The organism is Nonomuraea sp. NPDC050783 (assembly GCF_040802095.1).
GTDB lineage: Bacteria > Actinomycetota > Actinomycetes > Streptosporangiales > Streptosporangiaceae > Nonomuraea.
The window spans coordinates 57672-114796 of sequence record NZ_JBFAHK010000015.1 but is presented as its reverse complement, the minus strand read 5'-3'; the positions used below and the strand labels follow the sequence as shown (position 1 = coordinate 114796).

Annotated in this window: 44 protein-coding genes (2 of these 44 cut by a window edge); 29 read left to right on the top strand and 15 right to left on the bottom strand. The window is 75.0% G+C overall.

What is annotated here, in order from left to right; translation table 11 throughout:
* On the bottom strand, nucleotides 1-3429 hold the 5' portion of the coding sequence (locus tag AB0H75_RS33280) for a BTAD domain-containing putative transcriptional regulator (protein WP_367803327.1). 189 nt of this gene lie to the left of the window's left edge; 3429 of the gene's 3618 nt are visible here — the first part of the coding sequence; the start codon lies at nucleotides 3427-3429; its stop codon lies off the left edge, out of view.
* Nucleotides 3430-3574: 145 nt separating this feature from the next.
* Here AB0H75_RS33280 and AB0H75_RS33275 point away from each other — a divergent pair, with 145 nt between their 5' ends.
* Entirely contained in the window at nucleotides 3575-4774 is a 1200-nt protein-coding gene (locus tag AB0H75_RS33275; protein WP_367803325.1) for an SGNH/GDSL hydrolase family protein, read from the top strand.
* 115 nt (nucleotides 4775-4889) lie between these two features.
* Here the strand turns inward: AB0H75_RS33275 and AB0H75_RS33270 are convergent, their stop codons facing one another.
* On the bottom strand, nucleotides 4890-7943 hold the full coding sequence (locus tag AB0H75_RS33270) for a BTAD domain-containing putative transcriptional regulator (RefSeq protein WP_367803323.1): 3054 nt from the start codon (nucleotides 7941-7943) through the stop codon (nucleotides 4890-4892).
* Between the two features lie 213 nt (nucleotides 7944-8156).
* Between AB0H75_RS33270 and AB0H75_RS33265 the strand changes: the two genes are divergently transcribed.
* From AB0H75_RS33265 to AB0H75_RS33255, 3 genes are read left to right on the top strand one after another with little or no spacing between them, the layout of a single operon-like run.
* The gene (locus AB0H75_RS33265) at nucleotides 8157-9335 is read left to right on the top strand and encodes a citrate/2-methylcitrate synthase (RefSeq protein ID WP_367803321.1); all 1179 of its coding nucleotides are present in this window, start codon (nucleotides 8157-8159) and stop codon (nucleotides 9333-9335) included.
* Complete coding sequence (locus AB0H75_RS33260; RefSeq protein ID WP_367803319.1) at nucleotides 9328-10725, top strand: MmgE/PrpD family protein; 1398 nt, start codon at nucleotides 9328-9330, stop codon at nucleotides 10723-10725. Before AB0H75_RS33265 ends, AB0H75_RS33260 begins: the two co-directional genes overlap by 8 nt.
* A gap of 11 nt (nucleotides 10726-10736) precedes the next feature.
* A complete protein-coding gene (locus AB0H75_RS33255; RefSeq protein ID WP_367803317.1) occupies nucleotides 10737-11957 on the top strand; it encodes an NADP-dependent isocitrate dehydrogenase in 1221 nt (406 codons plus the stop codon).
* 158 nt (nucleotides 11958-12115) lie between these two features.
* Here AB0H75_RS33255 and AB0H75_RS33250 read toward each other — a convergent pair whose 3' ends face one another.
* Nucleotides 12116-13372: an MFS transporter gene (locus tag AB0H75_RS33250; protein ID WP_367803315.1), complete on the bottom strand. Its 1257-nt coding sequence runs from the start codon at nucleotides 13370-13372 to the stop codon at nucleotides 12116-12118.
* A gap of 10 nt (nucleotides 13373-13382) precedes the next feature.
* A complete protein-coding gene (locus AB0H75_RS33245; RefSeq protein ID WP_367803313.1) occupies nucleotides 13383-16487 on the bottom strand; it encodes an amidohydrolase family protein in 3105 nt (1034 codons plus the stop codon).
* 528 nt (nucleotides 16488-17015) lie between these two features.
* On the opposite strand from AB0H75_RS33245, the gene AB0H75_RS33240 reads away from it, so the two are divergent.
* From AB0H75_RS33240 to AB0H75_RS33180, 13 genes are all read left to right on the top strand, one after another.
* Nucleotides 17016-18194: an iron-containing alcohol dehydrogenase gene (locus AB0H75_RS33240; RefSeq protein WP_367803311.1), complete on the top strand. Its 1179-nt coding sequence runs from the start codon at nucleotides 17016-17018 to the stop codon at nucleotides 18192-18194.
* A gap of 95 nt (nucleotides 18195-18289) precedes the next feature.
* Entirely contained in the window at nucleotides 18290-19612 is a 1323-nt protein-coding gene (locus AB0H75_RS33235) for a histidine kinase (protein WP_367803309.1), read from the top strand.
* A gap of 8 nt (nucleotides 19613-19620) precedes the next feature.
* Nucleotides 19621-20631 (top strand): C-terminal binding protein, encoded by a 1011-nt coding sequence (locus AB0H75_RS33230; RefSeq protein ID WP_367803307.1) that lies wholly within the window; start codon nucleotides 19621-19623, stop codon nucleotides 20629-20631.
* Between the two features lie 16 nt (nucleotides 20632-20647).
* Nucleotides 20648-21610, top strand: coding sequence for a phosphoenolpyruvate mutase (aepX, locus tag AB0H75_RS33225; protein ID WP_367803306.1), 963 nt, complete (start codon nucleotides 20648-20650; stop codon nucleotides 21608-21610).
* Entirely contained in the window at nucleotides 21607-22746 is a 1140-nt protein-coding gene (gene aepY / locus AB0H75_RS33220) for a phosphonopyruvate decarboxylase (RefSeq protein ID WP_367803304.1), read from the top strand. Before aepX ends, aepY begins: the two co-directional genes overlap by 4 nt.
* Entirely contained in the window at nucleotides 22743-23312 is a 570-nt protein-coding gene (locus AB0H75_RS33215) for an adenylyltransferase/cytidyltransferase family protein (protein WP_367803302.1), read from the top strand. Before aepY ends, AB0H75_RS33215 begins: the two co-directional genes overlap by 4 nt.
* Nucleotides 23263-24534 (top strand): CMP-5'-phosphonoformate--3-phosphoglycerate phosphonoformyl transferase, encoded by a 1272-nt coding sequence (locus tag AB0H75_RS33210; RefSeq protein WP_367803300.1) that lies wholly within the window; start codon nucleotides 23263-23265, stop codon nucleotides 24532-24534. The genes AB0H75_RS33215 and AB0H75_RS33210 overlap by 50 nt, the downstream gene beginning before the upstream one ends.
* The gene (locus AB0H75_RS33205; protein ID WP_367803298.1) at nucleotides 24531-25772 is read left to right on the top strand and encodes a hypothetical protein; all 1242 of its coding nucleotides are present in this window, start codon (nucleotides 24531-24533) and stop codon (nucleotides 25770-25772) included. The genes AB0H75_RS33210 and AB0H75_RS33205 overlap by 4 nt, the downstream gene beginning before the upstream one ends.
* Complete coding sequence (bcpA, locus tag AB0H75_RS33200; protein WP_367803296.1) at nucleotides 25742-26635, top strand: carboxyvinyl-carboxyphosphonate phosphorylmutase; 894 nt, start codon at nucleotides 25742-25744, stop codon at nucleotides 26633-26635. The genes AB0H75_RS33205 and bcpA overlap by 31 nt, the downstream gene beginning before the upstream one ends.
* On the top strand, nucleotides 26625-28013 hold the full coding sequence (locus AB0H75_RS33195) for an aldehyde dehydrogenase family protein (RefSeq protein WP_367803294.1): 1389 nt from the start codon (nucleotides 26625-26627) through the stop codon (nucleotides 28011-28013). The genes bcpA and AB0H75_RS33195 overlap by 11 nt, the downstream gene beginning before the upstream one ends.
* Nucleotides 28010-29257: an MFS transporter gene (locus AB0H75_RS33190; protein ID WP_367803292.1), complete on the top strand. Its 1248-nt coding sequence runs from the start codon at nucleotides 28010-28012 to the stop codon at nucleotides 29255-29257. Before AB0H75_RS33195 ends, AB0H75_RS33190 begins: the two co-directional genes overlap by 4 nt.
* A 13-nt stretch (nucleotides 29258-29270) precedes the next feature.
* The gene (locus tag AB0H75_RS33185; protein ID WP_367803290.1) at nucleotides 29271-29603 is read left to right on the top strand and encodes a hypothetical protein; all 333 of its coding nucleotides are present in this window, start codon (nucleotides 29271-29273) and stop codon (nucleotides 29601-29603) included.
* Nucleotides 29604-29683: 80 nt separating this feature from the next.
* Nucleotides 29684-30229, top strand: coding sequence for a hypothetical protein (locus tag AB0H75_RS33180; protein ID WP_367803289.1), 546 nt, complete (start codon nucleotides 29684-29686; stop codon nucleotides 30227-30229).
* Nucleotides 30230-30498: 269 nt separating this feature from the next.
* Here the strand turns inward: AB0H75_RS33180 and AB0H75_RS33175 are convergent, their stop codons facing one another.
* From AB0H75_RS33175 to AB0H75_RS33155, 5 genes are all read right to left on the bottom strand, one after another.
* A complete protein-coding gene (locus tag AB0H75_RS33175; RefSeq protein WP_367803287.1) occupies nucleotides 30499-31371 on the bottom strand; it encodes an LLM class F420-dependent oxidoreductase in 873 nt (290 codons plus the stop codon).
* 34 nt (nucleotides 31372-31405) lie between these two features.
* Nucleotides 31406-32386: an MBL fold metallo-hydrolase gene (locus AB0H75_RS33170; RefSeq protein ID WP_367803285.1), complete on the bottom strand. Its 981-nt coding sequence runs from the start codon at nucleotides 32384-32386 to the stop codon at nucleotides 31406-31408.
* Nucleotides 32383-33558, bottom strand: coding sequence for an MFS transporter (locus AB0H75_RS33165; protein WP_367803283.1), 1176 nt, complete (start codon nucleotides 33556-33558; stop codon nucleotides 32383-32385). The genes AB0H75_RS33170 and AB0H75_RS33165 overlap by 4 nt, the downstream gene beginning before the upstream one ends.
* Nucleotides 33559-33611: 53 nt before the next feature.
* On the bottom strand, nucleotides 33612-34016 hold the full coding sequence (locus AB0H75_RS33160; protein ID WP_367803281.1) for a hypothetical protein: 405 nt from the start codon (nucleotides 34014-34016) through the stop codon (nucleotides 33612-33614).
* Nucleotides 34017-34170: 154 nt separating this feature from the next.
* Entirely contained in the window at nucleotides 34171-35121 is a 951-nt protein-coding gene (locus AB0H75_RS33155; RefSeq protein WP_367803279.1) for a LysR family transcriptional regulator, read from the bottom strand.
* Between the two features lie 75 nt (nucleotides 35122-35196).
* On the opposite strand from AB0H75_RS33155, the gene AB0H75_RS33150 reads away from it, so the two are divergent.
* The 4 genes from AB0H75_RS33150 (at nucleotide 35197) to AB0H75_RS33135 (ending at nucleotide 38213) form a co-directional block, all read left to right on the top strand.
* A complete protein-coding gene (locus tag AB0H75_RS33150; RefSeq protein ID WP_367803277.1) occupies nucleotides 35197-35955 on the top strand; it encodes a DUF6152 family protein in 759 nt (252 codons plus the stop codon).
* On the top strand, nucleotides 35952-36443 hold the full coding sequence (locus AB0H75_RS33145) for a hypothetical protein (protein ID WP_367803275.1): 492 nt from the start codon (nucleotides 35952-35954) through the stop codon (nucleotides 36441-36443). Before AB0H75_RS33150 ends, AB0H75_RS33145 begins: the two co-directional genes overlap by 4 nt.
* 167 nt (nucleotides 36444-36610) lie before the next feature.
* Nucleotides 36611-37570, top strand: a complete 960-nt coding sequence (locus AB0H75_RS33140) for a Gfo/Idh/MocA family protein (protein ID WP_367803273.1) — start codon at nucleotides 36611-36613, stop codon at nucleotides 37568-37570.
* Nucleotides 37571-37580: 10 nt separating this feature from the next.
* On the top strand, nucleotides 37581-38213 hold the full coding sequence (locus AB0H75_RS33135) for an NADPH-dependent F420 reductase (RefSeq protein WP_367803271.1): 633 nt from the start codon (nucleotides 37581-37583) through the stop codon (nucleotides 38211-38213).
* A 37-nt stretch (nucleotides 38214-38250) separates the two neighbouring features.
* Here AB0H75_RS33135 and AB0H75_RS33130 read toward each other — a convergent pair whose 3' ends face one another.
* A complete protein-coding gene (locus tag AB0H75_RS33130; protein WP_367803269.1) occupies nucleotides 38251-38862 on the bottom strand; it encodes a LysE family translocator in 612 nt (203 codons plus the stop codon).
* 399 nt (nucleotides 38863-39261) lie between these two features.
* Here AB0H75_RS33130 and AB0H75_RS33125 point away from each other — a divergent pair, with 399 nt between their 5' ends.
* Together AB0H75_RS33125 and AB0H75_RS33120 are read left to right on the top strand one after the other, a co-directional pair.
* Nucleotides 39262-42696: a WD40 repeat domain-containing serine/threonine protein kinase gene (locus AB0H75_RS33125; RefSeq protein WP_367803267.1), complete on the top strand. Its 3435-nt coding sequence runs from the start codon at nucleotides 39262-39264 to the stop codon at nucleotides 42694-42696.
* 185 nt (nucleotides 42697-42881) lie between these two features.
* Nucleotides 42882-43370, top strand: coding sequence for a nuclear transport factor 2 family protein (locus AB0H75_RS33120; RefSeq protein ID WP_367803265.1), 489 nt, complete (start codon nucleotides 42882-42884; stop codon nucleotides 43368-43370).
* Between the two features lie 19 nt (nucleotides 43371-43389).
* Here the strand turns inward: AB0H75_RS33120 and AB0H75_RS33115 are convergent, their stop codons facing one another.
* The gene (locus AB0H75_RS33115) at nucleotides 43390-44370 is read right to left on the bottom strand and encodes a helix-turn-helix domain-containing protein (RefSeq protein WP_367803263.1); all 981 of its coding nucleotides are present in this window, start codon (nucleotides 44368-44370) and stop codon (nucleotides 43390-43392) included.
* 140 nt (nucleotides 44371-44510) lie between these two features.
* On the opposite strand from AB0H75_RS33115, the gene AB0H75_RS33110 reads away from it, so the two are divergent.
* The gene (locus tag AB0H75_RS33110) at nucleotides 44511-45725 is read left to right on the top strand and encodes an MFS transporter (protein WP_367803261.1); all 1215 of its coding nucleotides are present in this window, start codon (nucleotides 44511-44513) and stop codon (nucleotides 45723-45725) included.
* Nucleotides 45726-45782: 57 nt separating this feature from the next.
* On the opposite strand, the gene AB0H75_RS33105 is transcribed toward AB0H75_RS33110, so the two are convergent.
* Genes AB0H75_RS33105 through AB0H75_RS33095 form a run of 3 tightly spaced genes read right to left on the bottom strand, consistent with a single transcriptional unit; the run spans nucleotide 45783 to nucleotide 49470 of the window.
* Nucleotides 45783-47075 carry a cytochrome P450 gene (locus tag AB0H75_RS33105; protein WP_367803259.1) on the bottom strand — a complete coding sequence of 431 codons (1293 nt, stop codon included), beginning with the start codon at nucleotides 47073-47075 and terminating at the stop codon, nucleotides 45783-45785.
* Nucleotides 47072-48112 (bottom strand): hypothetical protein, encoded by a 1041-nt coding sequence (locus AB0H75_RS33100; protein WP_367803257.1) that lies wholly within the window; start codon nucleotides 48110-48112, stop codon nucleotides 47072-47074. The genes AB0H75_RS33105 and AB0H75_RS33100 overlap by 4 nt, the downstream gene beginning before the upstream one ends.
* A gap of 5 nt (nucleotides 48113-48117) precedes the next feature.
* Complete coding sequence (locus AB0H75_RS33095) at nucleotides 48118-49470, bottom strand: cytochrome P450 (protein WP_367803255.1); 1353 nt, start codon at nucleotides 49468-49470, stop codon at nucleotides 48118-48120.
* Nucleotides 49471-49670: 200 nt separating this feature from the next.
* On the opposite strand from AB0H75_RS33095, the gene AB0H75_RS33090 reads away from it, so the two are divergent.
* A complete protein-coding gene (locus tag AB0H75_RS33090; protein WP_367803252.1) occupies nucleotides 49671-50885 on the top strand; it encodes a cytochrome P450 in 1215 nt (404 codons plus the stop codon).
* Here the strand turns inward: AB0H75_RS33090 and AB0H75_RS33085 are convergent.
* Entirely contained in the window at nucleotides 50845-52365 is a 1521-nt protein-coding gene (locus AB0H75_RS33085) for a tol-pal system YbgF family protein (protein WP_367803250.1), read from the bottom strand. The two genes, AB0H75_RS33090 and AB0H75_RS33085, sit on opposite strands and share 41 nt — an antisense overlap.
* 279 nt (nucleotides 52366-52644) lie before the next feature.
* Between AB0H75_RS33085 and AB0H75_RS33080 the strand changes: the two genes are divergently transcribed.
* From AB0H75_RS33080 to AB0H75_RS33065, 4 genes are all read left to right on the top strand, one after another.
* On the top strand, nucleotides 52645-52809 hold the full coding sequence (locus AB0H75_RS33080) for a hypothetical protein (protein ID WP_367803248.1): 165 nt from the start codon (nucleotides 52645-52647) through the stop codon (nucleotides 52807-52809).
* 98 nt (nucleotides 52810-52907) lie between these two features.
* Nucleotides 52908-55535 (top strand): hypothetical protein, encoded by a 2628-nt coding sequence (locus AB0H75_RS33075; RefSeq protein ID WP_367803245.1) that lies wholly within the window; start codon nucleotides 52908-52910, stop codon nucleotides 55533-55535.
* Entirely contained in the window at nucleotides 55528-56505 is a 978-nt protein-coding gene (locus AB0H75_RS33070; RefSeq protein WP_367803244.1) for a lantibiotic dehydratase C-terminal domain-containing protein, read from the top strand. The genes AB0H75_RS33075 and AB0H75_RS33070 overlap by 8 nt, the downstream gene beginning before the upstream one ends.
* Nucleotides 56506-56529: 24 nt before the next feature.
* Nucleotides 56530-57125 carry the 5' portion of a thiopeptide maturation pyridine synthase gene (locus tag AB0H75_RS33065; RefSeq protein ID WP_367803242.1) on the top strand. It continues 529 nt past the right edge of the window, so the window shows 596 of its 1125 coding nt (coding positions 1-596); its start codon is at nucleotides 56530-56532; the stop codon falls past the right edge of the window.

Here is a 57125-nt window from a genome sequence, read left to right as displayed (position 1 = left end):
CCCGAGCAGCACGGCCGAGTCGTGCTGCCGGCCGCGCGCCTGAGCGAGCGCGGCCGCGGTCACCGCCACCGGCGACAGGGCCGGCAGCTCCCGGGTGGCCAGCGCGGCCGCGTACGCCTCCCGCAGCGCCTCGTCCGCGCCGGCCAGGTCGCCCAGGGCCAGGCAGCGCGCGGCCCGCGCCGTGCCGATCAGCGCCCTGGCATGACTCGCGGGGGACGCGGTATCGCCGTGCAAGCCCCGCTCGCTGTCGCCGCGCAAGCTCTGCTCGGTGTCGCAGCTCAGTTCCCGCTGGGTGTCGCCGTGCAGTCCCCGTTGGGCGTTGCCGTGCAGCCTGCGATCGGCGTCAGCCAGCAGGTCGCCGGCGCGGTCCAGGTCGCCGAGCAGCACCCGGAGGGCCGCCTCCCGCGCGTCGATCAGGACCAGCAGCTCCGCCGACGACGCGCGCAGTGCCCGCTCCCGGGCCGCGTCGAGCATCGCGATCGCCCGGTCGGTGTCGCCACGCCGGACGTGCAGGTCGATCCAGTCCAGGTCGCTGTGGAGCTGGTCGCCGAGGCTGAGCGAGCCGGGCCCGCCGGCCGGCGTCCGGGCCTCGCGCAGGTCGGCGAGGGCACCGTCGAGGTCGTCGTAGCGCCGCAGCCGGGCGCGCGCCGACAGCGTGGCGGCCTGGCCCCAACGGTCGCCGGCCTGCCGGAAGCGGGCCAGGGCCGCCTCCACGTGGACCCGCGCCTGGTCGAGCGCGCCCGCGTCCCCGGCGATCTCGGCCTGGAACATGCCGGCCAGCCCCGCCAGCCACAGGTCGTCACCGCCGGCCAGGCGCTCGAAGCCCGCGAGCGCGCTCTCCTGCTCCAGCAGGAAGAGCAGGACCGTGCCGAACACGCGGTGGTGGTCCGGCAGGTCAGGATGCCCGGACAGCCGGTGGGCCAGCTCGCGCGTCTCCGCCCGGTCGTCCGCGGTCCGCCCGGTGGTGATCCCCGGCAGGGCGTCCGCCCGGCTGAGCAGGTGGACGGCTCGGGCGCAGTCGCGCTCCGGCGTCGGTGGCGGTGGTGGTGGCGGCCTCAGCGTCGGTGTCGGCGTCGGCGTCGGCGTCGGCGTCGGCGTCGGCGTCGGTGTCGGTGTCGGTGTCGGTGTTGGCGTCGGCCCGGGGTCGGGCACCGCCAGGGCCTCGCCCAGCCAGTAGGCGCCGTCGGACTGGCGGCCGGACATCTGCCAGTACCAGGCCAGAGACAGGGCGAGGGCGATGGCGCCGGGGGAGTCGTGGGTGGCGCACCGGTGGCGGAGGGCGGCGAGCGTGTTGTCGTACTCGGCGCCGATGGCCCTCATGGCCGCCGACTGGCCGGGTCCGCGCAGCAGCGGGTCGTGGCGGGCCACCAGCTCGGCGAAGTAGGCGGCGGCCAGGTCGCGGGCCGTGCCGGCGTCGCCGGTGCCGGCCAGGCGGCCGGCGCCGTACTCGCGGATGGTCTCGAGCATGCGGTAGCGGCCGGTGCCGGGCGCGAGCTGCAGCAGCGACCGGTCCACGAGGGCGGCGAGCAACCCGGGGATCTCGGCGGCGGGCACGGCGGTGCCGGCGCAGACCGCGGCGGCCGAGGCGGGCGTGACGCCGCCGGGCAGGATGGAGATCCGCTCCGCGACGGTGCGTTCGTGCTCGGTGAGCAGCTCCCAGCTCCAGGCGATGACCGCGCGCAGGGTGCGGTGCCGGGGCGGCGCGGTGCGGCCGCCGGTGGTGAGCAGCCGGAACCGGTCGGACAGCCCGTCGGCCAGGTCGGGCAGCGACATGGTACGCAGCCGGGCGGCGGCCAGTTCGAGGGCCAGCGGCAGGCCGTCCAGGCCGCGGACGACGCGCACGATGTCGGGCAGCGTGGTCTCGTCGACGTCGAGATCGGGTCGTACGGCGGCGGCCCGGTCGGAGAACAGGCGCACCGAGGCCGCCCGGCGGGCCTGCTCGACCGTGTCGCCGGGATCGGGCAGCGCGAGCGAGGCCAGCGGCACGAGCGCCTCGCCGTCAATGGCCAGGGGCTCGCGGCTGGTGGCGAGCACCCGCAGCCCGGGGCAGCGGGACAGCAACGCCGCGACCAGGTGCGCCACGGCGTCGATCAGGTGCTCGCAGTTGTCGACGAGCAGCAGGCTCTCCCGGCCGCCGAGCTCCCCGACGAGGGCGTCCAGCTCGCCGCCCTCGGCTCCCCGCCTGCGGGCGTCGAGGACCGGGGTGCCCCGGAGCCCGAGCCCGGCGAGGACGGCCGTGGTGACCTTTGCCGCCTCGGTGACGGGCGCGAGGTCGATGAGCCGGACGCCGTCGCGGTACGCGTGGCGGTGCCGGCGGGCGGCCTCCAGCGCGAGCCGGGTCTTCCCGGCGCCGCCGGGACCGAGCACGGTGACCAGGCGCCCGGTGGCGAGCAGGGCGGCGACGCGGGCGAGATCGTCGTCACGCCCGATGAAGCTGGTCACCGGCGCAGGCAGCTCACCCACCCGGCCATCGCCCGGCCAGCCAGCGCCCGTCTGGCCATCGCCCGGCCAGCCAGCGCCCGTCCGGCCATCGCCCGGCCAGCCAGCGCCCGTCTGGCCATCGCCCGTCCGGTCAGCGCCCGCCCGGCCGTCGCCCGGGCTCCTGGCCGAAGGGGCTCCAACCGGGGTGGTGGGCGGTGGGGCGGGGTGGCCGGGGCGCAGCAGGCGCAGGTGGCGCTCGCGCAGGGCGGTGCCGGGGTCGGCGCCGAGGGTGTCGGCCAGGGTTCCGCGTACCCGCTCGTAGACGGCCAGCGCCTCGGCCTGGCGCCCCTGGGCGGCGAGCGCGTCCATCAGCAGCGCGGCCGCCCGCTCGTGGCCCGGCTGCTCGGCCAGCAACCCGCCCAGCCGGGCAGCGGCCGCCTCGGCCTGCCCCAGCGACGACTCGGCGTCGGCGAGGTCGGCGACCACCTCGACCGACACCCGCGCCAACCGGGTCGCGACCGCCGGAACCACCGCGGCGACGACCGCGGGCCCGGCGCCGGGCCGGTCGCCCCACAACGTCACGGCCTCGGCCAGCGCGGCCGCCGCGGCCTCCGGGTCACCTGCGCGCAGCCTCTCCCGGCCGGCGGCGGCGAGCCGCTCGAAGCGCAGCGCGTCCACGTCGGACGCGTCCACGGCCAGCCGGTAGCCGCCGGCGACGACCCGCGCGACCACGCCACCGCCACCGCCACCGCCCCCGCCAGGCGGCGTCAGGGCACGGCGCAGCCGGGAGACGAGGGTCTGCAGGGCGTGGGCGGCCCCGGACGGCGGCTCCTCGGGCCAGATCGCGTCGATCAGCGCGTCCGGCTCGACCGCGCGGCCACCGGCGAGCGCGAGCCGGACGAGCAGGCCCCGCAGCCGCGCTCCCGGGACGGGCAGGACGGCCCCGCCGCAGGACACCTGAAACGCGCCGAGCAGCCTGACGCGAAGCCGTGCGTCCCCGTCGTCCATCCCCTGATTCTCGCGCCCTCCCCACAGGACCCCAAATCCGGACGGACGTGCCGGCGCGGTGTGTGCCGCGTGTGTGCCCCGTGTGAGCGGCCTGCCCCAGTGTTCCCCTGCACGCACACCACACCGGGAACGACGGAGGCGACCGATGACGACACGGACGAACCACGCGGAAAGCTGGGTCCGGACCTGGGGCGCCTCGCCCCAGGCGGCCCACGACGGGCTCGGCTCGCTGGACGGCCACCCGCCCCTCGCCGACGTGACCCTCCGCCAGGTGGTCCGCGTCAGCGGCGGCGGGCGCCGCACGCGCGTCCGCTTCACCAACGAGTACGGGACCGCCCCCCTCACCATCGGCGCGGCACGCGTGGGCCTGGCGACGCCCGGCGGCGGGGTACGGCCGGGCAGCGAGCACGTGCTCACCTTCTCCGGCGCGCCGGCCGTCACCGTCCCGGCGGGCGCGCCGATCCTCAGCGACCCGGCCGATCTCCCCCTGCCCGCCCTGGCCGAGCTGTCCATCAGCCTCTACCTGCCGGGGCGCGTGGAGACCTGCACCTGCCACGACCCCGCCCTGGAGACCGGCTGGACGATCCCGGGCGACGCCGTCGCCGCCCCCGCCCCGCCGGAGAACGCCGGGACCCTGCCGGTGCGGGCCCTGATCTCCGCCGTCGAGCTGCTTGCCGACGCCCCGGCCGAGACCGTCGTCGTGGTGGGCGACTCCCGCGCCGACGGCGCCGGCTCGACCCCGGGCGCCCACCACAGCTGGCCGGAGCTGCTGGCCGCGCGTCTCGCCGGGCGGGACACGGCCGCGCGCTACGTCTCCAACCAGGGCATCAGCGGCAACCGGCTGCTCAATGACGGCATCGGCGCGTCCGTCCTGGCGCGCTTCGACCGCGACGTCCTGGCGACGCCCGGCCTCGGCCACGTGGTGCTCTCCGTGGGCGGCAACGACCTCGGCGTCTCCTTCGCCTCGCGGGACGGCGGCCCCCTGGCCGGTTTCCTGGAGATGTTCCCCGGCGCGCCGGTGACGGCGGAGGACGTCATCGCGGGCCACCGCCAGCTGGCCGCCCGGGCGCGCGACCGCGGCGCGCGGGTCCACGCCACCACGATCGCGCCCTTCGAGGGCGCGGAGATCTACACGCCGGAGGGCGAGCGCGCGCGCCGGGCGGTCAACGCGTGGATCCGCACCGGCGGCGCCTTCGACACCGTCCTGGACTTCGACGCCGTCTGGCGCGACCCGGACCGCCCCGCCCGGATCAGGGCGGACTTCCACGCCGGCGACCACCTGCACGGCAACGACGCGGGCTACCGGGCCCTGGCCGACTCCATCGACCTGTCGTCGTTCGGCTGAACCGGCCCCGGCCCGGCCGGCGCCGCCCGTCGTGCCGCCCGCCGTGCCGCCCGTCGTGCCGCCCGTCGTGCTCCCCGTCGTGCCGCCCGTCGTGCCGCCCGTCGTGGCAAGGGCGTCACGGCTTCGCCTCGGCGGGGATCCTCCAGGCCTGCCGCCGGTGCTCCCGCGCCCGGTCCGTACGGCCCAGCGCGTGGTAGGCCATGGCCAGCCCGTGATGGACCCGGGGCTCGTCGTGCCGGTGGCCCTCCTTCCTGAGCTGGTCCAGCGCCGCCTCCTGGTAGGCCACGGCCTGTTCGAGGCGTCCCGCCCGCCGGCAGGCGTGGCCGAGGCCGTGCACGGCCTCGAAGCGGCCGACGGGGTGGCCCAGCTCGTCGGCCAGGGCGAGCGCGCGCTGGAAGCAGCTCTCGGCGCGGTGGTGCCGGGCCGCCCTGCGGTGGCTGTGGCCCAGCCCGATCAGCGCCCACATCTCGCCCACGCGGTCGCCGATGCTCCGGGCGACCGCCAGGGCGCCGCGGAAGTGCCCGTCCCTCTCCTCGCGCCGCCCGACGTAGCCGAGCCCGACCAGCGCGTACACCTTGCCGACCGGGTTGGCGGTACGCCGGGAGAGCGCGAGGCACTCCTCGAAGTGCTCGCTCGCCCGCCGCCTGTCGTTCGTGCGCAGGAGCAGGCGGCCGAGGCCGAGCAGCGCGTTGAGCTCTCCGGCGGGATGGCCGATCTCGCGGGAGGTGGCCAGCGCCTCGTGCAGGCAGTCGCCGGCCTGCCGCAGGCGGCCCACCTGGATGTGCGCGTGGCCGAGCCCGGCCAGGGCGTCGGCCTGTCCCGCCGGGTGGCCGGTCTCGGTGGCGATGAGCAGCGCGCGCTCGTAGCAGTCGTACGCCTGCCGGTGCAGGCCGCTCTGGAGCTGGGCCTCGCCCAGGCCGGTCAGCGCCTCGGCCTGGAAGGGGGCGTGCCCGATCGTCTGCGCCAGCGCCAGCGCCTGGAGCAGGAGGCTGCCCGCCTGGGCGAACCGGCCGCTCCGCAGGTGTCCCTCGCCGAGGCTGAGAAGCGCCTCCGCCTGGGCGTGCTCGTCGCGGGTGCGCTTGGCGATCTGCAGCACGCGGGTGTGCACCGGCTCGGTGTAGTCGCCGCGGGTGCGCAGGTGCAGGTGCAGGATCGTGGACAGGTGCGGGGTGTGGCCCGGCTGCTCGTGCGTGGCGGCGGCCAGCAGGTTCGCCAGCTCGGTGTCGAGCCACCGCTTCGCGCGGGCAGGCGTCGGGAAGGACGGCGCGGGCACCGGCGTCCCGGCGGTGCGGGAGCGCGGCGGCGTCTCGAAGGGATACAGGACCTTCATCGCCTTCGCCGCGGTGTGCGCGTAGTAGTCGAGGAGCCGTCTCAGGGCGGCGTGCCGCTGGAGGCCCGGCTCCTCCACGGCGGCGGCGTAGGTCCGCAGCAGGTCGTGGAGCTGGTAGCGGCCCGGCGCCGGCTCGTGGACGAGGCTGGCCTCCAGCAGGTCGTCGAGCAGCCGCTCGGCCTGGTCCAGGCCGGTGCCGGCGAGCGCGGCGGCGGAGTAGGCGTCCGCGTCGGGCCCGGGGTGCAGACCGAGCAGCCGGAACAGCCGCTGCTGCGGGGCGGTGAGCTGCTGGTACGACAGGTCGATGGCCGAGGTGACGCTGCGCTGCCCCACCTCCAGCTCGGCCAGCCGGCGGTTGCGATCCCGCAGCCGGTCCACCAGGTGGGCCAGCGTCCATGCGGGCCTGGCCCGCAGGCGCGCCGCGGCGACGCGGATGGCCAGCGGCAGCCGCCCGCACAGCTCGACCAGCTCGGTCACCAGCGCGTCGGGGTGGCCGTCCCCGGCGATCCCGGTGAACATGGCGACCGCGTCGTCGTGCGGCAGCACGTCGAGCCTGATCCGGTGGGCGTCGTCCAGGCCGTCGAGCCGGTGCCTGCTGGTGACCAGGACGAGGCAGCCCGGGGAGCCGGGCAGCAGCGGCTGGATCTGCGCCTCGCTGAGGGCGTTGTCCAGCAGGATCAGCAGCCGCCGCCCCGCCAGCGTGGTGCGCAGCAGCGCCGCCCGCTCGTCGAGCCGGCGCGGTATGCGCTCGCGCGGCGTGCCGAGGGCGCTGAGCAGCCCGTACAGGGCGTCGGAGGGCGCGGTGGGCGCCACTCCGTGGGTGAAGCCGTGCAGGTCCACGAAGAGCTGCCCGTCGGGGAAGCGGTCGGCCAGCAGGTGGGCGGCGTGCACGGCGAGCGCCGTCTTGCCGATCCCGGCCATGCCGTCGATCGCCACGACCGTCGCGGTGGCCCCGGTCCGCTCGCCGTCGGCGAGGGCGAGCAGGGACTCCAGCCCGCCGGCCCGGCCGGCGAAGGCGGGCAGGTCGGCCGGGAGCTGCCGCGGGGCGGGAACCGGGTCGTCGCGCGGCGCGAGGCCGGGCGCGCGCACCGGGTCGTTGCGCACGATGCTCAGGTGCAGCTCCTGCAGCTCGGCGGGAGGGTCGAGGCCCAGCTCGTCGCCCAGATGCTGCCGCGTCTGCTGGTAGATCGTCAGCGCCTCGGCGGTGCGGCCGGCCCGGTGCAGGGCCTGCATGAGCCCGCCGATCAGCCGCGGCCTGCCGGGGTGCTCGGCGGCCAGCGCCAGCAGCTCCTCCAGCAGCTCCTCGTGGCGGCCCAGCCGGAGCTGGGCGGCGATCAGGTCCTCGACCGCCGACAGCCGCGCCTCGTCGAGGCCCCGGCACACGATCTCCCTGACGTCCTCGGGGGCGGTCCCGGCCAGCGCGGGCCCGCGCCACAGCGCGAGGGCGCCGCGCAGCAGCTCCACCCTGGCCCCGTCGTCGTCGGTGGCCCTGGCCTCGGCGAGCAGGGCGCGGAAGCGGTGCACGTCGATGCGGTCGGCGTCGCAGGACAGCCGGTACGCGCCCGCCGTGCGCTCCACGGACACCCCGCGGCAACCGGCACGCGCGAGGGCGCCGCGCAGGCCGCTGATGTAGGTGTGGATCATCCCTCGCGCGGTGACCGGCGGATCGTGCGGCCAGACCAGCTCGACCAGGCGCTCGGTGGTGACCTGCTTGTTGGCTTCGAGGGCCAGCAGCGCCAGCACGAACCGCTGCTTGCGCACGCCCAGGTCGATCGGTCGTGCCTCCACGCTGGCGTGCACGGGCCCGAGCAGGAAGAGCTTCAGGAGAACCTCCCGCACGCGGCAATTCGGAATCGGACGAGAAGGGCGTGTCCCATACAACCAGAAAGACCGGCCACCGCAAGCAAACATAAAGATCAACTTAGAGTGGCGGCTGTAATCATTTCCCGGTGCGCAGGCCCCAGGTGCGCGGAAAGGAGATGAACGTCCGCTATTGACACCCTTAACCGCGGGTCGCCGACGACCATATTCCCAGGACCACGAGCCCCAAGGATGGAAGCCGTGAGCGACGCCCACGCGCCCGTAGTGTACGGACTCAACGACATTATCCTCTGCCATACCAGCATTTCCCACGTGGACGGCCATCTGGGCCAATATCGCTACCGTGACTACGATGCGATAGACCTGGTCAATAACTGCGCGCTGGAAGAAGTCTGGTGCCTTCTGGTGGACGGCGAGCTGCCGTCCCCGGCACGCCGCGCGCGGTTCGCGGACGAGCTGGCGGAGCTGAACACGGTGCCGCCCGCGCTCGCCGGCCTGCTGCCCGCCGTGGCGAGGCTGGGCGAGCGGCCCGACGGCATCGGCTGGCTGCAGACGTCCGTCCTGCTGCTGGCCAGGTCGCTGGACTGGCCGTCGGTGCTGGGGCTGGAACGGGCGGCGCTGCGCCACCAGGTCCTGCGGACGCTGGTCACCGCCCCCGTCATGCTGGCGGCGCTGCACCGGCTGCGGCAGGGGCTGGAGCCCGTGCCGCCGGACCCGGCCCTGGGCCACGCCGCGAACCTGCTGTACATGCTCACCGGCGAGGCGCCGCCGCGGGCGCACGCCCGCGCGCTGGAGCAGTACCTGATGCTCACCGCCGAGCACGGCATGGCCGCCTCCACCTTCGCCGGCCGGGTCATCTTCTCCACCGGGGCCGACCTCGGCTCCGCGCTGGCCGGTGCCCTGGGCGCGATGGGCGGGCCGCTGCACGGGGGAGCCCCGACGCTCGTGCTGGACATGCTGGACGAGATCGGCTCGCCCGAGCACGTCGAGCCGTGGCTGCGCGACCGGCTCGTCAAGGACGAGCGCATCATGGGGTTCGGCCACCGCATCTACCGCGCCGTGGACCCTCGCGTCGAGGTGCTGCGCAGGCTCGCCGGCGACCTGGGCGGCGCGCGCCTCGACCTCGCCCGGCAGGTCGAGAGGCAGGCCGCGGCCCTGCTGGACGAGGCCAAGCCGGGCCGCACCCTGCGCGCCAACGTCGAGCTGTACACCGCGCTGGTCCTGGAGGCGGTCGGGCTGCCCCGCTCGCTGTTCTCGGCCACGTTCGCCCTGGCCAGGCTGGCCGGCTGGAGCGCCCACCTGCTGGAGCAGCACACGGGCAACCGGCTGATCAGGCCCGTCACCGCCTTCGCGGGCGGACCCACCGTCCCCGTTCCGTCACCCGCAGAGAGAGGCAGCACGAATGGCTGACCAGCCCATGACCCTGCACCTGGCCCGATACGCCACCTCGGCGAGGTTCGACGACCTTTCCGGCGAGGTACGCGAAGCGTTGAAGATCCGGCTGCTCGACGCCTTGGGCTGCGCCATCGGGGCACTGGACGGCCCGCCGATCGCGATTCTGCGCCAGGACCTCGCCGAGTTCGGCGGCGCCCCGCTCGTGTCGCTGGTCGGCGGCGGCCGCGCCGCGCCGCGCGACGCCGCGCTCTACAACGGCGCGCTGGTGCGCTACCTCGACTTCAACGACTCCTACATCGCGCCGGGCGAGACCTGCCATCCCAGCGACAACGTCGGCGCGGTGCTGGCCGCCGCGGAGTACCGCGACCTGCCGGGCAGCGAGCTGCTCACCGCGCTCGCGGTGGCCTACCAGGTGCAGTGCAGGCTGGCGGACGAGGGCCCGGTCCGGGCCCGGAACTTCGACCACGTCACCCACGCCGGCTACGCGGCCACCTCCGGCGTGGCCCGCGCGCTGCGGCTGGAGCCCGAGCAGGCCGCGCACGCCCTGAGCATGGCCGGCACGGCGCTCAACGCGCTGCGGGTCACCCGCACGTCGCTGTCGCACTGGAAGGGCCTGGCCTACCCGTACGCCGCGGCCGAGGCCGTCCACCTGGCGCTGCTCGCCGCCCGCGGGCTCACCGGCCCGCTCGGCGCGCTCGACGGGCGCAAGGGACTCATGGACGCCATCAGCGGCCCGTTCGCCCTCGACTGGGAGAGCGAGTCCTTCGACCGGATCCCCCGGACGTTCGTCAAGCGGTTCAACGCCGAGGTGCACTCCCAGCCGGCGCTGGAGGCGCTGCTGGAGCTGCGCGCCGAGCACGGGCTGCGCCCGGAGGACGTCGAGGCCGTGGAGCTCGACACCTTCGACGTCGCCTACGACATCATCGGCGGTGGCAGCGACGGCGAGAAGACCACGATCACCACCAAGGAGGAGGCCGACCACTCCCTGCCCTACCTGCTCGCCGTCGCCCTCCTGGACGGCCAGGTGCTGCCCGCCCAGTACGCGCCCGAGCGGGTCGTGGCGGCCGACGTGCAGGACCTGCTCACCCGCGTGACGATCAGGAACCGGCCCGAGTACACCCGGCGCTTCCCCGACGAGCTGGCCTGCAAGGTACGCGTGCGCACCCGTGGCGGCGCCGTGCTGGAGCGGGAGAAGAGCGACTACGCGGGCCACTGGCGCCGCCCCGCCGACCGGGACTCGGCGCTGGCCAAGTTCACCGGGCTGACCGAGCGGGCCGTCGGCGCCGAGCTGCGCGAGGAGCTGGTCTCCTGCGTCCTGAGTCTGGAGGAGCGGCCCACCAGCGCGCTGACCGACCTGCTCAGGAGGGTCCCCGGGGACGCCAAGGCCGACGAGCGCGGCGCGTAGCGGGGGCGGTCATGAGGAAGATCCAGGTACGCGGCCCGGTGGCCGACCTCGACGGCGACGAGATGGCCAGGGTCATCTGGGGGCTGGTCAAGGACCGGCTCGTCCTGCCGCACCTCGACGTCGAGCTGGACTACTACGACCTGTCCATCCAGAACCGGGACGCCACCGGCGACCAGGTGACGCTCGACGCCGCCCACGCCGTGCGCAAGCACCAGGTGGGCGTCAAGTGCGCCACCATCAACCCGGACGAGCCGCGCGTGGCGGAGTTCGGGCTGAAGAGGATGTGGACCTCGCCCAACGCCACGATCCGCAACCTGCTCGGCGGCGTCATCTTCCGCGAGCCCATCGTCATGCGGAACGTCCCGCGGCTGGTGCCCGGCTGGACCGGCCCGATCGTCATCGGCAGGCACGCGCACGCCGACCAGTACGAGGCGACCGACTTCGCCGTCCCCCGGCCGGGCGTCGTCCGGCTGGTCTACGTGCCCGACGACGGGGGCGAGCCGATCGAGCGGGAGGTGGCCGAGTTCCGCGGCGCCGGCGTCGTGCTCGGGATGTTCAACCTCGACGCGTCGATCCGCGACTTCGCCAGGGCCACCATGCGCTACGCGCTGGACCGCGCGCTGCCGCTGTACATGTCGACCAAGAACACGGTGCTGAAGGCCTACGACGGGCGCTTCAAGGACGTGTTCGCCGAGACGTACGACAGCGAGTTCAGGGACGCCTTCGAGCGGGCGGGCATCGTCTACGAGCACCGGCTGATCGACGACATGGTGGCCCAGGCGCTCAAGTCCGCCGGCGGCTTCGTGTGGGCGTGCAAGAACTACGACGGCGACGTGCAGTCCGACTTCGTCGCGCAGGGCTTCGGCTCGCTGGGGCTGATGACGTCGGTGCTGATGACGGCCGACGGCCGCACCGCGGTGGCGGAGGCGGCGCACGGCACGGTGACCCGCCACTACCGGCTGCACCTGCGCGGCGAGCCGACCTCCACCAACCCGATCGCGTCGATCTACGCCTGGGCGCGCGCCCTCGCCCACCGGGGGCGGCTGGACGGCACGCCGGAGGTGACCGGGTTCGCCGCCACGCTGGAGGAGGCGTGCGTGGCGGCCGTCGAGTCGGGCCACATGACCAAGGACCTGGCCCTGCTGGCGGGCGCCGACAGCTGGCTGAGCACCGAGGACTTCGTCGCCGCCGTGGCCGAGCGGCTCGGCGCCCTGCGCGGGGACGACGGCTGAGACCGGCTGCGAGCCGGCCCGCCACGGGGCCGGCTCGCCACGGGCCGGCTCGCCACGGCCAGGCCCGCTACGGCCAGGCCCGCCACGGCCAGGCTCGCCACGGCCAGGCCCGCTACGGCCAGGCTCGCCACGGGGCCGGCTCGCCACGGCCAGGCTCGCTACGACCTGGCGTAGGCGACCAGCAGCGCCGAGGCCACGATGCTGCACGCGCAGACCACCAGCATGACGGCCGGGTAGCCGACCGCCTGGCTGAGGACGGCGGCCCCCAGCGGGCCGAGCGCCTTGGCCAGGATGGTCGGCAGCGCCAGGGCCCCCGCGATCGTGGCGTAGGCGGGGGCGCCGTACCGCTCGGCGATGAGCAGCGGCCGCGCGATCGTCCCCACGCCGAAGCCGATGCCGAAGGCGATCACGCAGGCGATCGCGCCCACCGTGCTGGCGCCGACGGGCGGCAGCACGGCCACGGCCACGGCCTGCACGGCGAAGACCACGGCGGTGACCGTCGCGGCCCGGTGGCGCCGCTGCAGGCCGGTGGCCACCAGCCTGCCCGTCACCGACAGCACGCCGAGCAGGCCGGTGACGGCCGCCGCGAAGGTGGGCGGATGCCCCAGCTCGACGAGGTAGGCGAGCAGGTGGACCGCCATGATCGCGATGGCCGCGCTGTGCGCCACGAACGCCACCGCCAGCAGCCAGAAGGCCCGGCCGCGCAGGGCCTGCCTGAGCGTCACCTGGTCGAGCCCGCCGCCGTCCCCGCCGTCCCCGCCGGACTCCTCGGCGGACTCCTCGGCACGCTCCCCTGCGGGCTCCCCGGCGGGCCGGGCCGGCCGGCGCACGAAGAAGGCGTGCAGCGGGATCGTCGTCAGGCCGAAGATCACCGCCAGCAGCACCGAGGCCGTGCGCCAGCCGTACCGCTCCACGAACAGCGCCGTGAGGGGCATGAAGATCGTGGAGGCGAACCCGGCCATCAGCGTCACCGCCAGCAGCGCGTTGGCCCGCCGGTCCGGGTCGAACCACGCCACCACCACGGCGAAGGCGGGCTCGTACAGCGCCAGCGCCGAGGCGACGCCGACGGCCGCGAGCACCGCGTACAGGGCGGGCAGGCTCTCCACGCGCGACCAGGCCAGCATCGCCAGGGTGCCGACGACCGAGCCGGCGGTCATCAGCCCGCGCCCGCCGTAGCGGTCGAGCAGGCGGCCGACCACCGGCGCCGCCACCCCCGTGATGAGCACCGCGAGGGTGAAGGCGCCGGTCACCTGGCCGGCGGAGGCGTGCAGGTCGCGTTGCAGGGGGTTGAGGAACACGGCGAAGGCGTAGTAGAGCACCCCCCAGCCGACCGTCTGGGTGACGGCCAGGGCGACCACCACGCGCCAGCCGGCCGGGATCCGGGCCCGCTGGCGGACCTTCACCTGTCCCTCCATGGCAGAAACCTCATCCTCCGTGGTCGGAGCAGCAGCCGTCCTTGCGCATGGCCACGGACGTCGCCAGCCAGTCGGTGCCCGCCGCCGTCGCGGCGAGCGTCCGCGGATAGGCGCCCACCAGGTCCTCCTGCCGGTACAGGACGCCGTCACGCATCGTCATCGGGGTGTCGATCAGGCTGTCGAAGTCGGTGAACGGATCCCCGGCGACGAACGTGAGGTCCGCCAGCTTGCCCGGCTCGACCGTGCCGAGCTGGTCCGCGACGCCGAACACCCGGGCCGGCAGCACCGTGACCATGCGCAGCGCCTGCAGCGGCGTGACGCCGTACCGGTGCAGCGCGCGCAGGCCGAGGTGCAGGTGCAGCCCGACGGGGTAGAGCGGCGAGTCCGTGCCCAGCACGATGCCCCCGGGCTCGTCGCGCAGCATGCGCTTGTAGACCTCCACCTCGGTCTCGATCCTGACCAGCTCGGCCCGGGTGGGCGCCTCCGCGGCGGTCGTCCTGACCAGGGCCACGTCCCAGGGCGGCAGCAGCGCGGCCACGCGCACGTCGTCGGCCAGCTCGGGCGCGGCGCCGAGGAGCTGCAACGCCGAGAACGGCGTGGCGACGAGGTGGAAGTCGGGCTCCCGGTAGATCTCCTCGACGTCCTGGTAGGCGCGGCCCAGGGTGGAGACCTGGTGGCCCTGCTCCAGCCGCTGGGTGGCCTGCAGGTGGGTGGTCAGGTCCTGGCCGACGTTGACGCCGGGGTAGGCCAGGTGGCTGCCCGAGAGCACGCCCAGCTCGGAGTGGGCGACGCGGGCGCCCTCCGCCATGATCCAGCCGGGGGCGCGCACGTACGTCTTGACGAAGTCGAAGTCCAGCGCGACCGCCCTGCGCAGCGTGCGGCGCAGCCCGTCGCGGGTGCGGTGCGCCCGCCCCATGCTGTACGCCACCCGGTCGCCGTCGATCAGCTCGCCGGTCGCGAACAGGCGCGGCCCGACCAGCTCGCCCGCGGCCAGCGCCTCGCGGATGCGCGCGCCCTCGTAGGCGAACCCGCCGAAGGAGACGGTGGAGGTGATGCCGTAGGCCAGGTTGGCGAGGTTCTGCCGGTTGCCGTAGGTCGGGTTCCAGGGGTGCACGTGGGAGTCCCACAGGCCGGGCAGCACGGTGTGGGCGGTGGCGTCGACGGAGCGCTCGCCGGCGCGCGGCGCCCGGTGCGCCTCGACGCCGACGATGGTGGAGCCGCGCACGACGATGTCCACGTCCCGCCTGACGTGCTCGCCGGTGCCGTCCCACAGGCGGCCGGCGTGGATGCGGGTCACCGCGGGCGGGGCGGGCGCGCGGTGGCGGTACTGCAGGCGCACGGGCCGGGCGCGCCTGCCGCCCCCGTCGGGCTGGACGGTGCGCAGCGTCCCGTCGGACAGGTAGAGGATGGTGCGCGAGTCGCCGGACCAGGAGGGGAAGTCGGCGGACTCGTCCGTGAGGCGGCGGGTCGGCCCCGCGGGGGAGCCGTCGGCGTTGACCGGGAGCACCCACAGGGCCGTCTCGGCGACCAGCGCCATCCACCGGCCGTCGGGCGACCACACGGGGCCCGAGGCGTAGCGGTCCGACAGCGACGTGTGGCCCAGGGGCGCGTGCAGCACGGCCTGGCCGGTGCCGGTGTCGACGACCCTGATGAGGTTGTAGCCCTCGCGGAAGCGCGCGGTGATCCGGTTGCGGTCGGCGCAGGCCAGGAAGCGGCCGTCGGGCGACCAGGTGGGCGGCCCGGGCAGCCCGCCCGCTCCCAGGGGCGCCGCGAGCGTGCGCTCCTCGCCGGTGGCCAGGTCGCGCACCAGCAGGTTGCCGCTCATGTCGTGGCAGGCGAGCCGGGTGCCGTCGGGCGACAGCGCCGGGTTGACCCGGCCGCCGGTGGCGAGCGTGGTCTCCGCGCCGCCGGCCAGGTCGTGCCGGTAGACGGCGTTGAGGCCGTCCTTGTCGCTGCAGTAGAGCACGCCGCGGCCGTCGGGGGTCCAGGCGGGGCTCTGCACGTAGTGCTCCGGCGCGGCCTGCACGAGCTTGCGCGGCTCCTCGCCGGTGCGCGCCACCCACAGGGCGTTGAGCGCGGTGAAGGCCACCGACCTGCCGTCGGGGGAGAGCACGGGCTGGTTGAGCCCGCGTACGTCCCGCGTCCGGGCCGAGCGGAAGTCGTAGCGCTTGCGCCGGTAGGCCGGCCGCTCCACGCCGGCGGTGGCGGTGAACGGGATGGCCGTGGCGGCGCCGGGGGACGCCGCCACCCGCCGGGTGAGGATCTTGCCGTCGGCGAGGTAGAGCAGCTCGTCGGCCGACAGCCAGACGGGCGGCACCGCGAAGACGTCCTCGCCCTGGGTGACCGGCCGGCCGTCCACGGCGAGCGTGGCCACGGGGCCGCTGTCGTCCGTGGTGAGGTGGACGTAGGCGACGCGCGAGCCGTCGGGCGAGACGGCGGGGCACACGACGGAGCCGGTGTCCAGGGTGCGGACCACGCTCACCGCGCCGCCCGCGCCCGGCACCGCGGCGATGGTCCTGGCGCCGGCCGCGTCGGCCCTGACGAACAGGACGCGGCCGTCGGGGGACCAGGCGGGGTCGTAGTCGTTCTGCGGGCCGTCGGTGAGCTGGGTCAGCCGCCCGGTCCGCACGTCCACGGTCCAGATGTGGTAGAAGCTGCCGGCCGCGGGGTCCCCGCCGCGCTCGGAGGCGAACGCGACGCGGCTGCCGTCGGGCGACCAGCTCACGCCCCTGTCGTCCCAGGGCCCGTCGGTGAGCCGGCGCAGCCCGGAGCCGTCGGGCGCCATGGTCCAGATGTGGAAGCCGCCGCCCTTGTAGGCGCACAGCGCCACGGCGGAGCCGTCGGGGGACCAGGTGGGGCGGGTGGGCTCCAGGTCGGGGGTGGTCAGGGCCCTGGCCTTGCCGCCCGTCCTGGGCAGGGACCACAGGATGCCCTGCACCTCCACGATGAGCCGGTCGGCCGCGGGCGAGGCGGTCACGGTGCCGTTGGTGAGGCCGGTGAAGGTGAGCGTCCTGGATGGTGCCGCGGCGACGGCGGCCGTCGCGGGCATCGAGCCCGCGACGACACCGGTGACCGCCGCGGTCTGGATGAAACGCCGTCTGGTGAAGCCTTCCATGATTGACCCTGCCTTTCGCGGAGACGTCGATCGGCGCTTTGTCTCAACGACATGAAGGGCCGCCTGGATACGGGGTCGGGCCGAGACGGGACGCAACCGGAACACTCATGACCTGCCCGCCGGCCCGGACCGGGTGAATCGCATTTCGTGATGGTGCCACCTCCCGCTCTAAGTTGATCTTTATGTTTTCTGGTGGTCGCCGGCAATGTACCGGGGAAAGTGGTGTGCCCGCCGGTTCATCCGCCGTTATCAAAACGTGATAGTGATATCCGGCAAGGTTGAATTGTCGATGAATGCACGCTTAACCTCGCCGTACTCCGTGGACCGGCGGGATGCCGGTCACCGGACGTGGCTCGGCGACTACCCGCCAGTGCTTGTGCTTGTTCGAGTCGCTGTGTTGTGTTGGCGAATGAAGGGGGCCGGCCGATCGACCCGATCGGCCAATCGCATTGCGTTTCCCATGACATCGCGGTGCATTCCTCAGTCATTCCGTGCTTTTTTCTCCTTTCTCGAAGAGGTCTGTCATTCATGTCTGCTCCTCCTGCCGCTGCCGAGATGCTCCTGTTCGGTGCTCCGCGGACGCTGATCGGAGCAGGCCTCACCCGCGCGGTCGCCGAGGAGGTGCGGGCCGTGGCACGGGACCGGCGGCGCTCGCCGCGGGTGTTCCTGGTCACCGGCGCCGGGTTCGCCGGCCGCCCGTGGTCGGCGACGCTGCTCGCCGCGCTGCGCCCGCTGCCCCTCCGGGTGGGCGCGCAGGCGGGCATGCCGACCCCGGCCTCGGTCGCCGAGCTGGCCCGCGCGGTCCGCGAGCACCGCGCCGAGGTGGTGGTCGCAGCGGGCGGCGGCAGCGTCATGGACGCGGCCAAGGCCGCCGCGGCCCTCGCCACGGAGCCCGAGATCTCCCCGGAGCTGGTGGCGCGGGCATGCCGCGGTGGCACGCCGGGCGAGGGGCTGCCCGTGGTGGCCCTGCCCTCGACGCCCGGCACCGGCGCCGAGTCCACCCCGTTCGCCACCGTCTGGGACGTCGAGAAAGGCCGCAAGCTCTCGCTCAGAGGCGAGCCGGTACGGCCGGCGGCCGCGATCCTCGACCCCGACCTGCTGATCGGCCTCCCCCCGGCGCAGCTCGCCGGCAGCATGCTCGACACGCTCGCGCAGGGCGTGGAGGCGGCCTGGTCGACCAGGGCGGACGCGCGGGCCGAGGCGCTGGGCGCGGCGGCCTGGAGCCGGCTGGCCGGCCTGCTCGACCGGCCGCCCACCACGCCGTCCGCCGGCGAGCGGGACGCCCTGCTCGTGGCCGGGCACCTGTCGGGACGGGCCATCGCCCGCGCGGGCACCACGCTGTGCCACGCCCTGTCCTACCCGCTGACCCTGCGCTACGGCCTGGGCCACGGCCACGCGTGCGGCATCACCCTGGCCAGGGTGACGCGCTTCAACGCGGCGGTGCGGGCCGACGACTGCGCCGACGCCCGCGGCCCCGGCCGGGTGCGCCAGGCCATCGCGGCCGTGGCCGCCGCGGCGGGAGCCGCCGACGCCGGCACGCTCGCGCGGCGGGTGGAGGCGTTCCTGGGCAGGGCGGACCTGCCCGGCGTGCCCGACCTGGGCCGGGACGCGCACTGGATCGCCCGCCAGGCGCTCGGCTACGACCGCGCCGGCAACAACCCGCGCCACCTCGACGTGCCCACCCTGGCGCGGCTCCTCGGGTCGTGACCGGAGCGCGGCTCCGGCGACCCCCCCACCAGCACCCTCTTCCGCTCCACCCCGCAAGGTCCTGACCATCGCTCGGACACCTCTCGGAGGCGAGCATGCGCCTTGACACCTACAAGGTCGTCCATTGGATGAACGTACGCAAGATGACGGTCCGGCAGGTCGCCGAGGCCGCCGGACTCGACCACGCGCGCCTGGCGGGCCTGCTGGACGAGCCGGGCGGCGGCGAGTGGCCGGAGACGGAGGTGGCCGCCCTCACCCGGGCGCTGGGCGTCGAGCCCGAGCGCCTGTCGGCCAGCGGCCGCCGCGACCTGACCGTGGTGACCCGGACGGCCGAGCAGCTGCGCGCGACCCGCCGCCCCATCCAGCGCGACGGCATCCACTTCTACAACTACTACACGATGGCCGCCCCGCCGGGCGCGGTCGCGCCGGTCATCCTGGACATCCTCTGCCCCGCCGACCGCCTGCCGGCGCTCAACAACGGGCACCTCGAACCCGCGATCACCGTCAACCTCGGCCCCGGCGACATCCACGGCCGCTGGGGGGAGGAGCTGACCGACGCCACCTGGCAGGTCATCGCGGCCAACAAGGGCGAGGACCCGTGGATCGTCGGCGACTCCTACCTGGAGCCCTCCTACTGCCCGCACAGCTACTCGCTCGCCTCCGACGCCCCGGCCCGCATCGTCTCCTACACCGGCCAGTCGAACCTGGCGGCGCTGCTGGAGGACGTCAACGACTGGTCGGAGCCGGCGGCGGAGGAACTGTTCGGCTGGCTCGACCGCGAGCCGTCGCCGCGGGCGCTGGCCGAGCTCCTGCTGGCCCGCCGGGGCCACACCGTCGAGTCGGCCGCCGCCGCGCTCGGGACGAGCGGGGAGAAACTGGCCGCCGCCCTGGAGTACGGGGGCGTGGAGGACCTGCGCGAGCTGGGCTGGCGGCTCGGCCTCGACGACCGGCTGCTGCTGCGCAGGGAGCTGCGGCACGACGCCGTCGGCAAGACCTACAAGGACGTCGCGGAGTGCCGCCGCGAGGCCCGGGACTTCCGCGGCTACCGGGTGACCTCGCTGGCCGGGGCGCCGCACCTGCCCGACCTGTCCGGGCTCTACCTGCGGGTGAGCGGCGAGGAGGGCGCCGACCTGCTCGAACCCGCCGAGACCCACTACCTGGTGACCGGCGGCGACCTGCGCCTGCACTGGATCACCGCCGACGGCGGCACCGAGTCCCGCGAGCTGGACGCCGACGGCACCGCCTGGGTGGCGCCCTTCGTCAGGCACCGCTGGTCGGGCGACGGGTCCCTGATCAAGCTGGGCTCCGGGCGGCACCTGACCTACCTGGACCTGTACGAGCTGAGCAACACCTACGCCCCCGCCGCGACGCTGCGCCGCGGCCGCCGTGACGGCAGAAGCTGGGGCTACGACTCCTAGGGGAGGCCATGCGCATCGTCTACACCGATCCGGCCTGGGCCCTCGACGAGAGCGGCCGGCCCGACCCGGCCCTCGCCGACATCGAGCGCGAGGTGTTCGGCGCCGGCGCCGACCTCGACCTCGGCCTGTTCGCCGACGGCTACCTGATCGAGGGCCCGAGCTTCCTGCGGCACGTACGGGGCGCCGACGCGCTGGTGATCTACCGGTGCCAGGTGACCAAGGAGCTCCTGGACGCCGCGGGACCGGGCTGCAAGGTCGTGGCGCGCAGCGGCGTGGGCGTGGACAACCTCAACGCGCCGCTGCTGGCCTCGTACGGCATCGCCGGCTTCAACGTCCCCGACTACTGCGGCGACGAGGTGAGCACCCACACCCTCGCCCTGCTGCTGGCGCTGGAACGCAAGGTCTGCACCCAGGACCGGCTGGTCAAGGCCGGCCGGTGGAACATCCACGCGGGCGGCGTGCCCCGGCGCCTGGCCGGGCGGACGGCGGGCATCGTCGGCTTCGGCCGCATCGGCCGGACCACCGCCAGGAAGCTGCACGCCTTCTACGGCCAGGTGTGGGCCTACGACCCGTACGTGTCGGCCGACCTGATGGCCGGCCATGGCGTGCGGGCGGCCGATGACCTGGGCGAGCTGTTCGCCGCTTGCGACGCCGTGGTGATCCACGCCGCCCTCACCGAGGAGACCCGCGAGCTGGTCGGCGCGGCCGCGCTCGGCCGCGCCAGGCCCGGCACGCTCCTGGTCAACACGGCCAGGGGCCGGCTGGTCGAGCTCGCCGCCGTCCGCGACGCCCTGCGGAGGGGGACGCTCGGCGGCTTCGCCTCCGACGTGTTCAGCCCCGAGGACCCCAACGACGACCCCGTGGCCCGCGCGCTGCTCGACCGCGACGACGTGGTGGTCTCCGCGCACCGCGCCTTCCTGTCGGCGGAGTCGGAACGCAGCCTCAGACGGCGGGTGGCGCAGGGCGTCATGGCCGTGCTGAGCGGCGACCGGCCGCCGGCCGACTGCCGCATCACCTGAGAAGAAGGAGAAAGCCATGAGCACAAACGGCGCGACACAGCGCCAATGGTCCATGGCGGGCACCGAGTCCAGCCCGGGAAGCCGCCTGCGGGCGCTGCTCAACGGCCCCGAGCCCGCCGTTCTCATGGGCGCGCACGACGGCCTGAGCGCGCGCGTCGCGGCCGAGGCGGGATTCCCCGCCCTGTGGGCGTCGGGCCTGTGCATCTCGACGGCCCTGGGGGTCCGCGACAGCGACGAGGCCTCGTGGACGGAGCTGCTGGACATGGCGGCCCGCGTCGTGGAGGCATCGGGACTGCCGGTGCTGGTCGACGGCGACACCGGGCACGGCAACTTCAACACCGCCCGCCGGTTCACCGCCCGCGCCGAGCGCATCGGCGCCGCGGGCGTCTGCCTGGAAGACAAGCTCTTCCCCAAGATGAACTCGTTCGTGGGCGACGGCCACGAGCTCGCCCCGATCGGCGAGTTCTGCGGGAAGATCGCCGCCTGCCGCGAGGTGCTGGTCGATCCGGAGTTCGTCGTCGTGGCGCGGATCGAGGCGCTCATCGCGGGCGCCGGGCTGGAGGAGGCGCTGCGCAGGGCCGAGGCCTACCGGCAGGCCGGGGCCGACGCCATCTTCATCCACTCCAGGAAGTCCACGGTCAAGGAGATCGCCCTGTTCGCCGAGGAGTGGCGCTCGCGCCTGCCCCTGGTGATCGCGCCCACCACCTACCACGCGACGCCCATGAAGGAGTACGTCAGGCTCGGCATCTCCGGCGTGATCTGGGCCAACCAGAGCATGCGCGCCTCGCTCGCCGCGATGCGGGAGGCCTGCCGGTCGCTGCGCCGTGACGGCCCGGTCGCGGTGGAGGCCGGCATCGCCTCGCTGGACGAGCTGTTCTCGCTGATGAAGTACCAGAAGCTGGCCGAGGACGAGAAGCGGTACGGCGAGGAGGCGTCCGGCATCGCCGGCCTGGTGACCGCACGGGAGCCGCGCTCGTGATCGATGCCCAGGCGCTGCTGAAAGGACTGACCGGGCGCGGGGTGAGCGACGTGACCGGCGTGCCCTGCTCCTACCTGACCCCGCTGATCAACCGGGTGGCCTCGGGGCCGGGATACCTGCCGGCCACCCACGAGGGCGAGGCGGTGGCCATCGCGTCGGGCTGCTGGCTGGCCGGCGTGACCGCGTGCGTCATCGCCCAGAACTCCGGCCTCGGCAACATGGTCAACCCGCTCACGTCGCTCAACCACCCCGCCGAGATCCCCGTCCCCCTCGTCGTCACCTGGCGGGGGGAGCCGGGCCGGCCCGACGAGCCGCAGCACCGGCTCATGGGCGAGATCACCGGCTCGCTGCTCGACCTCATGCGGATCGGGCACACCCTGGTGCCCGCGGAGGAGAGCGAGCTGGAGGCGTGCCTGGACGAGGGCTGGTCGGCGATGGGGCGCACCCGGCTGCCCCACGCGTTCGTCCTGCGCGACGGGATCGTCAGGCCGGAGCCGCTGCACGAGGCGGCCCCGCCGGCCCCCGCCGTCCCGGTCGTGGCCCGGCACGGCCGGGACGGCGGCCCGCCCACCAGGGCCGCCGCGCTGGAGCGCCTGCTCTCGGTGCTGCCGGACTCGGCGGCCGTGGTGTCCACCACCGGCAAGACCAGCCGCGAGCTGTACACCATCGCCGACCGGCCGCAGCACTTCTACATGGTGGGCGCGATGGGGTCGGCCGTCGCGGTCGGGCTCGGCGTGGCCCGGCACACCTCCAGGCCCGTGGTGGTGGTGGACGGCGACGGCGCGGCCCTGATGCGGCTGGGCACGATGGCCGCGGTGGGCGCGCACGCCCCGCCCGGCCTCACGCACGTCCTGCTGGACAACGGGGTGCACGACTCGACCGGCGGCCAGCGCAGCCTGGCCCACCAGGTGGACTTCCCCGCGGTCGCCGCCGCGTGCGGGTACGCCCGCGTGCACCGCTGCGCCGGGCTGGACGGCTTCGGCGACGCGCTGCGGGCGGCGCTGGAGGAGCCGGGGCCGGCCCTCGTCCACCTGCGGATCAGCCCGGGCTCGATGGCCTCGCTCGGCCGGCCGAGCGTCCACCCCTCCGAGGTCGCCAGGCGCTTCAGGGGCTTCGTGACGGGAACGCGGCCATGAGCCCCGTCGGCGTCATCCACGGCCGCTTCCAGCCCCTGCACCTCGGCCACCTGGAGTACCTGCTGGCCGGGGCGGCCCGCTGCGACGTCCTGGTCGTCGGCATCACCAACCCCGACCCCACGCTGGTCGCCTTCGAGGAGACCGACCCGGAGCGCGGCACCGCCGAGAGCAACCCCTGCACCTACTACGAGCGCTACCTCATGGTCGAGGGGGCGCTGGCCGAAGCCGGCGCGGCCGGGCGGCGGCTGCGCATCGTGCCGTTCCCGCACAGCTTCCCCGAGCGGCTGGCCTACTACGCGCCGCCCGAGGCCGTCTACTTCCTCACCGTCTACGACGAGTGGGGCGAGACCAAGGTGGCCAGGTTCGCCGAGCTGGGCCTGACGACCGAGGTCATGTGGCGGCGCACCGACAAGCCGATCAGCGGCGGCCGCGTCCGGCGGGCCATCGCCTCCGGCGGCGACTGGCGGCCGCTCGTCCCCGCCGCCGTCGCCGCCGTGATCGAGGAGAGGGGGATCGATGAGCGGATCAGGCAAGCTGTATCTGATGGCGCTGTGCGGGGGAGCTGACCGGCCCGTCGGGGCGCTGCGCGGCCGCACGCCGTTCCAGGCGGCCGTCACCCCGCACCTGGACCGGCTCGCCGCCGACGGCCGCACCGGGCTGCTGGAGGTGATCGCGCCGGGCATCCCGCCCGAGTCCGACTCGGGCGCGATGGCGCTGCTCGGCTACGACCCCGCCGTCCACTACACCGGCCGCGGCCCCCTGGAGGGGTTCGGCAACCGCTACTGGGATCCCGAGGGCCACTCGGTGGCGTTCCGGATCAACTTCGCCAGCCTCAACACCGCCACGGGACGCCTGGACCGGCGCACCTCCCGCGACCTGTCCGACGAGGAGATGCAGGAGCTGGTCGCCGAGATCCTCGACAGGGTCAGGCTGGAGCCCGGCGTCGAGGTGCGGCTCACCGGGTGGGGCCGCCACCGCGGCATCCTGGCCTTCACCAGCAGGAACCGGCCGCTGTCCGGCGAGGTGTCCAACACCGACCCCGGGTTCGTCAAGCAGGGCCCGTTCGGCGTGCCGGTGCGCGGGCACGACAACCGGCCCCTGCCCGCCAGGCCGCTGAGCGACGACCCGGCCGCCGCGCTGACCGCCTCCCTCGTCAACTCCTTCGTCGCGCAGAGCGCCAAGGTGCTGGAGGCCAGCGCGGTCAACGCCCGCAGGGCCGCGGCCGGCCGCAAGGCGGCCAACCTCCTGCTGGTCCGCGACGGCGGGCACGTCCTACCCGATCTGCCGCCCGCCGCCGCCCGGATCTCCATGTACGGGCAGGTGCCCGCCGAACGCGGGCTCGCCAGGCTCATCGGCGCCTCCTTCACCACGGCGAAGGTCGCGCCCGGGCAGAGCGAGCCCGCCTTCTACGCCGAGCTGCTGCCCCACCTCCTCGCCGACACCGCCGAGGTGGTGTTCGCGCACATCAAGGGGCCCGACGAGCCCGGCCACGACAACCAGCCCGAGGAGAAGGTCCGCGCCATCGCCGACCTCGACGCCTGCCTGATCGGGCCGCTGCGCGCCGCGCTCCGGCCGTCCGACACGCTCGTCGTCACCTGCGACCACGCCACCCCCTGCGAGGCGGGCATCCACACCGACGACAAGGTGCCCATCGCCGTGGCGGGCCCCGGCATCAGGCCCGACGCGGTCAGGCGGTTCGACGAGGAGGCGGTCTCCCGCGGCGGCCTGCCGATCGGCCGCGCCAGCGAGCTGATGCCCTGGCTGGCCAAGGTGAGGGAGCGGTCGTGACCGGAGCGGGAGGCGCGGCGACGCCGATCACCGACCTGACGCTGCGCGGGATCCTGGACTCCCGCGGCCACCCCACGATGGAGGCGGACGTGTGGCTGGGGCCGGCGCGCGGCAGGGGCTCCTGCGCCGTGGCCATCGCGCCCGGCAGGCTGGAGCGCCGCCGCCGGCTGCGTACCGGAGCGCTCGGCCCGCTGCGCGACAGCGAGACCGGGCGCCTGCTGCGCGGCGAACTGGTCGGCGTGACACACGACCAGGAGGACCTGGACGCCAGGCTGCGCGCGCTGGACGACCGGCACCACGTGGGCGCGGACGTCACCCTCGCGGTGTCGCTGGCCCACGCCCGCGCCGCCGCGGCCCTGGCCGGCGAGCCGTTCCACGCGTGGCTGGCCGGCCGCGCCGGGCTCACCCCCGGACTGCCGCGGCTGCTGGTCAACGCCTTCTCCGGCGGCATCCACGGCACGGCGGCGCCCGACTCCTTCCAGCAGATCATGATCATCCCGCGGTCCGGCTCCGCGCTGGGCGACGTGCGCGTCGCGCTCGACACGTACGCCGCCCTGGAGCGCACGATGGCGGACGGGAACGGCACCGCGCCGATCTCCGCCTCCAGCGGCTTCCTGCCCGGCGGTCGCGACCTGGCCTGGCAGCTCGACGCGCTCGGCCGGGCACGCGCGGGCACGGCGAGCACGCTCGGCGTGGACGTGGCCGCCGAGCACCTGCGCACGGAGCGCGGCTACCGCTTCCAGGGCCGCGAGCACGGCTCGGCGGACTTCGCCGCGCTGCTGCTGGAGCTGGTCCGCGCCCACGGCATCGAGTACGTCGAGGACCCCTTCGACCCGGCCGACGTCGGCGCCTGGCAGGCGTTCCTGCCCGCCGCGAGGGAGCTCGGGGCGGCCGTGGTCGGCGACGACCTGTTCGCCTCCGACGCCGGCCGCGTCCGGCCGGGACTGGCCGACGCCGTGCTGCTCAAGCCGTCGCAGGCCGGCACCGTCACGGCCACGCTGGCGGCCGCCCGCGCCGCCCGCGGCCTCGGCCTGCGCCTGGCCGTCTCGCACCGCTCGGGGGAGACCGAGGACACCGCGATGTGCGACCTCGCGGTGGCCGTCGGCGCCGAGTGGATCAAGATCGGCGGCCCGCGCCGGGGCGACCGCATCGCCAAGTACAACCAGCTCATCCGGCTCACCGAGACACTCACCCCCGAAGGAGCAGCATGTCACGTGCCAAGCAGTTCAAGGATCTGATGCTCGCCCCTGAGATCCTCGTGGTGCCCAGCGCCTACGACGCGCTGAGCGCGAAGGTGATCGAGCAGGCCGGTTTCCCCGCCGTCCACATGACCGGCTCGGGCACCTCGGCGGCGATGCTCGGGCTGCCCGACCTCGGGTTCACCACGATCACCGAGATGGCGTGGAACGCCAAGAACATCTGCCTGGCGGTGGACCTGCCGGTGATCATGGACATCGACGCCGGGTACGGCAACGCCATGAACACCTGGCGGTGCGTGCGCGAGTTCGAGCGCGCCGGCATCGTCGGCGGCCACCTGGAGGACCAGGTGGTGCCCAAACGCTGCGGGCACCTGGAGGGCAAGCGGCTCATCTCCACCCGCGAGATGATCGGCAAGCTGGAGGCGGCGGTGGAGGCCCGCACCGACCCCGACTGGGTGCTGATCGCCCGGACCGACGCCCGCGAGAAGCTCGGGCTGGACGAGGCCATCCGGCGTTCCAAGGAGTACGTGCGGGCGGGCGCCGACTGCATCTTCCTGGAGGCCATGCTCAACGTCGACGAGATGAAGCGGGTCAGGGACGAGATCGACGCGCCGCTGCTGGCCAACATGGTCGAGGGCGGCAAGACGCCGTGGCTGACCACCCGCGAGCTGCAGGACCTCGGCTACAACCTGGCCATCTACCCGCTGTCCGGCTGGTACGCGGCCACGACGATCCTGCGCAAGGTGTTCGCCGCGCTGCGCGACGAGGGCACCACGCAGAACTTCTGGGAGCGCCACGACCTGCGGATGACCTTCGACGAGCTGTTCGAGGTGTTCGACTACTCCCGGATCTCCGAGCTGGAGGCCCGCTTCGTCGTCAAGGACGACGACCATGTTCAGTGACGGCGCCCTGCGGCCGGCCGCCGAGCAGTCGGCGGTGCTCAACCCGTACGACGGCGGGCAGGTCGGGTCCGTGCCGGCCGACACGCCCGAGGAGCTGGACCGCGAGCTGCGGCGGATGCGGGCGGCCTGGCGGCCGCTGAGCCCCCGCCGCAGGGCCGAGGTGCTGCGCGCGGCCGCCGCCCTGCTGAGCGAGCGGGCGGCGGCGACGTCCGCGCTGATCACCGGCGAGTCGGGGGTGTGCGTCAAGGAGACGCGCAAGGAGGTCGACCGGGCCGTCGCCAACCTCACCGTCGCCGCCGAGGAGGCCGAGCGGCTGCGCGGGGAGAGCATCCCCGTGCCGGGGCAGGACCGGCTGGCGGTGACCCTGCTCGAACCCGTCGGCGTGGTGGCCGCGCTCACCCCGTTCAACAGGCCGCTCAACCAGGTCGTGGTCAAGGTGGCGCCGGCCGTCGCGGCCGGTTGCCCGGTCGTGCTCAAGCCGTCGGAGAAGACGCCGCTGACCGCCCTGGCCTTCGCCGGCATCCTCATGGAGGCCGGCCTGCCGCCCGAGCAGCTCGTGGTCACGACCGGGGCCCCCGGCGTGATCGGCCCGGCGCTGGCCGGCCACCCCGAGGTGGACATGGTGACCTTCACCGGCTCCGTGCCGACCGGCCGGGCCGTCGCGGCGGCGGCCGCGGGCAAGAAGCTCCTGCTGGAGCTGGGCGGCAACGACCCGCTCATCGTGCTGCCCGACGCCGACGTGGAGCTGGCGGTGCGGCTGGCGGCCGAGGGCGCGTTCGCCACGGCGGGCCAGTCGTGCCGCGGCGTCAAGCGCGTCATCGCGGCCGAGGAGATCGCCGAGGAGCTGGTCGCCGGGCTCGTGGAGGCCGCCCGCCGCAAGCGGGCGGGCGACCCGCGCGACCCGGAGACCGACGTGGGGCCGCTCATCAGCCAGGAGGCGGCGGCCGAGGTGGAGCGGCGCGTCCTGGACGCGGTGGCGGCCGGGGCCAAGCCGATGTGCGGAGGGGAGCGGCACGGCTCCCTGCTCGCGCCCGCCGTGCTCGACCAGGTGCCCCGCGACGCCGAGCTGGTCGTGGAGGAGACCTTCGGGCCCGTCGCCCCCGTCATCCGCGTGAGCGGCGTGCGGGAGGCGATCGCCGTGGCCAACGGCACCCGGTACGGCCTCCAGGCCGGCGTGGTCACCTCGGACGTGGCGGCGTTCATGCTGGTCGCGGCCGAGCTGAGGGTGGGCGCCGTCAACCTGAACGCCGGGCCGCACTTCGACTCGCCGCACATCCCGTTCGGCGGGGTGAAGGCCAGCGGGCTCGGGCGCGAGGGCATCCGCTACTCGATCAGGGAGATGAGCGTGACCAAGACCGTCACGCTCCCCCTGCCGTGACGGCGGGCCGGCCGGTGGGACGCGCGCCCGCCCGCCGGCCGGCCGGCGGGACGCGGCTGCGCACCCTGCTCGTCCTGTCCGGCTCGCTGCTGCTGCTGAAGACGACCTGGTTCTCCGCGACCGCGGTGATCCCGCAGCTCCGGCAGGAGTGGGGGCTCACCACGGGCGCCGCGGCCTGGCTGACCGTCTCCGTGCAGTGGGGGTTCGTGGCGGGCGCGGTGCTGTCGGCCGCGCTCGTCCTGTCCGACGTGCTGCCGCCGGTCCGGCTGATCTTCCTGAGCTCCCTGGGGACGGCCGCCGCCAACCTCGCGCTGCTGTTCGCCGGCGGCGCGCTCGCGGGCGGCGCGGCCAGGTTCGCGACGGGCCTGTGCATCGCGGGCGTCTACCCGCCGGCGCTCAAGCTCATCTCCACCTGGTACCGCCACGGGCGCGGAGCGGCGATGGGCGCCATGGTGGGGGCACTGTCGCTGAGCGCCGGCGTCCCGCACCTGATCAACGGCCTCGGCGGGCTGAACTGGCGCACCGTGATCGTGGCCACCTCGCTGCTGACCGTGGCCGGGGGAGTGATCACGCTGGCCGCCGTCCGGGAGGGGCCCCACCCGTTCCCCGCCGCGGTGCTGGACTCCGGCCAGGTCCGGCGCATCCTCCGGGACCGGGGCACCCGGCTGGCCATGATCGGCTACCTGGGCCACATGTGGGAGCTGTACGCCATGTGGACCTGGTTCCTGCTGTTCTTCTCGGCGGCGCTCCGCGCGCAGGGGACGGGGAGCCCCGTCCTCGCGGCCTACGTCACCTTCGCCGTCTTCGCCAGCGCCGCGCTGGGCAACCACACCGGCGGCGTGCTCGGCGACCGTTTCGGGCGCGAGCGCACCGCGATCGCCATGATGGCCCTCTCCGGGACGTGCTCCGCGTGCGTCGGCCTGCTGGCGGGCGGGCCGCTGTGGCTGCTCGTCGCCGTCAGCCTGGTGTGGGGCTACAGCGCGGCGGGGGACTCGGTGCAGTTCTCCGCGCTGGCCACCGAACTCGCCGACCAGAGCTACGTCGGGACGGCGCTGACCCTCCAGATGGCCTTCGGCTTCCTGCTGACCGGCGTCACGATCTGGCTGGTGCCCCTGGCCGAGCAGGTGGTCGGCTGGCGGTGGGCGTTCGCCGTGCTCGCCGCCGGGCCCGTGGCCGGCATCGTGGCGATGCGCCGCCTGTTGCGCCAGGCGCGTCCGGGTCTGGACCCGCCGGAGGCCCGATGATGGGGTGGTACGCATGAGCGACCGCGACCCGAGCCCGCCCCTCCCCGACGGCCCGCATTCCTCCGACGGCCCGCGCTCCTCTGACGGCCCGTGCTCCTCCGACTGCCCGCGCCGCCCCGAGTGCTCGCGCTTCCTCGACGGCCTGCGTTTCCCCGACCCCGCCCGGCGCGCGGCCGTCGCCGCCGCGGCCAGGGCCGAGGGGGTCTGCGTCGAGGAGTTCGTCCTGGAGGCGGCCTACCAGCGCGCGCTGCGCGTCCACGAGCGCCGCGCGCCCTCCCGCCGCGAGCCGGAGGACGCCCGGCCGCGGTGGCTGCAGGGCACGTACGGGGTGTCGCACCACTACTGACGGCGGCGACCGGCACCCGCGACGGCCAGGCCCGATAGGGTCGGCGTAGCGAACGCCGGACACCACCCGAGCAGGAGACCATGCAGCCCGTTCCCCGCCATGAGCCGAGCCTGCCCGCCGCCGTCTGCGCCGACCTGTCCCGGCTGCTGGACGCGGGCTGGGAGGTCACGGGCGTGCAGGTCGTCAGCGGGGAGACGGGCCCGGCCCACCTGGTCAGCGCCTCGTCGGGGGAGTGGTCGCTGCTGTCGGCCTACCCCCGCGACGCCGCGGCGGAGTGGTCGGCCAGCTTGTACCGCGGGGCGGACGAGTACGTCGTCCTCGACCGCGACGAGTTCGCCGCCGCCGTCGCCGGCACGGGGGACGACCTCGCGCGCGCGTGGGCGGGGAAGGAGCACCAGCTCCTCGTGCCCGACGAGCACGAGGACGGGCCGGTCGGCGACGGGCCCGCCTACCTCGACGGCGTCGAGCGGACCGGCTTCGGCGGCTTCATGACCATTCGCGGCAGCAGCGCCCTGAACGCGGAGCTGCGCAGCCGCCGGCAACTCCTCGGCCGCCGCTTCGTCATCACGGCCGGGGAGCTCCTTGAGCTGGACGAGGGTTGCTTCATCGAGATCGGCGACCTCTGACCACGGCGGACGGCCAGCAGTGATCTACAACGTAAAGGAGCCGTGACCAGCGGTCCCGGGCATCATGGTGGAGCGCCACGAGCCGGAGCGCCGAACCGGATCGCCACGGCGTTCGCGCGCGATCGGCTCCGGGCGCGGCCCCACCGGCACCCTGCGAGTGGCCTTCGCGGGCGCGGCGGGCGGGCCGCTGCTCGGCGGTGCCGCCGAGGCGTTCGGCCGTCGCGTGCCGGACTGCGACTCACCCTCATCGGCGCCACCGCCCGGGCGGTTCACGTGTCACCGTACCGCTGGTAGGTCCTGGCGGCCTCCTCCAGCACGGCCAGGTGCTCGCGCAGCGTCCGGCCCGCGCCGTGGGTCTCGACGGTGGCGTGGGTGGCGCCCAGCGCGCGCCAGTCGTGCAGGAAGGGCAGCCGGCTGTCCATCGACCCGGTGGGCAGGCTGACCTTGACCTCGATGCCGATGTCGTGCGGGTCGCGGCCGGCGTGCTGGGCGGCGTGGTGGACGCGGCGCAGCATCTCCACGGCCTGGGGGCCGGGCGGGACGAGCGGCAGCCAGCCGTCGCCCAGCCGGCCGACTCTGTCGAGGGTGGCGGTGGAGTGCCCGCCGAGCCACAGGGGGATGGTGCCGCGGGCCGGCCGGGGGTTGATGCCGGCGTCGGGGATGCTGTGCCAGCGGCCCTCGAAGGTGATCTCCGGTTCGGCCCACAGGGCGCGGAGCACGGCGATCTGCTCTTCGGCGCGCTTGCCGCGGGTGGTGAAGTCCTGGCCCAGGGCGTGGTATTCGACGTCGTTCCAGCCGACGCCGATGCCCAGGCGGAGCCGGCCCTTGCTGAGCAGGTCGATCTCGGCGGCCTGCTTGGCCACCAGAGCGGTCTGGCGCTGGGGCACGATGAGCACGCCGGTGACGAGTTCGACGGTGGTGGTCACCGCGGCCAGGTAGCCGAACAGAACGAAGACCTCGTGGAAGGCGTCGGCGCTGGTGTAGCCGCGCCAGCCGGGCCGGTTGCGGGTGCCGGCGCCCAGCACGTGGTCGAAGGCCATGATGTGCTGGTAGCCCAGGTTCTGGACGGCGGTGGCCCAGGTGGTGATCGCGTCGGGGTCGGTGCCTATCTCGTTGTGCGGGAAGATCGCGCCCAGCCGCATGGCGTTCAGCTCCTTGAACGGGGGAGGGGTGTGGTCAGTGACAGAGGCGGGGCAGCCGGGCCGGGTCGGTGGTGGTGATCTCGGTGGCCACCGCCTTGATGTTCTCCTGCATCAGGGTGGGCAGGGAGGCGACCCGGGGATGGCGGGGGAAGGCGCGGGCCATCGTGGTGGTGATGGCGCGGCGTTCGGCGGCGGTGACGCGCCGCCCGGCCGGGGAGCCGGGGCGTACGGCGCGTTCGACCAGGGCGCGGAAGTGGGTGAGGTAGCGGTGCTGGCGCTCGATCAGCTCGCGGGCCGGGCCGGGGGCGCCGTGGCCGGGGTAGGCCGTCCCGGTCGCCAGCGAGGTCCCGCGCAGGCGGTCGAGCTGGACCAGCCAGGTGCAGCTGTGGCCTTCCACCAGCGCGGGGGTGACCCGGTTGCCGAGCAGGTCGCCGGCGAACAGGGCGCGGCTGCGCGGCTCGTAGTACACGGTGGCGGCGTCGGATTCGGCGGCGGGGAACTCGGCGGTGCGCAGCTTCAGGCCGGCGACCGTCAGCGTGGCGCCGGGCCGGAAGGTGCGGGTGGGGTGGGTGAGCCGGCGGGGGAAGTCGGAGCCGGGCAGCGCGCGGGTCAGGGCGTACAGGCCGCGTTTGTCGTCGCGCATGGCCTTGGCGGTGGCCCGGGAGGCGTACAGCGGGGCGTGCGGGAAGGCGCGGTGGAAGACGCCGGCTCCGCCGACGTGGTCGGGGTGGGCGTGGGTCAGCAGGATGGCGGCCACCGGCCGGCCGGTGGCGCGGATGCGGGCCAGCGCGGCGCGGGCATCGGCGGGTGAGCGCAAGGTGTCGATCAGGACGAGCCCCCGCGGGGCTTGTATCCAGAAGGTGTTGACCGAGCCGGGCTGGGGCGAGGCGAAACGAGCGACGCTGAGGTCCGCCGCCGTGGCCGCAGCCGGCCCGGTGGTGAGGGCGGCGGTGAGGACGGTGGTGAGGGCAGTGGTGAGGGCGGCGGCCAGGGCGGCCGTGGCGGTTCGGGTCATCGCGGGCTCCAGCGTCCGGTCAGCCAGGTCAGGGGCAGGCAGATCGCGCACATCAGCAGCCCGACGACGACCACCGCGGGCAGCCCGCTGCCGGTCAGCGCCCAGCCGCCCAGCAGCGCTCCGGCGGCGATGCCGGCGTTGACCGCCGAGGCGGGCAGGCTGGCGGCCAGGTCCCGGGCGGGGCCGGCCAGCATCGCCACCTGGTACTGCAACGCCGGCACCAGCCCGAACCCGACCAGCCCCCACACCAGCAGCGCCCCCGCCGCCAGGACCGGGACCGCCCCGGCCAGGTACAGCAGCCCCAGCGCCAGCACCAGCACCACGTTGGCCACCAGCAGCGTCCGGGGGGCGTTGCGGTCGGCCGCCCAGCCGCCGGCGAACGTGCCGGCCGCGGTGGCCACGCCGTAGGCCAGGAGGAATCCGCTGACCGCCGCGCCGGAGATGCCGGTCACCTCCAGCAGGTAGGGGGTGATGTAGGTGAAGACGGTGAACTGCCCGCCCAGCAGCAGCACCCCTGCCAGCAGCACGGCCAGCACCCGGGGCGCGAACGCCGAGCGTAGCTGCGCGCGCAGCCCCGGCCCCGCCTCGCCGGCGGCGACCGCCGGGATCAGCGTGAGCAGGCCCACCAGGACGAGCGCGCCCACGGCCGCGATGACGGTGAACGCGCCGCGCCAGCCGAGGGTACGGCCGATCAGCGTGCCGATGGGCACGCCCATCGCGGTGGAGACGGCGATGCCGCCCATGACGACGGCGATGGCGCTGCCCATGCGTTCGGCGGGGGCCAGCGAGCCGAGGGCGGCGAAGGCCGCGCCGATGAAGGCGCCGTGCAGGGATCCGGCCAGGGCCCGGGCGAGGAGCAGGAGCTCGAAGCCGGTGGTGAGGGTCATGGCCAGGGTGGCCAGCAGGAAGGCCAGCATGGCGGCCCACAGCAGGGTGCGCCGGGACAGCCGGATGGTGGCCGCGGTCAGCACGGGCCCGCCGATGGCCAGCCCCAGGGCGTAGGCGGTGACCAGGGTGCCGGCGGTGCTGACGCTCACGCCGGTGTCGGTGGCGATGAGGTCCAGCACGCCGACGATCACCAGCTCGGTGCTGCCCAGCACGAACGTGGCCAGGAACAACGCGAGCAGGGCCAGATTCCCGCGGGTGCGGGTGATGGTGGGTGCGGAGGGCACAGGTGAGCTCCGGTTCAGGCGGTGACGAGGAGGGAGGGGGAGAGGGGCGCGGGTCAGGCGGCCCGGATGAGCCCGGCGGCCAGGGCGACGAGCGCGGCGGCCAGCAGCAGGGCCCCGGTCCTGGTGAGCAGCGTGCCGGCCGAGCGGCGGCCCTCCTGCCCGACGCCCAGGTGCAGGAAGAACCCGCCGGACTGGGCCAGCACCCCGGCCAGCAGCACCCCGCCGCACAGCCACTCCAGGCCGTCACCGAAACCGGCCCGGGGCAGGTACAGCAGGTAGACCAGCGAGAGCACCAGCAGCACCCCGGCGTGCGCGTGACCGGCCCGGAAGAACCGCTCGCGGAAAGCCCCCAGCCGGTCGCGGTCGGTGGTGACGAAGCGCAGCAGCGCGTGCCCGCCGAACTCGACCGTCACGATCGACAGGATCGCCACGATCGGCAGGATCTCGGTGGGCTCCATCAACGCGTCCTGCCGCCCGCCGGGCGCCGGTGCGAGGCACGGAAATTCACGTCACCATTCCTTTCAGGCATGCCGTTGACCACGGTCCCGCCGTGGTCAGGTCGAGCATTCCGGCCCGGCGGGACACGATCAATGGCCGTTTCCGCAACGCCGGTTAACTCCCAGGTTCACCATCGGCAGGGAGCGGCGGAGCTGCGCGAACGCCTCCGCCCGGCCGGTCCTCGCCCGCCGGGAAGAGGTCGCGGAAGTTGCGCACGATCGGGTTCGGGTCGCCGGTGCGCCAGGTCACGTCCAGCGTGACGACCCTGGTCGCGGGCGCCAGGGGCCGGAACACCACGTCGCCCCGCCGGAGCCTGGCCACCGACTCGGGCACGATCGCCACCCCGATCCCGGCGGCCACCAGGCCCACGATCGTCTGCATCTGCACGGCCTCCTGGACGACCCGCGGCTCGAAGCCGGCGGCACGGGCCACCGCGGTGATGCGGTCGTGCAGAGCGGGGCCGTACCGGCGCGGGAACATCACGAACGGCTCTCCCGCCAGCGCCGCGACCGGCAGCGGCGTGCGGGCGCTGAGGGGATGGCCGCTGGGCAGCGCGGCGAGCAGCAGCTCGCGGGCCACCGTCCGGGTGGACAACATCTCGGCGGCGGGCCCGGCCAGCGGCGCGTGCAGCAGCCCCACGTCGAGCAGTCCCTGCCGCAGCTCCTCGGCCTGCTGGGCGGTGGTCAGCTCGCGCAGTTCCACCTGGACGCCCGGGTAGCGGGCGCGGAAGCGGCGCAGCACCCGCGGCAGCGTGAGGTTGGTGGCCGATCCGACGAACCCGACCGCCAGCCGCCCCGCCTCGCCGCGGCCCGCCCGCCGGGCCGACTCGGCGGCCAGCTCGGCGTGGGCCAGGCTGGTGCGGGCATGCGCGACGAACGCCTCCCCGGCAGGTGTGAGGCACACCTGCCTGGTCGTGCGCTCGAACAGGCGCACGCCCAGCTCCTCCTCCAGCTTGGCGATCTGCTGGCTGAACGGCGGCTGGCGCACCCCCTCGCGCAGGGCCGCGCGTCCGAAGTTGAGCTCTTCCGCGAGCGCGACGACGTAGCGGAGCTGCCGCAGATTCATATCCCACCTATATCAATCAGTGCTGATTTACCGCTTGATCCCGCCTGCGCGGATGCGCCGGGCAGGGTGGTCGTCATGAAGCTGATGATCGTCGGACTGGCGACCGCCCTGGCCGGAGCGTTGCACCACGGCTGGGAGGACTTCCGCACGGAGCGGCCGCTGTACCTCTCGGGCACCGTGACGGAGGTGCGCTGGGGCAACCCGCACCCCCAGGTGCGGCTGCGTGTACCGGGATCGGTGACGTTGCCCCCGGGGCTGGCGTCGCGGCCCATCCCGGCCGAGCTGGAGAACCTCGGCGGGCGGGAGGTGCTGCGGCGCAGCCGGCCCTACGACGGGGCGGTCCGGGAGGTGGTGCTGGTCCTGGCGCCGGTGGAGCGGCTGTCCGCCTGGGGGATGCCCGATCGGGTGAGCCGGGGGGAACGGCTGGAAGCGGTGGGGTACGTGCATCGCGAGCACGCGGAGGAGTTCCGCCCCGAGCTGCTGGTGCGCGCGGACGGGCGGGCGATCCGGCAGCGCTCGGTCCCGCTGCCGGAGAACGCCGCGTCTCCTGACGCGGGCGCCGTCGTGTCTCCTGACGCGGGTGCCGCTGCGTCTCCTGACGCGGGCGCGGTCGTGTCTCCTGGCGCGGGTGCCGCGGCGTCCGAGCGCGGCGAGCACGCCTCGGAGCCCGGTACCGCCGCCGGCGCCTCCGGGGGCTCCGACTCCGGTCCGGGCTCGGACGCCGGTCCGCTGCCGTGGCCGGTCGGCGGGGCCCTGCTGGCGGGTGGCGCGATGGTGGCGGGTGGCGCGGTGGTGACGGTGCTGATGCGGAGGAAGGGCCGCGGGGGCGCGTGATGCTCGTGCCCGACCTGCTGAGGTGGCTCGAAGAGACCCGGCTGGCGGAGCTCGTCAGGGTGACGCCGTGGGTGTACAGCGCGCTGGAGGTCGTCCACCTGCTCGGGCTGGCGCTGCTCGTCGGTCCCGCCGCCCTGTTCGACCTGCGGCTGCTCGGCGCGGGCCGAGGCGCGATCACGGTCGTGGCCGCGGCCCGGCACCTGCTGCCCGTGGCCAGGGCCGGGCTCGCCGCGGCGGCCGGCTCCGGGGCGGCGATGTTCGCGGCCGGAGCCAGGGAGATCGCCGGGACCGGCGCCGCCCCCGTCAAGCTCGCCCTGCTGGCGGTGGCCGGGCTCAACGTCGCCCTCTTCCACCTGGGCGTCTACCGCAGGGTGAGCACCTGGGACGGCGCCCGCCGCACCCCGGCCGCCGCCCGGGCGGCGGGCGCCGTCTCGCTCCTCACCTGGGCAGGGGTGGTCGCCTGTGGCCGGCTGATCGCCTACACCTGAGGGACGGCGCCCGGTCACCTCGCCCCGGCCGGAGCCGTCCTCACCGTCTGATCATGAAGCGCGGGGTCAACCGGCGTTGCGCGAACGGCCCTTGTTCCCCTCGGCGCGGCCCGGAATGCTCGGGCGCCGGGGGCGGCGTCCATGCCGTCGGACGACGAAGGAGGACCGTGAAGGACATCGGATGGGGCATAGCCGCGGCGGGGGCCATGGCCAGGACGCTGGGCGCCGTGATCGCGGCGCAGCCGGGGATGCGGGTGAGCGCCGTCGGCGCCCGCGACCCCGGCCGGGCGGCGGCGCTGGCGTCGTTCCTCGGCGCGGAACGTTCCTACGGCTCCTACGCCGAGGTGTGCGCCGACCCGGCCGTGGACGTGGTGTACGTGACCACGCCGCACGCCCAGCACCTGGAGGTGGCCGAGATGGCCATCGCCCACGGCAAGGCGGTGTTGTGCGAGAAGCCCCTGACGGCGACCCTCGCCCAGGCCGAGCGCATGGTCGCCCTGGCCCGCGCGGCCGGGGTCTTCCTCATGGAGGCCATGTGGATGCGCTTCAACCCGCTCATCCGGCGCCTCGCCGCCGAGGGGCGGTTCGGCGAGGTACGCGAGGTGCGCGCCTCGCTGGGGGTGTCCGCCCCGTACGACCCGCACCACCGGCTGTGGCGGCCGGAGACCGGGGGCGGCGCGCTGCTGGAGCTGGGCGGCTACCCGCTCGGGCTGGCGCACCTGCTGCTCGGGCCGCCCGCCGGCCTGCGGGTCACCGGCTCGCTGAAGGGCGAGGTGGACGCCGAGGCGAGGATGTCGCTGACCTTCCCCGGCTCGGCCCGGGCCGAGGCGGAGGTGTCCCTGGTCCGCCGGTTGCCCAACAGCGCGAGCGTGATCGGCGCCGACCTGCGCGCCGACGTCCTCGCGCCGTTCTGGGCGCCCAGGACGATCATCCTCAGCAGTCCTTCGGGCCCGGCCGAGCCGTACGTGCTGGGCGCCGTGGACGGCTACCTCGCCGAGGTCCTGGAGGTCCAGAGCGCCCTGGCCGAAGGGCGGACGGAGAGCCCGGTCATGCCGCTCGACGACAGCGTGGCCATGATGCGCCTGCTGGAACAGGCCCGCCACCGGCTGACCGGTTCGCACACCTAGGAGATCACGCATGTCGTTGCACGTCGGAGTCATCGGCGCGGGCCAGATCGGCGGCGCCGTGGCCACCTTGCTGACCGCGGCCGGATACCCGGTGCTGCTGAGCAACAGCCGGGCGCCGGAAACGCTGCGCCCGCAGGTCGAGGTGCTCGGCCCGCTGGCCCGCGCCGGCAGCCCGGCCGAGGCGGTGGAGTTCGGGGACGTCGTGTTCGTGGCGATCCCGTTCGGCCGGTACCGGTCCCTGCCGCGCTCGGGGTGGCAGGGGCGGGTCCTGGTCGACACCACGAACTACTTCCCGGGCAGGGACGGGCGCGGCCCGGTGGCGGAGGGGGCCACCTCCAGCGAGGTGCTGGCGGCGTTCGTGCCGGAGGCGAGGGTGGTCAAGGCGTTCAACACGCTCAACTACCGGTACCTGCACGAGCGGGGCCGGCCCGCCGGGACGCCCGGCCGGCCGGCCCTGCCGCTGGCCGGCGATCACGCCGGCGCCAAGGCGACCGTGGCCGGGCTCGTCGACGCGGCTGGGTTCGACCCGGTCGACACCGGCTCCCTCGCCGAGGGCGGGCCTCGCCAGCAGCCGGAGTCGCCGATCTTCAACCGGCCGATGACCGCCGAGCGGTTGCGCGCGGCGCTGGGCATCCCGGCGTAGCGGGCCGGCGCGCGGCCCCCCGCCGGGTCGGCCACGACTACTGCTGGGTGAGAGCGAGCTTGAGGCCGAGGGCGGCGAACGCGGCGGCGAAACCGCGCCGCATCCATGCCAGCACCCTGGGCCGGGAGATCACGTGGTTCCTGACCGCGGCGGCGAACAGGCCGTACCCGGTGAAGACCACGAGTGTCAGCAGCATGAAGACACCGCTCAGCTCCAGCATGCGGGCCGGCGCGGCGGGCTCGCCGTCGCTCACGAACTGCGGCAGGAACGCGAAGAAGAAGATCGACAGTTTCGGGTTGAGTATGTTGATCAGCACCCCGTCGGCGATCACCCTGGCCGTCGGGCGCGGGGAGGATTCCTGTTCCACGCTCAGCGTGCCCCGCTCCCGCAGCGTGGACCAGGCCATGTAGAGCAGGTACGCCATGCCCGCGTACTTCAGCACCTGGAAGGCGACGGCGCTGGCGTGCAGCAGCGCCGCCAGGCCGGTGACGGCCGCCGCCATGTGCGGCACGATGCCCAGCGTGCACCCGAACGCCGCCACGACGCTCGCCCGGCCGCCGCGCGACAGGCCCGCCGTCAGCGTGTACAGCACGCCGGTTCCCGGAGTGGCGACGATGACGAGCGAGGTCAGCAGGAACTCGATGCTCACGGTGCCGGTCCTCCTGGAGACGGGGATGGTTCCCGTGCACCCAACCACTCCCGCCCCTTCTATGTCAATCCATGTTTGTTTTAGAAGGCCGCCTCCGCCCGTCTCTGTGATCTTTGACTAGGCTGCCCCGGGACCAGTAGGAGGAGGCGTCGTGGTCGACATCGTCTCCTGGCGTCCCCGGGCGCCCAGGGGCCGGGGTGCTCAACCCGGGCTCAACGAATGCTCAACACCGCTGGTCCAGGATGGCTCGGACCCGACGGGTGATCACATGAGGAGGCCGGGATGGGCGAGCGCGGGACGGGCGGGGCGTGGCCGGCGGTGGTGGGAGCGGTCGTGGTCCCGGCAGTGGCGCGGGTGGCCTAGGTACGCCCCGGCTTCGAGATGGAAATGGCACGCGCGATGGTTCCTCTCACTCCGTCCGACCCGCGGCGGTTAGGGCGTTACTGGCTGGCCGGGCGGTTGGGCGCCGGTGGTCAGGGTGTCGTCTACGACGGCTACGGGGAGGCGGGCGAGCGGGTCGCGGTCAAGGTGCCCAGGTTCGACAGCGCCGAGACGCGGGCCAGGCTCGCCAAGGAGGTGGCGGCGGCGCAGCGGGTGGCCTCGTTCTGCACCGCCAGGGTCATCGAGGCGCAGGTCGAGGCGGTGCCGCTCTACATCGTCAGCGAGTTCGTGCCGGGGCCGAGCCTGAAACGAGTGGTGGAGGAGTCCGGGCCGTACGCGCGGGACGCGCTGCGCCGGCTGGCGATCGGGGTGGCCACCGCGCTGACCGCCATCCACCAGGCCGGGATCGTGCACCGCGATCTCAAACCGGACAACATCATCATCGGCCCCGACGGGCCCCGGGTGATCGACTTCGGGGTGGCGCGCGAGGTGGGGCCGACGACGGGCGGGCCGCTCGTGGGCACGCCCGGCTACATGCCGCCCGAGGTGTTCCAGGGGCGCGGCGCGGGCGAGGCGGCCGACCTGTGGGCGTGGGCCATGGTGGTGCTGTTCGCGGCCCGGGGCAGGGACGCGATCGAGGCCGACGACCCGGTCGCCGTCATCGGGCGGGTGCTGGAGTTCGAGCCCGAGGTGCGCGACCTGCCCGAGCCGCTGGGCCCGCTGGTGGCCGCGGCGCTGGCCCGCGACCCGGCGGAGCGCCCGTCCGCGCGGGAGGTGCTGCTGCGGCTGCTCGGCGGCGGGGACGACCTGCTCACCCGCGGCGGCACGCAGGCGGGCGCCCTCACCACGCGCCCCGACCCCGACCTGGGCGCGATCGCGGAGGAGCTCTACAGGGAGCTGACCGAGGCCGAGCGGGCCACCGTGCCCGAGGTGTTCCTGCGGATGATCGACGGCGACGAGCTCAGGCCCGTCGGCAGGGACGAGCTGCCGGAGGCCCGGGCGGTGGACGCGATGCTCGCCGTGTTCGGCTCCGCGGGGCTGGTCACGTGGAGCGGGGCGGCGTACGAGCTGGCCACCCCCGGACTCCTGCACGCCTGGCCCCGGCTGCGCGCGTGGGTGGAGGACAACCGCGAGGGGCTGCCCGTGCACCGGCGGCTCGCCGAGGCCGCCGCGCTGTGGGAGACGCACGGCAGGAGACCGGCCGACCTCCTGCACGGCTCGGCCCTGGACGGCACGATCCAGTGGGCCGCCACCGCGCGCAAGGACCTGACGCTGGGGCGGCGCGAGCGGGCGTTCCTCGACGCGGCGGCGGCCCAGGCCCGCCGGCGGGGCAGGACGCGCCGGCTGGTCGCGGCGGCCCTGGCCGTGCTGCTCGTGGCCGCGCTCGGCGGGCTCGGCACGGCGGAGTACCTGCGCAGGCAGGCCGGCCGCCAGCGTGACGACGCGCTGGCCCGCGAGCTCGCGCTGCGCGCCGCCGACCTGCGCCGGCGCGATCCCAGGATCGCGATGCTGCTGAGCCTGGCGAGCCGGCGGCTGGGCCCGGCGCTGCCCGAGACCCGCGGCGCGCTCTACGACTCGCTCTCCCAGACCACGACCGACGTCTTCCTCGACCCCGACTACACCGGCCGCACCACGCAGACCCTGAGCCAGGACGGCCGCACGCTGGTGTCGGTGAGCGGCGGGACGGCCAGGATCTGGGACGTGCCCGGCCACCGGCGCACCGCCGTGGTGTCCGGGGTGGGCGAGGGCGTGTACGAGGCCGCGCTGGCCCCCGACGGGCGCACCCTGGCCCTGCTCGACGAGAAGCAACTGCGGCTGTGGGACGTCCGCACCGGCAGGCCGCTCGGCGCGCCCATCCGCCGTAGGGGCGAGCAGTCGGCGGGCGCGCTGGACTTCGACCCCTCCGGCCGCTACCTGGGCATCCCGTGGGGCACGGACGTCCTGCCCGAGTGGTGGGACGTCAGCAGGCGCCGGCGGCTCACCGCGCCTTCGGGGGCCGCGCTCAACGCGATCAGCCGCGACGGGCGCCACGGCTACGTGGTGAAGGGCCATCGCGCGGAGCTGTGGGACCTCCGCTCGGGCCGCAGGACGCCGATCCCGCCGGTCAAGCCGGAAGGTGACATCAACCAGGCCGTCTTCAGCGACGACGGCGGGTCGCTGGTGACCGCGGAGACGCTGGGCACGACCGAGAGAAGCAGGGTCCGGGTGTTCGAGGTGGCCTCGGGCGAGGAGATGACGGCCCAGACGGGCGAGATGGGCACCAGGGCGGCCTTCGTCTTCGGCGATGCCTTCATCGCCGACTGGAGCGACGACCATCCGCTCACGTTGCGGCGGCGCTCCAACTACACCACGGCCTACCGCCACGCGCTGCCCGCCTCCGTCAGCCGGCTCCGCTTCGACCTCGCCGGCCGGGCCGTCCGCTACCTGGACGAGCAGGGCGCCGTGTACACCGAGGACCTTTCCACGGTCTTCGACCGGCCGATCAGCGGCGGCACCGAGGAGGGGACGGCCCGCCTGGATCCCTCCGGGCGGGTGCTGGCCGCGGTCTGGGACGAGTACGTGGAGATCAGGGACGCGGCGACGGGCCGCCGCCTCATGAAGCCCGTCCCCTGGTCGGGCAGCAGCAGCGCCATCGCCTTCAGCGCCGACGGCCGCCGCCTCGCCGTGGGGGCCGACAACACGGTCCGCGTGGTCGAGCTGCCCTCGTACAGGGAGACGGCCAGGTTCGAGCTGGGGGGCGGGCCCGAGGAGGGCGTCATGTCGCTGGCGTTCAGCCCGGACGGCCGCACGCTGGCCGTGTCCCGCCACGGCGAGCGCGGCGAGGTCGAGCTGTGGGACCTGCGGCACGGCACCCGGCGGACGGTGCCCGGGACGAGCGGGGGCGAGCTCGTCTTCCGCCCCGACGGGCGGCTGCTCGTGTCCGGGGCCACGCTCCAGCTCGTCGATCCCGCCGGCGGCGCGGTCCGGCCGCCCGCGCCGGGCACCGGGCAGCTCAGCGGAGCCTTCGCCTTCAGCCCGGACGGCCGGCAGGTGGCCGCCTCCGGGCCCGGCCGGCTCACCCTGTGGGACGGCGACGTCAGGACCAGGATCGCCGAGTTCCCCGCGGTGCCGGGCGGCGAGCCCACCGTGCTGGCCTGGTCACCCGACGGGCGCACGATCGCCACGTACGAGGAGGGCGCGCGGGTCCGGCTCTGGGACGTGCCGAGCCGCCGGCCGCTCGGCGTCGTCCTCGACGGCAGGGTGCCGGCGGGTGGCGCGGCGCAGGGCTGGGTGGGGTTCACGGCGGACGGCACGAAGCTGCGGACCGTCACCCCGGACGGCACGGTCCGGGTGCTCGACGTGGACGAGCGGCACGTGGCCGCGACCGTGTGCGCGCGTGCCGGTCGTCCGCTCACCGCCGCGGAGTGGGCGCGTCACCTGCCCGGCGTCGAGCCGTTCACGGTGTGCCCCTGAGCGCGCCCGCTCCTGGCCGGTGGCGCGGGTCGTGCCGGTTCCGGCGGGACCGTCCCGCCCTGGAGCAGGCTCAGGCGGATACGCCGCAGCTCGGGGAGGGGCTGACGCCGAGGTCGCCGGCGAGGCTGCAACCACATCGGGGCGGGCGGTGTTCTCAAGAGCGTTGCCGACGAGAGGAGACAGTCATGACGAGGGGAACCACCGCGGAAGGGCGGCCCGTGGACGCGGAGCGGCGGCCGGGCGGCGCGTGGGCGGTGATGGAGAGGTTCTACGCCGCCGAGGCGGCGTACGTGGCCGCGGGCGGATACGGCAAGGCCGACTACGACCAGGTCGCCGCGTACCTGGATCCGGAGGTGGTGTTGTACCAGGCGCCGGGCCTGCCCTTCACGGGGACGGGGACGTGGCGCGGCCGGGAGGGCATGGAGCGGTTCCTGGCCGCCTTCAGCGGGGTGTGGGAATCGATGGAGTTCCTGGAGCAGCGGCACTGGGGCGACGAGGACACCGTGGTGGTGCGCAACCGGGTACGGTTCCGCGCCCGGGCCACGGGCCGGGAGATCGAGACGCTGATCGTGCAGCTGATCACCGTGCGGGACGGGCGCATGCTCGAATGCCGTCCCTTCTACTGGGATCCGGCCGCCATCGCTGAGGTCTGCGCCTGGGAGGGGCCGCGCTGAGCAGGGCCGGAGCTGTCACTCAAGTGCGGGAGTCATCACCGGAGGCAGACGGGACGAGGCGCCCGGCGAAGGTGCGGCGGTAGGCGCCGGGTGTGGTGCCGAGGACGTTGTGGAAACGTCTGCGCAGGTTGGTGGCCGAGGACAGGCCGACGCGGCGGGCGATGGCGTCCAGTGGCAGGTCGGTGGATTCCAGCAGGTCCTGGGCCGCGGCGATGCGCTGGTTGAGCAGCCACCGGCCCGGGCTGATGCCGAGTTGGTCGGCGAACTGCCGGGCGAGGGTACGCGGTGAGACGCCCGCGCGCGCGGCCATGGTCTCAAGGGTGATCGGTTCGCCGAGCCTCTCGGTGATCCATTCCAGCAGCGGCGCGAGGGTGCCGTCCAGCTGCGCGGGGTGCGGCGGTGCCGCGTATTGCAACTGCCCGCCCTCGCGGTGCGGCGGCATCACCATGGTCCGTGCGACATGTGCGGCGTACCGGGCGCCCTGGTCCTTGCGGATCAGGTGCATGCACAGGTCGAAGCCGGCGCCGGCCCCGGCGCTGGTGGCCACGTCACCGTGGTCCACGTACAGCACGTCCGGGTCGAGGTGAAGGTGCGGGAAGCGTGCCGCCAGCTCGCCGGCCAGCGCCCAGTGGGTGGTCGCCCTGCGCCCGTCCAGCAGGCCGGCGTGCGCCAGCGCGAAGGCGCCGGAGCAGATGCTGACCACGCGCGCTCCGCGAGCGTGCGCGCGACGCAGAGCCCGGACGACCGCGCGGGAGGGGGGCACCCGGGCCGGCAGCCAGCCGGGGACGATCACGGTGTCGGCCCGGTCGAGCGCGTCCAGCCCGTCGGTCACGAGCATGTCGTACCCGGCGTACGTGGCGAGCGGCCCCGGGTGCTCCGTGCACACGCTGAAGGTGTAGCTCGTCGGAAGTCCTGGCCGTTCGATCCCGAACACCTGGGCGGCGCAGGCGAGCTCGAAGGTCGATTGCGGTGAGCGGATGAGGGCCACCACACGATGCATGGCAAGAAAGTACCGCATGATGTCTTTCCTGGCACTCGGCGCGGCGGGCGGCCTGCCGCCAGGCTGGCCGCATGATGTTGTTCACCCTTGTACGGCCTGCCGTCCCCGGCGGCACCGACGGTCCCGGGGGCCGCGGCTAGATGTCGGAGAACGCGAAGACGGTGGGCGAGCCCGCATGGCGGGCCAGGGCGGCCGTGCTGGCCCTGGGCACGTTCGTGGTCGGGACCGACGGGTTCGTCATCGTGGGCCTCCTTCCCCGGATCCAGGAAACGCTGCACGTCAACGCGGCCGCGGCCGGTCAGATGGTGAGCGTGTTCGCCGTCGCCTACGCGCTGGTGGGCCCCGTCCTGGCCGCGGTCACGGGCAGATGGTCCAGGCGCAAGGCCCTCGTGGCCGGGATCGCGCTGCTCGCGGCGGGAAACGCCGTGACGGCGTCGGCTCACCTCCACGGGCTGGTCCTCGCCTCCCGCGTCCTGGCCGGGGCCGGTGCGGCCCTGTTCGCCGCGAGCGCCGTGGCCACGGCCGCGCACCTGGCCGGCCCGCGGCGGCGGGGGCGGGCCATCGCCGTGGTGACCGCCGGGGCGACGCTCTCGCTGGTGCTGGGTGCTCCGCTGGGCACCCTCATCGGCGGCGCATGGGGCTGGCAGACGGCCATCTGGTTCGTCGCGGCGGCCGCCGCCCTCGTCGCGGTCGTCATCGCCGTGCTGGTGCCGCCCCTCAGGCTCGATCAGGGCGCGAGCGTGCGGCAGCGCATCGCGCCGCTGACCGACCGGCGGGTCCTGCGGGTCCTGGTGGTCACCCTGCCGGCGTTCATCGGTGTCTTCCTTCCCTTCACGTACATGAGCGCGGTCTTCGCGCCGGCGATCGGCGGCGAGCCGGCCCGGCTGGCGCTCCTGCTGCTGGTGTTCGGGGTCGCGGCCACCGCCGGCAATCTGGCGGCCGGCTCGCTGAGCGATCGCCACGGCTCGCGGCGCGTCGTCGTCGCGGCCACCGCGGGCGTCGCCGCGGTGTGCGTGGTCATGCTCGCGGTCCGGCAGGTCTTCCTCCTCGTGGTGATCACCGAAGCGCTCAGCGGCGTCGTGTCGTACTCGATCATGGGGCCCCAGCAGCACCGGATCATCGCCTACGCCGACGCCGAAAGCGCGTCGCTGGTGACCTCGCTGAACACCTCCGCCGCCTACCTCGGCAACTTCCTGGCCGGGAGCATCGGCGCGGCCGTTCTCACCGTCACCGGCTCCGCGCTCCTTCTGCTGCCTGCCGCCGCGGCCTTCGCCGCCCTCGCGGCGTTCCTCGCCTGGCGGTCACCGCGCCACGATGACCGGCAAGCGCGCCTGGAATCCCGTCGTGCGGCGTAGGTCGCCGAGGTCGTGGCAGGGCGTCCGGAGGGCGTTCCCGCGGGACGTCCGGCCCTGTCAGCGCCGGGGCGAGGCCGTGCGGACCGGGATCGACCGCGGCCCGTACGTCAGGAAGGACCGCGAGTACGGGATCTCGCCGGGCGCGACGGCCAGGCCGAGCCCGGGCAGCCCGCCGAACAGGCGCCGCAGGGCGACGTCCGCCTCCAGGCGGGCCAGGGGCGCCCCCAGGCACGTGTGCACCCCGTGCCCGAACGCCAGGTGGTCCCGCCGCGCCCGGCCGAGGTCGAACGTGCCGGCGTCGGGCCCGTAACGGGCGGGATCGGTGGCGGCGCCGCCGAAGCAGACCATGACCGCCTCGCCCGTCGCGATCGGCACGCCGGCGATCTCCACCGGCTCCAGCGCGTACCGGAAGATCGCCGCGGCGATCGGCGGGCGAAGGCGCAGGGTCTCCTCGGCGACCTCCTGCCACAGGTCGCGGGACCGGGCGAGGGCGAGCTGCCGCGGCGCGGCGAGCAGGTTGACGACGGCGTGGCCGAGCAGGTGCACGGTGGTCTCGTGGCCCGCGATGAGCAGCAGGAACAGGTTGTCGACCAGCTCCCGCGCGGACAGCCGGTCCTGGTCGTCGTGGGCGCGCACCAGCGCGGTGGTGAGGTCGTCGCCCGGGTCGTGCCGCTTCTCCTCGGCCAGGCGGGCCAGGTACCGCATGAGCTCCTGGCCGGCGGCGTGGGTCTGCGCGGCCGAGCTGTCCTGCGACACCAGCGTCCGGGACCAGCCGCGCAGCGCGGCGCGCCACGCCTCGGGAACGCCGAACAGCTCGCAGATGACGGCCGTCGGCACCTGCTCGGTGAACAGCGGGACGAGGTCCACCACGGCCCGGCCGCCGTCGCCGTCGGCGGCGATCCGGTCGAGCAGGCCGTCCACCATCCCCTCCATCCAGGGGCGCAGCGCCTCGACGCGGGCGCGGGTGAACGCCCTGGACAGCAGGCCGCGCAGCCGCCGGTGCTCCGCGCCGTCGCGGACCAGCATGTGCTCGCCGAGCACCAGGGGCAGCAGCGGCCAGTCGGCGGGCACCGTGCCGTCGCGCAGCGCCGGCCAGGAGGAGGAATGCTTGCCGAACACCTTGTCGTCGCCGCTCAGCACCTCCCGCACGGCGTCGTACGTGGTCACGGCCCATGCCTCGACCCCGCCGGGCAGCCGTACCCGCACGACCGGCCCGGCCTCGCGGAAGCGGGCGTGCGTGCGCGGCAGCGGCTCGCCGGGCACGGGGAGCGGGTGGGGGGCGGCGGGATGGGGGACGGCAGGGTGAGGGACGGCAGGGTGAGGGACGGCAGAGCGGGGGACGGTGGTCATGGGTGGCCTCCTGTGGCGGGCGGGCCGAGCAGGTCCTGCACGTACGAGGCGGTCCTGCCGGGTTCGGGGATCTCGGAGACGGCGAAGCGGATGGTGTCCGTACGGTCCCAGCTCTCCATGCCGGCGGCCCACGACTGCTGGTCGCGTACGCACCGCAGGATCGGGGCCTGCGCCGCGGCCGTCATCCCCAGCCGGTCCATCACGGACGGCAGGGCCGCGGCGGCGGCGAGGTGCTCCCGCGCCCGGGCGGCGACGCGGGCGGTCACGGCGGCGACGGCGTCGCGCACGCCGAGGTGGTGATGGTGCTCCAGCACGGTGACGAGGTTGATCGGGTCGCCGCGCTCCATGTGCAGCGAGTGCACGTCGTTGATCCAGCACATGATGTCGGCCGTGCTCAGCACCAGGGTCCGGTATTCGGGCGTGCGGTGGAGCGCGTCGGTCACGGTGGCGCCCTCGACCAGCTCCACGAGGTCGAGCGTGGGCAGCACGGTGCAGGCGGCACGGCGTACCCTGACGTAGGCCGCCACGTCGGGGACGACGCCCGACAGCCGGTAGGAGTTCTCCATCAGGTGGCCCTGGAGCCACAGGTCGAGGTCGCGGCGGAACCTGGACGTCCAGGCCGGGGGACGTCCGGGCAGGGTGCGGCGCAGCAGGTCCCGCAGGGCGGCCGGCAGCGGATGGGCGGGCGGGGCGGCCGGGTCGTGGCCGGCGACCAGCAGGCGCATGCGGGTGACGAGGTCGTCGTAGAGGTCGGCGCGGCCCGTGGTGACCGCGTTGTTCTGCTGGTCGTCGGCGACGAAGAAGAGGCTGTTCCAGTCGGTGATCAGGGCCATGCCGGCGAGGGGGGCGTGCGGGCAGAGGGTGGCCATGACCCGGCCGTAGCCGAGGGCCCGGAACGTGGCCGCGAACCGCGCGGAGCCCAGCAGGCCCTGGGCGCGGCACCACCGCTCCGTCATCTCCTGCAGGAGGTCCGCCTGCGGGTGGGTGGCGGTGCTGAACGGGAGCCTCAGGTCCTGGAGCTCGTGGGCGTCGTCCACGGCGCTCACCCCCGTGCCGTTCGCGCGTGGACGGTCATGGGCAGCCGGTGAGGGCGGACGAGGGCGGTGGCCAGCTCCCGCACCGGGGCGTGCCCGGCCGGCCGCAGCCGCCAGCGCGCGCAGACCACCGCGGTCACCAGGGTCAGCTCGGTGACGGCGAACAGCTTGCCGATGCACTGGTACGCCCCGGCCGCGAAGGGGACGTACGCCCCCTTGGGGATGCGCTCCACGTTCCCCGGCAGCCACCGGTCGGGATCGAAGCGCAGCGGATCGGGGAACCAGCGGGCGTCGTGGTGGAGCAGGTACGGGCTGTAGACGACCTCCGCGTGCGCCGGGATCACCGACCGGCCCACCCGGACCTCGGTCAGCGTGCGCCGCATGAAGACCAGGGGCGTACGCAGCCGCAGCACCTCGCTGACCACCCGGCCCAGGTACTCCAGGGCGGGCAGGTCGTCGAAGCCCGGCGCCCGGCCGCCGAGCACGGTGTCGATCTCGGCGTGCACCCGCCCGGCCACCTCCGGGTCGCGGCCGATCTCGTGCAGCACCCAGCCCAGCGCCGCTCCGGGCGCCTCGATGCCGGTCAGCGCCAGGGTCATCACCTGGGCGTGCACCTCCTCGTCGGACAGGCCGGTCCCGTCCTCCTCGCGGATCGCGAGCAGGGCGGACAGCACGTCGCCCCGGTCCCGCCCCGAGTCGCGGTAGGCGGCGACGAGGTCGCCGACCGCGCGGTGCATCCTGGCCATCGCGCGGCGGAACCGGAGGTTGCCGGGCGTGGGCACCCGCTCCCACGCCGTCGGCAGCACGGTGCGCAGCAGGAGCCCGCGGGTGAGCAGCCGCATCCCCCGCTTGATCGCCTCGGCGGTGTCCTGGTGCGCGGTGAGCCTGAACAGGCTCCGGGTGAGCGCGGCCAGCGCCAGGTCGTTCATGACCTCGTCCATGGCGAGCGTCTGGCCGTCTCGCCAGGAGGCGGTGGTCTCCTCCGCCACGGCCCGCATGATGCCCGCGTAGCCGGCGAGGCGCTCGCGGGTGAAGACCGGCTGCAGGTTGCGGCGCTGCCGGCGGTGCTCGGCGCCGGACACCGTGGCGATGCCCCTGCCGAGGGCGGGCTCCAGCTTGTCGAAGATCCGCCCCCGCGTGTAGTCCAGGTCCCCGGGCACGAGGACGGCGCGCACCGTGTCCGGATGGGTGACCACGTAGACGGGGAGCCGCCCGAAGCGCACTTTGACGACGTCGCCGAAACCGGCGACCGCGGGCAGGAACTCCAGGGGCCGGCGGAGCACGGGCACGAGGTGGCCGAGCAGCGGCCATGCCCCCGGGACGTCAGGAGGCCGGTGCGAGGTGGCTTCGATCAGGTCCATGCCCGCATCCTGCGGCCGGTCCTCACGGGGCCGCTTGCGTCAAATGACTGCAATCACCGACGGGACCGGGGTGCCGCGCGGCTCTCCCCGGCGTGAGGGTGAGGCAGCCGGAGGGTGACGGCGTCCTGCCCTTGGCCGCCCGCCGCGCCATCGCTCACTGTGCAGGGGACGGATCCGCCCGTACTCCGTGGGGGGCTCTCGTGGATCTTCCGCCCGTCCAGTTGCCCGTCCCCGGCGAGCGTTGCGTACGCACGGTCCGCCGGATCCGTGACGAGTCGGGGCCGATCGCGCCCGTCATGCTGCCGGGCGGCGTACCGGCCTGGCTGGTGACCGGCTACGACGCCATCAGCGAGGTCCTGGCCGGGGACGACGTCCTCTACAGCAAGGACGCCCGCCACTTCGCCGCCCTGCACGACGGCCGGGTCCCCGCCGACTGGCCCATGCGCCAGATCATCGAGGGCGAGCACCTCCTGCTCAAGGACGGCGCCGACCACCGCAGGCTGCGCGGCCTGGTCAACCGGGCCTTCACCCCCGCGCGCGTCCGGGCGCTCGCGCCCCGCGTCCAGGGCCTCGCCGACGAGCTGCTGGACGGCCTGGCGGCCGACGGCGACGGGGCCGACCTGGTCCGCCGCTACACCGAGCCGCTGCCGATCACCGTGATCTGCGAGCTGTTCGGCGTGCCGCCCGGGGACCGCGCCCGCATCCGCGCCTGGACCCGGGTGCTCCTCTCCCACGACGCCACCCCGCGGGCCGCCGGGGAGGCGGGGTCGGCGCTGCCGGCGTACCTGGCCGGGCACGTCGAGCTGCGGCGCCGCGCGCCCGCGCAGGACCTGACCACCGGCCTGATCAGGGCGCAGGACGAGGACGGCGCACGGCTGTCCGACAACGAGATGCGCTGGATCCTGTGGTCGGTCATCGTGGCCGGCCACGAGACCACCATGCACCTGATCGCCAACGCCGTCGTCGCGCTGTGCGCCGACCGGGACCAGCTCGACCGGGTACGGGAGCGGGGCGACTGGGCCGCGGCGGTGGAGGAGGCCCTGCGCTCGCGCAACTCCGTGGTCAACACGGTGCCGCGTTACCCGCTGCGGGACGTGCGCATCGCCGGTGCGGAGGTGGCCGCGGGGGAGGCGGTGGTGGTCGCGTTCGGCGCGAGCGGCACCGACCCCTCCAGGTACGGGCCGCGGGCCGAGCGGTTCGACGTCACGCGCGACCCCCTGCCGCACCTGGGCTTCGGCAGGGGGACGCACTTCTGCCTCGGCGCGCCGCTGGCCAGGCTGGAGGCCCGCATCGCGCTGTCGGCGCTGTTCACCCGCTTCCCGCGGCTGCGCCTGGCCGTGCCGGAGCCGGAGCTGGTCCACACCCCGTCGATCATCACCGAGGGCCCGCGCGTCCTGCCGGTGCTGCTGTCCTGACGGGCTCCCGCACCGGCGCCGTACGGCCGGACGGGTGGCGGTACGGCGCCCGCGGGCGGGGTGCCGGTTGCGGCAGCCGCTGCCGCAGGGAGGAGGCCCTGGCCAGCACGGCCCTGACCGCGGGGATGCCCTGGTAGGGCCGCAGCCTCGCCTGCAGGTCGGCCAGGGCGGCGCGGGCGCGCCCGGAGTTGACGGCCGGGTAGTCGTCCAGGAACCGGTGCCAGGTGGCGGCGGCCTCCAGGCAGTGGCCCATGCGGAGCTGCAGGCCGGCGATGCGGGACAGCGTGACGGCGCGGGCGTGCCGTTCCCGGGCGGGGCGGTGCCGTACCGAGATCTCCAGTTGCGCGATGGCCTTCGGCGTGTCACCGAGCAGCGCCAGCGTCAGCCCGCGCTGGCAGGCCAGCGTCGCCGCGAGCGCGGGGCGCGCGTCGCCGGCCCGCGCGAGGTGGTCGTGCGCGGCCGCCATGTCGGCGAGCGCGGCGGCGGCGTCTCCCGCCGCCGCGTGCGCGACCGCGCGCTGCCCGCTCAGCGGCGCCAGCTCCCGAGGCGGCAGGTCGCCGGCCGCGGCCACGGCGGCGTGGGACAGGGCGAGCGCGTGGGCGTGGTGGCCCAGCCACACCGCCTGCGCGCTCATCGTCGACAACACCCTGGCCCGCAGCCCGCTCTCCGCCGGCCGGGCGGCCAGCCGGAGGGCGACGAGGCAGTACCGCTGGGCGAAGCCGTGCAGCTCGTCGTGGTAGCACAGCACGCCGCACAGGTGGGCCAGCCGGGCCGCCGTGGCCAGCAGCTCCGCGTGGATCTCCGGCGGCGCCGCGCGCAGCGCCGGGACGACGGTGTCGGCGAGGTAGCGGCCGAGCCCGCCACGGACGTGGCCCGCGCCGCCCGTCTCGCCCGCCTCGGTGAACAGCCGCAGCATGGCCTCGGCCGAGGCGACGTCCTCGGGCCCGACCCGCACGGGCCCCGCCACCGGCCCCGGCACACGGGCTGGCGCCACGTGGACGGGCGCCACGTGGGCGGGATCCATGTGGGCGGGCGCCGCGTGGGCGGGCGCCGTTTGGAGGGGCGCGTCCGCCGGGAGGGGCGTGTCCGCCGGGAGGGGCGTGTCCGCCGGGAGGGCCGGCAGCCGATAGACGCGGTACGGCGACGTGGCCAGCCTGGCCGGATCGCTCGCCCCGGCCAGCGCGACCAGCCGGTCGAGCGGATCGCCGCACTCCTCGGCGGCGTACCCGCCGAATCCCGCCTGGCCGGGCAGGACGGGGCGGTTCAGCCGGCGGGAGAGCGCCTCGGCCACGACGTGGGGGACCGGGCGCCGGGGGACCATGCCGGCCAGCCACTGCCCGGCCGAGGACCGGGAGTAGCCGAGCCTCAGGCCGGCCTCCCTGCCGACGGTGTTCACCGCCTGCGCCAGGCTCCGGCCGTTCCAGGCCGCTTCGTTGACCAGCGCGTGCAGGCGATCGTTGCGCGACTTGCGGGAGTCCATGAGCTCCTCCGAGGAACGGATGGACGACGGGACGGCTGCCCGCAGGCTAGGGGCGGGACCGGCCGGCCGGCGTCCGTCATTTGACTGCTTCGCCGTCACCGGCGGGGCCGCGGGCGACGTCGCGCGAGCTGTCAAGCCCCTGGCGGCGCGGACGTGTCGAACATCGCCCGCGACTGGACGCCGCGCGGGCCGCGGCGCGTGGACGGCCGCGAAACGCGCGTGGTTGCTTGAAGGCGTCGCGGAATTACCGCGCCGTTCGACAGGAAAAGTGGAGGAGAAATGGCCGCCAACGAAAATCCGTTCGGGCTGGACCTGAGCGCGCTGGACGTCGTGACCGTGGCGCTTCCCGGCTCCGAGGTGCTGGTCGAGGCCGTCGCCATGGGCCTGGGCAACACCGAGATCGGCGCCTCCGGATGCACCTCCGGCAAGAGCTGGCTCATTTAGGAGAACCACGCGCGGGTGCCGGCGCGCGCCGCCGCACCGGCACTCGCGAAAAGGCGCCCTGTTCATGACGGTTGATGAGGGAAAGGCGGGGACGAACCGTGGACGATGCCGTGGTGGTCAGGATCGCGGCCCTGCCCGTGGCGGCCCTGGACGGGTTGCGGTGCGCCGGGACGTGGTCCGCGATCCGGACGATCCTCCGCGAGCAGGACGAGCTCTCGGCGGAAGGCCGTGACCTCGCGCTCGCCCTGGAGCCCGCCATCGGCGCCGCCGCGCCGGGCCCCGCGAAGTCCCGCCTCGTCGCGCTCCGCAGAGCGCTGTACAACGGGCGCCCGCGACCCGCGGCGGCGCGGCTGGCCGAGCTGCCGGCCGCGCTGGACGGCCGGTTCGACCGGCGGGTCCGGAGGTGGCTGGAGAGGTCGCGATGTTGCGAGCGGTCGTGCGCGGAGCTGGCCCCGCTGCTGGCGCGCGAACGCCTGGACCGGCAGCGGCACCTGCGCCGGTGGGCCGCGACCGAGGCGTTCGGCCACGGGCTGGTTCAGGCCAGCCCGGCGCTGGCGGCGGCGCTGCGGCAGTGGCTGGACTCCCCCGAGGGGACCGCGCCGTCGCGCCGGCTCGACCTGCGCCTGAGCCGCTACCTGTCCCGGGTGGTGGCCAAGACCAGCCCCCACTCCACCTTCACCATGATGGGCCTCGGCTCCTGGGGCACCGGCCCGGAGCCGGTGAGCCGGCGGGGCCGCTGGACCTGGCGCACGGCGGCCGAGCCCGACCTGTGGCTGCTGCGCAGGCTCCTCAGCGACCTGGCCGGGCAGGACGCCGACCTGGCGGCGCTGTTCCTCGTCAAGCCCAACGCCAGCCTGACGGAGGACGAGGGCCGCCTGTGGTACCTGAGCGAGACCGAGGACGAGTACCGCAGCGTCCCCGCCTCCGAGCCGCTGCGCCGGCTCCTGCGCGCGCTGGACGGCGAGGCGCCCCGCACGCTCGCCGAGGCCCGGCGGCTCGTCGCGGCGCAGGGCGCGCCCGGACCCGCCGACCGGCTGCTCGCGCGGCTCGTCGACCTGCACGTGCTGGAGGTGCACCCGCCGGTCGCCGACCAGGCGCGCTCCCACCTGGACCGGCTGAGCGAGAGGCTGGCCCCGCACCCGGCCGCCGGCGTGCTGGCGCAGCTCGGCAGGGCGCTGGCGGGCGCGCCCCGCGCGGCCGGCCTGGGCACCGCGCTCGACCTGCAGCGGCAGGCGCGTTCGGCGCTGGAGGGGCTGCACCGCGGGGCGCCGCACGCCGGGCTGCCCAGGCTGCCCGACAAGAACCTCTTCCACGACAACGCCGTCTTCAGCTCGCCCGTGACCTGCCTGGGCCGCGACGCCTGGCGCGGCGTGCTGGGCGACCTGCACGCCGTCCGCGAGTTCCTCGGCGCCTTCCAGCGTGACACCGAGATCCGGCTGCTCGCGGCGCACCTGTTCCGCGAGGTGTTCGGCGCCGGGGCCCAGGTGCCCTTCGGCCGCTTCCACCGCACGCTGGCCCGGCTGCTGAGCGCCCCCGAGCCGGGCGGTGCCGCCGACGAGCTGCACGCCCTGCTGTACCGGGGCAGGCCGGCGGGGCCGCCCCGGCCGGGCGCCACGGCCGAGGTCGGGGAGCTGCGGCGGTACCGGGAGGGGGTCCTGGCCGAGCTGCGCGCGCGGCCCGTCCCGCCCGACGGGTCGCTGCGGCTGCCCCCGGCCCTGCTGGCGCGGTGGTGGGCGCGGCGGCCGGGGTCCGTGCGGCCCGTGGGCGCGATGGCCTGCTACGTCCAGCCGCTCCGCGCCGACGCGCCGGGTCCGGTGAGCCTGGTGCTCAACAGCGTGGCCGCCGGGCACGCCGCGGCACGCAGCCGCGTCCACCGGCTGCTGGAGGTCGCGGGGATGCCCGCGGGGGACGAGCCGGGGGAGCGGGGTGGCGCCGCCGGCATCCCGGCGGAGATCGCCGGGTCCTTCGGGCACAACGTCAACCTGCGCTCGGGCACGACCGCGTACGAGATCGACTATCCGGGCGTGGTCTCGGAGCGCCCGCCCGGCCTCCGCCTCCCGCTGCGGGACCTGGCCGTCCGCCACGACCCCGCCGACGGCGTGCTGGAGCTGGTACGCGCCGCCGACGGCGTGCGCGTCGAGCCGCGGCACACCGGGATGGTCGCCGCCCCCTTCCTGCCGCGGACGGCCAGGCTGCTGCTCCAGCTCTTCGGCGACCAGCCCAGCGTCGCCGTCCCGGCCTGGGCGTTGTTCGCCGAGCCGCCGCGGCGGACCCCGGAGGGCGTGGTCGGCACCCCGCGGGTGTGGGTGGGCGACGTCGTCGTGGCACGCGCCACCCGCTACGCCGCCGCGGAAGCCGTCCCCCGGCGGCGACCCGGGATGCCCGAGACCGAGCACCTGCTCGCCCTGGCCCGCTGGTTCGCCGCCCATGACATCCCGCCCCGCTGCTTCGTCTTCTCCCTGGACCCCGGGTCCTGGGGCCAGGACCCCTGGCGCACCGCGCGCCTGGCCAAGCCCACCTTCCTGGACCTGGCCGATCCGGCGCTGGTCGCGCTGTTCGACCGCCAGCTCGCCGACTGCGGCGCCTGCGTCGCATTCCAGGAGGTGCTGCCCGGCCTGGCGGAGGCCGCCGATCTCGGGACCGGGGGACGGCATGTCGTGGAGTACGTGCTGGAGCTGCGCGAGCGCGGCGGCGAAGGAGGCGGCGATGGAGGCGGCGATGGCTGAGCCGGAGCGGTGGATCTCGCTGCACGCCTTCCACCGGGGCGGCACCGACCGGCTCATCGGCCAGGCCGTCGGCGGGCTGGTGCGCTCGCTGGACGCCGACGGCCTGCTGGCGCGCTTCTTCTTCCTCAGGTACTGGGAGGGCGGCCCGCACCTGCGGCTGCGGCTGTCGCCGGCCGCGCGCGCCGCCGAGGTCGAGCAGCGCGCCAGGGCCGCGCTGGAGCGGCACCTGGCCGCGTACCCGACGCGCACCCCCTGGGACCCGCGGCGGTACGCCGTCGCCGCCGAACGGCTGGCGAGCATGGAGAGCCTCCAGGACTACGACCGGCGCCTGCGCTCGCGGGACGGGGTGGAAGCCGTGCCCTACCGGCCCGAGCACCACGTGTTCGGCGGGCCGGAAGCGACCCGTGCGGCCGAGAGGCACTTCGACGACTCCAGCCGCATCGCGCTGGCGCTCCTCGCCCGCGAGGAGGAACGCGGGCGGCTGGCCGGCTTCGCCGCCGCCGCGCTCACCCTCGCCCTGGCCGCCTGGGAGCCGGACCCCGGCCGGCTCGGCCACGTCCTCGCGACGGACCGGGAGCGGTGGGACCCGCCGGGGGAGCGGTCACGGCGCGCCGAGCTGCTCGACCGGCACCGCCTCGCGCTGCGCGGGCAGGTCCTGCGCTGCCTGCGCATCGCGACCGGCCAGGACGTTCCCGGGGACGGCGACCCTCTGGGCGCGTGGTGGCGCTCCATCGACACCCTGCGCGGGCACGTCGTGCGGCTGCAGGCCGAGGGGCGCTTCCGGCCCCCGCCGTCCGGCTCCTCGTTCCAGCCGCCGGGCACCAGCCGGGCCCGCGGCGACGTGCTGGTCCTGCTCGTCCGCTGTGTCCACCTGCTGTGCAACCGGCTCGGCCTGGCGGGGCCGGAGGAAGCACACCTGCGCCACCTCGTCGGCACCGCCCTCATCGACGCCGCCCTCATCGACACCTGACCACTTCCCGCGGAAGGAGCACCGGTGAACGCCATCGGACCCGACACGAGCCAGCTTCCCTGGCACAGCATCCAGGTGCGTTACTACCAGGACGACAAGGACGCGCTGATCCTCGACGCGGTCCGGCCGCTGCTGGCCGAGCTGGGGGATCGGGTGCGCGAGCCGTACGTCGTCCGGCACTGGCGGCGCGGCCCGCACCTGCGGCTCAACCTGCGCGCGACCACGGACGCGTGGGAGAGCGAGATCCTGCCGCTCGCCACCGAACGCCTGGGCGCCTACCTGCGCGAGCACCCCTCCAGCGCGTCCCTGGACGAGGCGGCGCTGACGGAGGCGCACCGCATGCTGGCCGTCAGGGAGAGCGACCACGGCCCCCTGCGCCCGTGGTACCCGGACAACTCCCTGCAGACCGAGCCCTACGAGGACCGGCTGCACGTCCTCGGCGGCCGTCCCCTCATGGACCTGATCAACTCCTTCCACGCCGAGAGCACGCGGATGGCGTTCGGCACCCTGGACGCGATCCGGCGCGGCGAGCTGTCACTGTTCCAGCTCAGCCTGGACCTCATGATCGCGTTCGCGCACACCAGCGTCCCGCCGATCTCCCGCGGGTACATGTCCTACCG

What these genes read in the sequence shown, in the direction of transcription:
- AB0H75_RS33275 (WP_367803325.1), top strand. Translation starts at nt 3,575, where the DNA reads ATGACGACACGGACGAACCACGCGGAAAGCTGGGTCCGGACCTGGGGC.
- AB0H75_RS33265 (WP_367803321.1), top strand. Translation starts at nt 8,157, where the DNA reads ATGGAAGCCGTGAGCGACGCCCACGCGCCCGTAGTGTACGGACTCAAC.
- AB0H75_RS33260 (WP_367803319.1), top strand. Translation starts at nt 9,328, where the DNA reads ATGGCTGACCAGCCCATGACCCTGCACCTGGCCCGATACGCCACCTCG.
- AB0H75_RS33255 (WP_367803317.1), top strand. Translation starts at nt 10,737, where the DNA reads ATGAGGAAGATCCAGGTACGCGGCCCGGTGGCCGACCTCGACGGCGAC.
- AB0H75_RS33250 (WP_367803315.1), bottom strand. Translation starts at nt 13,372, where the DNA reads ATGGAGGGACAGGTGAAGGTCCGCCAGCGGGCCCGGATCCCGGCCGGC.
- AB0H75_RS33245 (WP_367803313.1), bottom strand. Translation starts at nt 16,487, where the DNA reads ATGGAAGGCTTCACCAGACGGCGTTTCATCCAGACCGCGGCGGTCACC.
- AB0H75_RS33240 (WP_367803311.1), top strand. Translation starts at nt 17,016, where the DNA reads ATGTCTGCTCCTCCTGCCGCTGCCGAGATGCTCCTGTTCGGTGCTCCG.
- AB0H75_RS33235 (WP_367803309.1), top strand. Translation starts at nt 18,290, where the DNA reads ATGCGCCTTGACACCTACAAGGTCGTCCATTGGATGAACGTACGCAAG.
- AB0H75_RS33230 (WP_367803307.1), top strand. Translation starts at nt 19,621, where the DNA reads ATGCGCATCGTCTACACCGATCCGGCCTGGGCCCTCGACGAGAGCGGC.
- aepX (WP_367803306.1), top strand. Translation starts at nt 20,648, where the DNA reads ATGAGCACAAACGGCGCGACACAGCGCCAATGGTCCATGGCGGGCACC.
- AB0H75_RS33215 (WP_367803302.1), top strand. Translation starts at nt 22,743, where the DNA reads ATGAGCCCCGTCGGCGTCATCCACGGCCGCTTCCAGCCCCTGCACCTC.
- AB0H75_RS33210 (WP_367803300.1), top strand. Translation starts at nt 23,263, where the DNA reads ATGAGCGGATCAGGCAAGCTGTATCTGATGGCGCTGTGCGGGGGAGCT.
- bcpA (WP_367803296.1), top strand. Translation starts at nt 25,742, where the DNA reads ATGTCACGTGCCAAGCAGTTCAAGGATCTGATGCTCGCCCCTGAGATC.
- AB0H75_RS33195 (WP_367803294.1), top strand. Translation starts at nt 26,625, where the DNA reads ATGTTCAGTGACGGCGCCCTGCGGCCGGCCGCCGAGCAGTCGGCGGTG.
- AB0H75_RS33185 (WP_367803290.1), top strand. Translation starts at nt 29,271, where the DNA reads ATGAGCGACCGCGACCCGAGCCCGCCCCTCCCCGACGGCCCGCATTCC.
- AB0H75_RS33180 (WP_367803289.1), top strand. Translation starts at nt 29,684, where the DNA reads ATGCAGCCCGTTCCCCGCCATGAGCCGAGCCTGCCCGCCGCCGTCTGC.
- AB0H75_RS33175 (WP_367803287.1), bottom strand. Translation starts at nt 31,371, where the DNA reads ATGCGGCTGGGCGCGATCTTCCCGCACAACGAGATAGGCACCGACCCC.
- AB0H75_RS33170 (WP_367803285.1), bottom strand. Translation starts at nt 32,386, where the DNA reads ATGACCCGAACCGCCACGGCCGCCCTGGCCGCCGCCCTCACCACTGCC.
- AB0H75_RS33160 (WP_367803281.1), bottom strand. Translation starts at nt 34,016, where the DNA reads ATGGAGCCCACCGAGATCCTGCCGATCGTGGCGATCCTGTCGATCGTG.
- AB0H75_RS33155 (WP_367803279.1), bottom strand. Translation starts at nt 35,121, where the DNA reads ATGAATCTGCGGCAGCTCCGCTACGTCGTCGCGCTCGCGGAAGAGCTC.
- AB0H75_RS33150 (WP_367803277.1), top strand. Translation starts at nt 35,197, where the DNA reads ATGAAGCTGATGATCGTCGGACTGGCGACCGCCCTGGCCGGAGCGTTG.
- AB0H75_RS33135 (WP_367803271.1), top strand. Translation starts at nt 37,581, where the DNA reads ATGTCGTTGCACGTCGGAGTCATCGGCGCGGGCCAGATCGGCGGCGCC.
- AB0H75_RS33125 (WP_367803267.1), top strand. Translation starts at nt 39,262, where the DNA reads ATGGTTCCTCTCACTCCGTCCGACCCGCGGCGGTTAGGGCGTTACTGG.
- AB0H75_RS33120 (WP_367803265.1), top strand. Translation starts at nt 42,882, where the DNA reads ATGACGAGGGGAACCACCGCGGAAGGGCGGCCCGTGGACGCGGAGCGG.
- AB0H75_RS33115 (WP_367803263.1), bottom strand. Translation starts at nt 44,370, where the DNA reads ATGCATCGTGTGGTGGCCCTCATCCGCTCACCGCAATCGACCTTCGAG.
- AB0H75_RS33110 (WP_367803261.1), top strand. Translation starts at nt 44,511, where the DNA reads ATGTCGGAGAACGCGAAGACGGTGGGCGAGCCCGCATGGCGGGCCAGG.
- AB0H75_RS33105 (WP_367803259.1), bottom strand. Translation starts at nt 47,075, where the DNA reads ATGACCACCGTCCCCCGCTCTGCCGTCCCTCACCCTGCCGTCCCTCAC.
- AB0H75_RS33095 (WP_367803255.1), bottom strand. Translation starts at nt 49,470, where the DNA reads ATGGACCTGATCGAAGCCACCTCGCACCGGCCTCCTGACGTCCCGGGG.
- AB0H75_RS33085 (WP_367803250.1), bottom strand. Translation starts at nt 52,365, where the DNA reads ATGGACTCCCGCAAGTCGCGCAACGATCGCCTGCACGCGCTGGTCAAC.
- AB0H75_RS33080 (WP_367803248.1), top strand. Translation starts at nt 52,645, where the DNA reads ATGGCCGCCAACGAAAATCCGTTCGGGCTGGACCTGAGCGCGCTGGAC.
- AB0H75_RS33070 (WP_367803244.1), top strand. Translation starts at nt 55,528, where the DNA reads ATGGCTGAGCCGGAGCGGTGGATCTCGCTGCACGCCTTCCACCGGGGC.